Consider the following 57,671-nt stretch of genomic DNA (forward strand, 5'->3'; position numbering starts at 1 on the left):
GCCCCGACGGCAGAAGTGACGGTCAATGCTGACGGTAGCTTGACCGTTGCCGGTGTAGCAGAGGCGGGTAGCACCGTCAGCGTGACCAATCCTGACGGCACTACCGAAACCGTTACTGCCGGTGCTGATGGTTCCTACACCATCACTTCGCCGATCAATCAGCCAACCGGTGACGTAGTCGTTATCGCAAGCGATGCTGCTGGTAACGTCAGTGCAGAAACTACCGTGCCGTACGTGGACACCATTGCGCCAACTACCACAGCAACGATCGACAGCTTCTCCGATGACGTTGGCCTGATTCAGGACACCGCTCTGCCGTCAGGCAGCAGCACGGACGATAGCACTCCTACTCTCAATGGTTCCTTGACAGCAGAGCTGCTGACGGGCGAGCAGGTCAACGTCTATCGTGACGGCACTCTGGCTGGTCAGGCGACAGTCACCGGGACTAATTGGACATTCACCGATTCCGATCTGGCCGATGCGCCCTACACGTATGTCGCTCGTGTAGTGGATGCTTCAGGCAATCTGGGCGACGTTTCCAGCAGTTTCGAGTTGACAGTCGACACTTCCGGCCCGTCGTCCTCCACTACCCAGGTGACGATTGACGCCATTACCGGCGACGACGTCATCAACGCCGCCGAATCGAGTGATGTAGTGACGATAACCGGCACCATCAGCGGTGATTACAGCGTTGGTGATGTGGTAACCCTCACCACTGCAGTCGGTACCTATACCGGTGCGGTAGCCACAGGCGGAACCTGGAGCGTTGAGGTGGCTGCAGGTGGTTTTGGCGGCAATGGTGGTCAGGTCGTTCAAGTGAGCATTCTGGCTCACGACATCGCGGGCAACCCGGGCACCGTTACCGCGAGCCGTCCTTATCTGGTCAACATCAGCGCGCCTTCCGGCACCGCACTGTCGATCGACAGCGTGGCAGGTGACGATATCGTCAACGCCAGCGAAGCGGCTGCCAGCAACACGGAGACCATCAGCGGTAGCGTGACGGGCGAGTTCACCGTTGGTGATGTGGTCACTCTGACCATTGGTAGCTTCACCACCACCGCTGCTGTCGATGCGAATGGTTTGTGGAGCACGACCGTTGCCGGTGACATATTGGCAGTTGGCACTGCCATCGACGCCAGCTTGCTCGCCCACAATGCGGTGGGTAACGAGGCCACCGTAACGGCCAGTCGTGCCTATGTGGTCGATACCGATTTGCCTAGCAACTCCTCGACCACCATCAGCTTCGATCCGATTACCGACGACAATATCGTCAATGCCGCCGAGGCCGTGACGACCCTGACCCTTAGTGGTCTCGTGAGCGGTGATTACCAGGCTGGTGACGTCATCACCTTGACCATCAATGGCGTTCAGTACAGCGGCAGCGTGGCTGCCGGTGGTATCTGGACGGTGGCCAACGTAGCTGGCAGCGACCTGGCCGCTGATGCCGATCGCATCATCGATGCCAGCCTGGTGGCTCATGACAATGCTGGCAACGAGGGCACCGTCTCCGCATCGCACAACTACGCAGTGCAAACCGATGGTGTGACCACTGGGCTGTCGATCGATGCCATCGCCGGCGACAACATCATCAACAACGCTGAAGCACTGTCGGACGTCATTTTCAGTGGCGTGAGCACGGGAACGTTCACGGAAGGCGATGTGGTAACCCTGACCGTCAATGGCACCGCTTATACCACCAGCATCGATGCCGATGGTATCTGGAGCGTTAGCGTCGCGGCTTCTGCATTGGGCGCCGATGGCGCCTACACGGCCACGGCATCCATCGTATCGAGCGACAGCGCAGGAAACCTTGGCAGCGCTCAGGCACAGCGCGCCTACAGCATCGATACCGCTGTACCAGATGCTTCCAGCACCAGCCTGGCGATCGACACCGTCGCGGGTGATGATCAGGTCAACCTGGCCGAAAGCTCGGCTGCGGTGCAACACGTCATTTCCGGTACCGTCAGCGGTGATTTCACCCCGGGTGATATCGTCACGGTGACCATCGGTAGCGAAAGTTACAGTGCCAGCGTGACCGCAGGCAGTGGCTCGACTGGCGTATGGAGTGTGAGCGTTGCGGGTGATGTCCTGGCATCGGCTACCACGGTAATTGCGAGCCTCGCCGCTAGCGATGCCGCTGGTAACGTTGGCACTATCCTGGCCCAGCACAATTATGTGGTGGATATCACGGTACCAAACGCACCGACCCTGGTGGTCATCGATGACGCGGGCAGCGTCACTGGCAACGTAGCTGACAACGGTGGCGTGACCGATGACAACACCCCGACCTATCAGGGCACGGGGGAGGCCGGTGCCACCATCAATCTGGTGATCAATGGCGCCGCCGTAATCAGCGTGCTGGTCGACAGCGATGGCAACTGGAGCTATACAGCGCCCCTTGCAGTTGCCGACGGTGATTACACGGTGGTCGTGACGCAGGCCGATACCGCCGGTAACGTCAGTGCACCTGTCAGTACCACCTTCACCGTCTCCACCGGCAGCGTCGAACTGCCGACGCTGGTTGTCTCCGACAATCTGGAGCCTGTGTTGGGCTTGGTGGTCGATGGTGGTAGCACCAATGACATCACCCCGACCTTCAGCGGTACGGGTGTGGCGGGAGCCACCGTGCACGTGGCAGTCAATGGTGGCACGCCTGTCGATGTGACGGTCGACGCATCTGGCGAGTGGAGCTACACGCCGTCCGAACCGATCGGAACCGATGGCAGCTACACCGTGAGTGTTACCCAGACCACTGCGGTGGGCACCAGCGGGGCGGTCACCAGTCAGTTCATCCTCGATACCCGTGCACCCAGTGCGGAGGACGGCTACGAAGTTGCGATCACGTCCTACACCGATGATGTCGAGCCGCAAGCCGGTGTCTATCTGAGCGGTAGCACCACCAATGACACCTCGCCACTGCTAAGTGGAACGGTGGCTGGCCTGGTGGATGGAGACGAGGTGCATATCTACCAGGGCCGCACCCAACTGGGGGTGGCCACGGTTTCCGACGGAAACTGGATCTATCAGGTAACCAACGTAAGCGAGGGCACGCATTCCTATACGGCCGTTCTGGTCGATTCGAGTGGTAACCTGGGTGTGGTTTCCGAGCCCTTCATCATCACTGTCGATATCACGGCGCCAAGCGCGGCCGATGGTTACGCCGTAGCTATCACCGGTTATGTCGACGATGTGGAAGCGCAGACCGGTGTCTTCCTCAGCGGCACCAGCACCAACGACACGTCACCTCTGTTGCAGGGCTCCGTAGCCGGGTTGGCGCCCGGTGATCAGGTGCATATCTACTCCGGTACGGAGCTGCTCGGTACTGCCAGCGTGACCGCTGATACCTGGACATTCCAGATCAGTGAGGCTGACGAAGGTACGCACAACTACACCGCGGTTCTGGTGGATGCGGCAGGTAACCAGGGATTGACCTCCGAGGTATTCACCTTGACCGTGGACACCATTGCGCCCAGCGAGGCAGATGGCTATGCCGTGGAAATCACTGGCTACATCGACGATCAGGAAGAGCAGATCGGCACTTTCGGGCTGGGCACCACGACCAACGACACTTCACCCCTGTTGCAAGGCACCGTATCGGGAATGATTGCGGGGGATACGATTCGTATCTATGACGGAAGTGCTCTGATCGGTACGGCCTCCGTGCAAGGGGGCACTTGGAGCTACGCTGTGGTCGATGCCAGCGAAGGCAGCCACACCTATACGGCGGTAGTGGTCGATGCGGCGGGTAACGAGGGCTTGAGCTCCAATGCTTTCACGCTGATCGTCGACACCAGCGCACCAAGCGCCGAGGACGGCTATTCGGTAGTCATCAGCTCGTTTGCCGATGATGTCGAAGCTCAGGTTGGCAACTTCCCCAGCGGCAGCAGTACCAATGACACTTCGCCTCTGCTTCAGGGCAGCGTGGAGGGGCTGGTCACGGGTGACTTCGTACGGATTTACGAAGGCAGCACGCTGCTTGGTACTGCCGTGGTCACGGGCGAGAACTGGGTATTCCAGCTGGCGGATGTCACCGAGGGTAGTCACAGCTATGTCGCCGTGCTGGTCGATGCCGCAGGTAATCAGGGGCTGCAATCCGATGTCTTCAGTCTGGTCGTCGATACCCGAGCACCTAACGCAGATGACGGCTATGCGATCGCCATCATCGATTATGTCGATGACGTCGAGGCGCAGACCGGCACCTTCGCCAGTGGTACCACCACCAACGATACATCGCCTGTCTTGCAGGGCTCTGTTTTCGGCTTGGTAGCAGGTGATCTCATCCGTATATACGACGGTAGCAGCCTGCTGGGCGTAGCCACCGTATCGGGCGATACCTGGAGCTATGAAGTCGTCGATGCCAGTGAAGGTACGCATGCCTACACGGCCGTGCTGACCGATGCGGCAGGCAATGAAGGGTTGGTGTCGAACGCGTTCGAGCTGACTGTCGACACCCAGGCGCCAAGCGCCGACGACGGTTATGCGGTGGCGATCGTTTCCTATACCGATTCGGTGGAAGCGCAAACCGGTACCTTCGGCAATGGCACCAGTACCAACGATCAGTCGCCCGTGCTCAACGGTACGGTCGCAGGCCTGGTTAACGGTGATCTGGTACGTATCTACGAAGGTACAACCTTGCTGGGAACCGCGGCCGTGAGCGACGGCACCTGGACGTTCGAGGTAGTACAGGCCAGTGAGGGTCAGCACGACTACACCGCGGTTCTGGTCGATGCAGCCGGTAACCAGGGGTTGAGCTCCGAGGTGTTCTCCCTGACCGTCGATACCACTGCGCCGAGCGCCGACAATGGTTACTCCGTGGAAATCGTGTCCTACATCGACGACGTGGAGGCGCAAGTCGGTAGTTTCGGCAGCGATACCAGCACCAATGACAGCTCGCCGCTGCTGCAGGGCACTGTCTCGGAACTGGCCTCCGACGAGTTCGTGCGGATTTACGATGGTGAGATCCTGCTGGGGACTGCCAGCGTCAACGGCACCGTCTGGACCTATCAGGTCGCTGATGCGGTACAAGGTGAGCACATCTATACCGCGAGGGTAGTGGATGCAGCCGGCAACGAAGGCGTGCTCTCGAATGCCTTCACGCTGACTGTGGACACCACTGCTCCGAGCGCGGAGGACGGTTACGCCATCGCGATCACCGCTTACACCGACGACGTCGAAGTGCGGACCGGCGATTTTGGCAGCGGAACCAGCACCAACGATCCTGAGCCGTTGTTGCGCGGTACCGTTTCCGGGCTGGTGTCTGGTGATGTCGTGCGCATCTATGAAGGCAGCACGTTACTGGGGGTTGCCACCGTCTCGGTTGACAGCTGGACCTACCAACTTTCCACCATCACCGAAGGCCTGCATACCTACACGGCGGTCCTGGCGGACGCGGCGGGCAACGAGGGCCTGGCCTCCAATGCGTTCAGCCTGACGCTCGATACATCGGTGCCCAGTGAGGAAACCGGGTACAGGGTCGCTATCACCGGTTACGTCGACGATGTAGAAGCACAAACCGGTACGTTCGTCAGTGGCACCAGTACCAACGATACGTCACCGCTTCTGCAGGGCACGGTATCGGGTCTGGTGGATGGCGACGACGTGCTTATCTACCAGGGCGAAAACCTCCTGGGCGCTGCCACGGTCACTGGTGCAACCTGGACTTTTCAAGTGCTCGGGCTCACGGAAGGTACCTATACCTTTACGGCTGTCGTAGCCGATGGAGCAGGGCATCAGGGTCTGACATCGAGCCCGCTGACTCTGACGGTCGATAGAACGGCACCGAGCACCGAGGATGGTTACGCAGTTGCCATCACCTCTTATGTCGATAACCAGGAAGCAGTGGTTGGTATATTCGGCAGTGATACCACCACCAATGACACCTCACCGCTCTTGCAGGGCAGCGTGTCCGGTCTGGTTACCGGCGATGAAGTTCGGATATACGAAAACGGTACCTTGTTGGGTACGGCAGCGGTGTTTGGCAATTCGTGGTTCTACCAACTCGCGCAAGTCAGTGAAGGGGCGCATACCTACACTGCGATCCTCGCTGATGCGGCAGGCAATGAAGGCTTGAACTCGGCCGCTTTCACCTTGAATGTCGATACCACGGCGCCAAGTGCCGATGATGGCTATGCCGTTGCCATCACTGCCTTTGCCGATGTCGTCGAAGCGCAAGTCGGTGATTTCCCCAACGGCAGCAGTACCAACGATACCTCGCCGCAGCTCAAGGGCAGCGTAGCGGGCTTGGTCGCTGGTGATGTCGTGCGCCTGTACGAGGGTGCCAACCTGCTGGGTACCGCCACCGTTACCGACGGCGAATGGCTCTACCAATTGCAGGGCGTCAGTGAAGGCACTCACACCTACACCGCGATGGTGGTGGATGCCGCCGGCAACGAGGGGTTGCGCTCCAGTGAGTTCACCCTGATCGTCGACACCCGCGCTCCAAGCGTGGATGACGGCTATGCCGTAGCGATCATCGATTATGTCGACGACGTCGCGGCCCAGGTTGGCAGCTTCGGCAGTGGTACCGCCACCAATGATACTTCGCCGGTTCTGCAGGGCTCGGTCGCAGGGCTGACCCTTGGCGATGTGGTGCGCATCTACGAAAGCGGTACGCTCTTGGGCGTCGCGACTGTATCGGGCAACAACTGGAACTATGAGCTCGCCAGTGTCAGCGAAGGCCTGCATACCTACACGGCCGTGCTGGCTGATGCGGCGGGTAACGAAGGTGTCGTATCGAATGAATTCAGCCTGATCGTCGACACCACGGCGCCAAGTGCCGAAGATGGTTACTCGGTTGCGATCATCAGCTACACCGATGACGTGCAGGCGCAGACCGGCATTTTCGGTAGCGGCACCAGCACCAACGATCTGTCACCGGTGTTGAACGGTACCGTGGCCGGTCTGGTAAATGGTGATCTGGTGCGTATCTACGAAGGTACCCAATTGCTGGGGACTGCCACCGTCACGGCTGGAACCTGGACGTTCGAAGTGGTGCAGGCGAGCGAGGGCAGTCACACCTATACGGCGGTGCTGGCCGATGCGGCGGGCAATGAGGGGTTGGCTTCCGACGAATTCACCCTGACCGTCGATACGCGCGCGCCGAGTGCCGAGGATGGGTATGCGGTCGCCATCACCACCTTCACCGATGATGTGGAGACCCTGGTAGGTGATTACCCGAGCGGTACCTGGACCAACGACAACACGCCGCTGCTGCAGGGCACCGTTGAAGGTCTGCAGGCGGGTGATTACGTACGCATTTACCAAGACATGAATCTGCTGGGCAATGCCACTGTCACCGACGGCACCTGGGTTTATCAGGTCGCTGTCACCGCTGATGGTAGCCATAACTTCGTGGCGGTGGTCGTGGATGGGGCCGGCAATGAAGGCCTTATATCCAATGTTTTCAACCTGATCATCGACACGGTGCCGCCAACCGAGACCGTCACCATCGACAGCTTCACCGACGATTTTGGTACCACCACGGGTAACCTGCCATCGGGGTCGACCACGGACGATGCCACCCCGGTGTTGAACGGCAGCCTGTCTGGCGCCATTGCGGCCAGCGATACCGTCAGCATCTACGAAGGCACTACCTTGCTGGGTACTGCCACGGTGACGGGAACTACCTGGTCGTTCGCGATTCCGCCAAGCACCCTCATAGGCGGTACTCTGCACACCTACACTGCAGTGATATCGGATCTGGCTGGTAACCAAGGTACGCCATCGAACGCGTTCAGCCTGACCAGCGTCGTCGAGGTCAACGTTCTTGTCACGCTGGATACCACACCTATCATCACCGGTCGTATTCCATACGCTCTGGTAGACGGTGCACGACTGCATGTCACCATCGACGGCAAGACCTACACCTCGGAAGATGGCACGGTCATGGTCGATAGTCTCAACTCGACCTGGTACATCCAGATTCCGAACGAGAACGCGCTTTCGGTTGGCACACACCCGGTCCTTGCCGAGATCATCAACGGCGACGGCAGCAACGGTGCCAGCGGCATCGACACCAACGAGCTGATCGTTGCTCCCATACCGGTAGCGAACTTCGGCGCGGCGGGTGGTGATGGCAACAACAAAGGCACCACGGTCACCATGAGCAATACCGGTGGCTGGGAGTTCTTCAGCAATCAGGTGGTATTCCGCAGTACCGGTACCGACAACTCGAGCGTTGCCGAATACGTGGGTACATCGCTGACCAGCAATACCGGCGGCGCCGGGTATGGCAACAACAACATGAACATGGTGCAGAACGCGACCTTTATCGATATCAACCGCGATGGCCATATGGATATCGTGGGTATCGATAGCCGTTACAGCAACGGTCAGCAGATGTTCATCAACAACGGTGACGGAACTTACACCGCCCGGCAGATGGCCGATACCCGAGCGACCGGTGACGGCTTGGCCAACACCTACAGCTGGTACGGCGGTGTCATGGCCATCGACTTCCGTGGCGATGGTTACGTCGACGTCATCTTCGGCGACCAGACGCCGAACGACGCGGCTGCGATGGGGGGCTACAACTCCCAGTTCGTGCAGAACAATGCTGGGGTATTCATCAAGGACGCTGTCTATACCTACACGCGTGCTAATGGTGGCCTGAATACCGGTAATGCGACGCCGGATCAGGAGCTGTCTGGTGTCGACCTGAACAACGATGGTACGGTCGACGTGGTATTCCATGCCACCGCGGGCACCAACAAGATCGGTGCAGCTGACGCTACCGGCACGGCCACCAGTGGCAACACGGCACGTCTGGTCGTGGTGAAGAACAATGGGGCAGGTGGCTTCACCACCAGCCAGATCATCAACGACGCGGTGCTCTACACCGGTGACCCCAACATCGCCAACGAGCCGTCCATGACCTGGGCCGACTATAACGGCGATGGATACATGGATCTGTTCATGGGCAGGGTACATGGCACCACCGTGGCGGCTCAGAACAACAGCACCATCTTCTTCAACGATGGGGCTGGTAACCTGGCATCCACCAATACCGCCGGGGTTGGCACCGCTACCGGGACCTACAAGTTCAACGATACCGTCCGCGGCGGTGCGTCGCTGGCAGTGGACTGGAACGGTGATGGCCGCATGGACATCATCGAAGCACCGCAGATCGGAGAGGGCGCTGCTGCCGTCACCGGCACCGTCAATCTGTACACCAACCAGACCTCGGGTGGCACGGTAAGCTTCAATACCAGCTACCTGCAGACCGCTGGAGGTTTTGGCAGCGCTGCGGGGACGGCTCGGACCTTCAGTGGCGCGATCTCTGCGGCGGGCGTGGTAACCGGTAACCCGGTCACCGGGATGCTCAGTGTCGACGTCGACTATGACGGCGCCAAGGATTTGCTGCTGTTCACCAGCACCGGTGCCACTACCTACGTGCGCAACACCAATGTGATTGCCGACGGTACCAGCATGCACGTACGGATCGTCGACCCGCAGGGCATCACCACCTACTTCGGTAACACGGTGAAGTTGGTGAATTCCGCCGGGGTGGTGGTTTCCACGCAGATCATCAATCCGCAGGCCGGTGGGCAGACCAACGACAGCACCAGCATCGTCGACTTCTATGGCCTCAATCCCAATGAGACCTACAGCATCATCCTGTTGCGCAATATCAATGGGGTCACCAGCCATGTAGGGGCCAGTAGCAGTGTGGCTGGCTTCACCATCCAGCACGTCAACTCCAGCTGGGGTGGCTTGAAAGCTGGCGAAGCCGATTCGGCCTACGTGCTCACGGCGCAGGGTGAAACCGAGTCTTCCAATACCATCGGTGCAGGTGTGATCGGGACGGGTTACAACGACACCTTCTTCGCCACGCTTGGTACCAAGCGTTACGAGGGTGGTGGTGGTACCACCGAAGACTCCGATTACAAGACATGGAGCAACACCGGCGGGATGGACATCGTCGACTTCAAGCTGGCGGGCAGCACTGCGCTGACCATCGACATGAGCTTGAGCGGTGCGCAGAACACCGGCTGGAACACCGTGACCCTCAGCAACATCGAGGGCATAGCCGGGGCCGCAGGTAACGACACCTTCACCGACGACGCAGGCGATAACCTGTTCGAAGGGCGCGGAGGCAACGATACCTTCAACCTGATCAACGGCGGTCGTGACACGCTGCTCTACAAGGTGCTGGCCGGCTCCACTGCAGACGGAACGGGCGGCAACGGTACCGACACGGTCAACGGATTCAGCCTGGGTACCTGGGAGGCGAGCCCCAACGCCGATCGTATCGATCTATCGGAGCTGTTGGTGGGTTATACCGCCGGCGGCGGTGCCCGCTACATCAACGGTGTCGCGACCATCGCCAGTAACGAGACCATCGGTCAGTTCATTTCGGTGGCCACCAGTAACGGCAACACCACCGTGAGCATCGACCGGGATGGGAATGGCTCGGCCTACAGTTCGACAGCGCTGGTGACCCTCAATGGGGTCAGCACGGATCTGGCGACGCTGCTGGCCAACCATCAACTCGTCGTGGTCTGAGTTCGCCACGCTTCTACAATCAGGAAAGATAGAGAGGGCGAGTATTCGCCCTCTCTTTTTCACGACGTATCGCCAGATCAAGGGTACTCGAATGTTGAATATACGAAGCGCTCGCCGCCATGTGGTGGTGGGCGGTGGGACTGCAGGCTGGTTCGCTGCGCTGACTTTGCGGCGATTGTTCGATCCATCGATCGAGGTGCGGCTGATCGAGTCGCCCGACATCGGCATTGTCGGCGTGGGCGAGGGGGGGTTGATCAATCTGATCGAGGCGCTCAACCGCAACGGCATTCCCGTCAGCGATTTCATGCGTGAAACCGGGGCGGCGTTCAAGATGGGCTTCTGCTACGAGGGATGGCGTGGCGGCGGCGAGCAGGACAGGTTCTATCACCTGTTCGCCGACCCCAAGGCTGAGGAACTGGGCTGGTCGGAGTTTGGTGGCTACCCGTTGATGGCAGCGCTGATTCACCACAACCACGCCCTGGATGGCGGTGTGCTGGGCTACAACGTCGGTTATGAAGCCGTCGTCAACAACCTGTCACAGATGGAGATGGCGCAGCTTCTGGTCAGCGGGCGCTCGGGGCTCTCCATGTCGCTGCATTTCGACAGCCACCGAGTGGCTGATTTTCTCAGGAAGGTCGCCGTCTCGCGAGGCGTTGTCCATCAACAGGGCAAGGTCGATTCTCTTGTACGAGATGAGCGCGGGTTGGTGCAGAGCCTGCGCGTGACCAACACCGATGGCAGCGCAGAAGCGCTCGACCTGGGCTTGATGATCGACGCATCCGGGTTCGCCCGTCTGGGGATCGGCAAGACGGAGGGGAGCAGGTGGCGATCGTTCAAGGACTACCTGTTGATGGACAGTGCCATTCCTTTCCACATGCCACACCCGCAGGCGAATCCATCGCTGGTTACCCGGGCCATCGCCATGGAAGCCGGATGGATGTGGCAGATCCCGCTGCGTGAGCGGGTTGGCGCCGGCTACGTATTCAGCAGTGCCCACATGGATCCTGAGCGCGCGGTCAGAGAGATCGAAGCAAAGGTCGGGCATGCCATCGAGCCGATGCGCACCCTGCGATTCGAGCCTGGGCATTTCGAGCAGGTATGGATGGGCAACGTACTGGCCATCGGGTTGGCATCCGGATTCGTCGAACCCCTCGAGGCTACTTCGATCGGGCAGATGCTGGAACAACTGAAGAACTTCGAGCGGGTGCTGGTGCAGAGCCAGGGCGTCGTTCTCGACAGCGTGATCGACGGCTTCAATGCGGCGAATACGCAGAGCTGGAGCGAGATCCGCGACTTCCTGCGCATGCATTACGACTGCCCGCGACGCGATAACCCGTTCTGGCGCGATGTGGCCGATTCCAACATGCCGGTTAGCTACCAGGACCTCAAGGCGTCGTTCGCCGTACGCACACCGCGTCTTATCGATATTCAGGGCAACTCGTTGCATGGTTGGGGAGCGATCTTTCACGTCATGAACTGGATGTTCGTCGCCCATCCCCTGGGGTTGCTGTCGCGTGAGGCGGCCCAGGCGGATGTCCTGGCCTTGCCTGAGGACAAACGCCAACGGGTGGATGCCTACATGGACAAGGTGCGCCAGGCGAGAACCGCTCGTTAGCTACGTCCGTAGCCTGCCTTCGTACTGCAGCGATACCCGGGTCAGTTATCCCCGTATCGCTGTTTCCAACCCGAGCCACGTACAGCGCATTGCCCCGCCTTCCAACCATGTCCCGCTATCTGGCCTGGCGTTGAGCACAGCGACCCCCCGGCGCTCTCCCGACTATCGATTGCATCCACTCCGACGGTTTTCTCTATCAGAGTGCAGTGAGCGCTCCCTGATGCTCAGGGTGCCCGTTTGATCCGACAAGAAACGGGCGCTTGAAGGTATATGCAAATAAAGAATTAGCATTGATTAAAAAGTGATTTTACGAAATATAAGGAAACCTTCACTCTAGGCTCCACCAGACGACTGGAAATCTTGTTTGTGCTTAGACCGGCTCTAAGTCGGTATTTCCAGGAGTATCTTCGTAATGGGCAATCTTCAATCCTCTGCGCGCTCCGACGCGACCTGGCAACAGGCGCGTCTGCCCGGAGAGGTACTCGATCTTGGCGTTCCGCTGCGTCATGCACTGGGTACCCTGCGCCACAGCCCATCGGCTTCCAAACCTGTCCTTGGCCGTCGTGAAGCCATCCTGTTGGGTGTTTTCGCGCTGGTTCTGCACGGCGCCGTGTTGCACTGGCTGAGCCAGCGGCCCGAGCCGGTGCTGCCGGAAGTGCCGGTGGAAATCCCACCGATGACCATCGAATTCGCTGCCCCGACTCCGCCACCGGAGCCGGTGATCGAGCCGCCACCCCCCGAGCCTGTCGTCGAGCCGCCACCCCCACCGCCGGTGGTCGATGAGCTGGCGGTCAAGCCGCCGCCAAAGCCGGAACCTCCGAAGCCCAAGCCGCAGCCGCCGAAACCCAAGCCGGAACCCAAACCCGTGCCGAAACCGGTCGAGCCCGCACCTGCGCCGCCCAAGGTCGAAGCGCCACCGGCACCGCCCGCGCCGCCGGCACCCAAGCCGGTTGCCGAGACGCCGCCTTCCGCCAACGCCGCTTACCTGCGCAATCCGGCGCCGGAGTATCCCTCTCTGGCCCAGCGCCGCGGCTGGGAAGGCACCGTGTTGTTGCGTATCCGCGTACTGGCCAACGGCAAACCCGGAGATATCCAGATCCAGACCAGCAGTGGTCGTGACGTACTCGACCAGGCCGCTGTGAAAGCGGTGCAGCGCTGGAGCTTCGTGCCCGCCAAGCGTGGCGATGTCGCTCAGGAAGGCTGGGTCACGGTACCGCTGGACTTCCGCCTGAACTGACGCGCGCAACACCTATTCCACGAGCCCGGAAGATCCGGGCCCGAACCCTGTCATCGACATACCGTTTTCCGAGGACCGCACCATGAACCTGCTAGTCGATTCCCCCCTGCAATCGGTCGAACATGCCGTCATCTGGCTGCTGATCGGCTTCTCCGTCGTCACCTGGGGCCTGGCCCTGATCAAGGGCATTCAGTTTGCCCGTCAGCGCCACCAGGACCGTAAGTTCCAGAAGCTGTTCTGGTCCGCCACCAGCCTCGACTCGGCCGCTGAACTGGGCCAGAACCAGTCTGGCGCGGTGGCTCACGTTGCCCAGGCCGGCTTCGCCGCCATTCAGGTGCCGGACGGCCAGCAACCGGGTGACCTTAGCCAGGCGATCAACCATCAGGACCGCCTCGAGCGCGCCCTGCGTCAGCAGATCCAGCGTGAGCGTCGTTCGCTGGAATCCGGCCTGGCGGTGGTCGCCTCCATCGGTTCTACCTCGCCCTTCATCGGCCTGTTCGGCACCGTGTGGGGCATCATGGAGGCGCTCAAGGGCATCAGCGCGGCGGGCAATGCCAGCCTGGAAACCGTCGCTGGCCCGATCGGTGCAGCGCTGGTCGCCACCGGTGTGGGCATCGCCGTCGCGGTACCGGCGGTGCTGGTTTACAACTACTTCCTGCGTCGCCTCAAGCTGACCGCCGCGGATCTCGATGACTTCGCCCATGACTTCTACAGCCTGGCGCAGAAGAGTGCCTTCAAGGTCATCGTCCATCCCGGCGCCAAGCGCGGCGGCATCGTCACCGGTCAACCTGTGAAAGAGGCGGTGTGACATGGCGTTCTCGACCCAGGACAACGACGAAGTACTCAGCGAAATCAACGTCACGCCGCTGGTAGACGTGATGCTGGTGCTGCTGGTGGTATTCATCGTCACCGCGCCGCTGCTGACCAACTCGATCCCGATCAATCTGCCGAAGACCGAAGCCGTGGCCCCAGCCGATCAGAAAGACCCGTTGGTGATCAGCATCGATGGTGATGGCAAGCTGTTCATCAACAAGGACGAGATCCAGCCGGAGCTGCTGGAAAGCAACCTGATCCAGGCCAAGGCAGACGACGCCGACCTGAAGGTGCAACTGCAGGCCGACGATCAGGTGGACTACGGTTCGGTGGCCAAGGCCATGGCCGCCATCGAACGGGCCGGCATCACCAAGCTGGCGGTGATCACCGCTCGCTGACCGAGCAATCGGGGTTCTCAAGGCGCGATTCGCCAGGCGGCGAATCGCGCTTTTTTCGTTGCAGTGCCGGTTTGATGGGCACCTCTCCATGCATCTGGTGAGGCTTGGCAGGTGAAGTTAAATCGCCCTTCGGTCCGAATAGCCCGGCTTAGTTCGAATTCCAACAGTTTGTTGGCTTTACCGCTTCAGTTGTGAGTGCTATTTTCGGTAATGAAAATGTCACATAACTGTCACATTTAAAGTGCGCAGCTAAAACAAGAACTGGAGTCTCAGGATGTTCGCCTTCTTCCGTCCCGCCCCTCATCGGGAAACCCTGCCCGAAGAACAGATAGACAGTACCTACCGCCGCCTGCGTTGGCAGATTTTCGCCGGGATATTCATCGGCTATGCGGGTTACTACCTGCTGCGCAAGAACTTCTCGCTGGCCATGCCTTACCTGATCGAGGAAGAGGGCTACAGCCGTGGGCAGCTGGGCTTGGCGATGTCCGCCATCGCCATTTCCTACGGGCTGTCCAAGTTCCTGATGGGACTGATTTCCGACCGCTCCAACCCTCGCTACTTCCTGCCATTCGGTTTGCTGGTGTCAGCCGGCGTGATGTTCGTTTTCGGTTTCGCGCCCTGGGCTACCTCCAGCGTGACCATGATGTTCATCCTGCTGTTCATCAACGGCTGGGCCCAGGGCATGGGTTGGCCGCCCAGCGGCCGAACCATGGTGCACTGGTGGTCGCAGAAAGAGCGCGGTGGCGTGGTGTCGGTCTGGAACGTCGCCCATAACGTTGGCGGTGGCCTGATCGGACCGCTGTTCCTGATCGGCATGGGGCTGTTCAACGACTGGCACGCGGCGTTCTACGTACCCGCGGCAGTGGCCTTGCTGGTGGCGGTGTTCGCCTTCATGACCATGCGCGATACCCCGCAGTCGGTCGGCTTGCCACCCATCGAGCAGTACAAGAATGACTATCCGGAGGGCTACGATGCCAGCCACGAGAAGGAATTCAGTACCCGCGAGATCTTCGTCAAGTACATCCTGCGCAACAAGATGCTGTGGTTCATCGCCCTGGCCAACGTGTTCGTTTACCTGCTGCGTTACGGCGTGCTCGACTGGGCGCCGACTTACCTGAAAGAGGTCAAGCACTTCACGGTCGACAAGACGTCGTGGGCGTATTTCTTCTACGAGTGGGCGGGCATTCCCGGCACGCTGCTGTGCGGCTGGATGTCGGACAAGGTGTTCCGTGGCAACCGAGGCCTGACCGGCGTGGTGTTCATGGGCCTGGTGACGGTCGCCACCGTGGTGTACTGGCTCAACCCGCCGGGCAACCCGATCGTCGACATGGCTGCGCTGTTCTCCATCGGCTTCCTGATCTACGGCCCGGTCATGCTGATCGGTCTGCACGCGCTGGAGCTGGCGCCGAAGAAGGCGGCAGGTACTGCGGCTGGCTTCACCGGGCTGTTCGGTTACCTGGGCGGTTCGGTCGCGGCGAGTGCGGCAATGGGGTATACCGTTGACCACTTCGGCTGGGACGGTGGCTTCGTGCTGCTGATCGGCGCTTGCCTGCTGGCGATCGTCTTCCTGATCCCGACCCTGTGGCATAAACAGGCGCCGAGCGAAGCGCGCGCGTCCTGATCCAGATCGACCACCTCGGTCGCCGCGCCCTTTGGGGCAGGCGACCGAGGTGACTCGCCAAGTCGGCAGGTGGGGCCGACGATGATTCGCTTCAGCCCACTTCCTTCATCACGCGACCGACTTCCCTCTCTCTCGCTGCTCAACGGCTACCAGGCGATGGACGCCATGGGCAGGTCTTCCACCCGTGGCGGTGGAGCGCGGTATTCGCCATCCCCGGTCAGCTGGAACAGCAGCTCTTCGCGCAGTTGCTGGAACTCGTAGCCATTGCGGTTGCGCGGATGTGGCAGGTCGACATCGACGATGCGCTTGATTCGCCCTGGACGCGGCTCCATCACCACCACGCGGTCGGCGAGAAAGATGGCTTCCTCGACATCATGGGTCACCAGCAGGCTGGTGATGCCCGCGCGAGCGCGGATGGTCAGCAGTTCTTCCTGCATCTGCTGCCGTGTCAGCGCGTCGAGTGCGCCGAACGGCTCGTCAAGCAGCAGGATGCGCGGGCTGCATACCAGGCCGCGGGCAATCGCCACGCGCTGGGCCATGCCGCCGGAAAGCTGATGTGGATAAGCGCGCTGAAAGCCATCGAGGCCGACCAGCTGAACGAACTCGTTGACCCGGCGGAAGCGCTCGGCCTGGGTCAGCCCCTCGTTGACCAGCCCCAGTTCGATGTTCTGCTCAACGCTTAGCCAAGGGAACAGCCGGTGCTCCTGAAAGACGATGGCGCTTTCACTGCCAATGCCGTCGACGGCCTTGCCATCGATCTGGATGGTGCCGCGAAACTCGCGGTCAAGGCCGATCAGCAGGCGCAGCAGGGTGGATTTTCCGCAGCCGCTGGACCCCAGGATGGCGATGGATTCGCCTTCGCGGATCTGCAGGCTGAACTCGCGGATCGCTTCGAGTTCGCCGGCTTCGATCGGGAAGAACTTGCCGACTTTGTCGAAGCTGACGATTGGGGCTGAGGCGGTCATGCGTTTCTCCAGCGCGTGGCGCGCGCTTCGATCAGTTGTCCGAGATGGTTGAGCAGGGCGCCGGTAAGGCCGATCAGCAGCATGCCGGCCATTACCTGATCCATGCGGAATAGTTGCTGGGCACCGATCATCAGGCTGCCGATGCCGCCATTGGAGGGCATGAAGTATTCAGCGCCTATGGTGCTCAGCCAGGCGAAGATCAGGGCCAGCTTCAGACCGGCGAAGATCGCCGGGGCGGCACCCGGCAGAACCAGACGCAGCAAACGCTGGCGGCTGTTGAGGCGCAGCGCGCGGGCGGCTTCGTCGAGTTGTGGCGACAGGTTGGCGACGCCGCGCTGGGTGGCGATCAGTAAGGGGAAGAAGGTAGCCAGGCCGACGAATACCACCTTGGCCAGTTCACCGAGGCCGAACCAGGCCGTGAGCAGTGGCACCCAGGCGAAGATCGCGATCTGCCGCAGAGCGCTCAGGGTTGGCCCGAAGACCCGTTCGGCGGGTCGGCACAAGCCAAGCACCAGCCCGCTGAGCAGGCCAAGGGTGCTGCCCAGCACCAGCCCGCCGACAGCACGACCGAGGCTCTGCAGCATGGCCTGGATCAGGCTGCCGTCGACGAGGCCCTGCCAGGTGGTGCGCAGCACATCCAGCGGGGCGACCAGAATGCTCGCGTCTATCCAGCGTGCCATTACCGCAGCCTGCCACAGGGCAGCCAGCCCCAGCGGCAACAGCCAGGCCTGCAGGCGCGCCCAGCCCTTGGCACGACTGCGCAGGCGCAGCTCGGCGGTGGGCGGATGGGGCCAGTGGATCAGACGCGCATCGAGCCATTGCACACCGCGGTCGAAGACGATGCCGAACAGGCCGATGACCAGAATGCAGACGAACACGATATCCAGCATGAACAGCTGGCGCCCCCAGACCATCAGGTAGCCGATGCCCTCGCTGGAGGCCAGCAGCTCCACCGCCAGCAGCGATGACCAGCCGGTAGCCAGGGCCAGGCGCAGGCCAGCCATGAACGAGGGCAGGGCTGCGGGAATCACCAGGCGGGTGATGCGCAGGTGCCAGGGCAGGCGCAGCACGGCAGCCGCCTCGCGCAAGCGCGGTTGCGCATCACGCACACCGACCAGCGTGTGCACGGTGATCGGCACGATCACCGCCTTGATCAACACCACCAGCTTGAGCGCTTCGCCGATGCCGAACAGCAGCATGAACAGCGGGATCCATGCCAGGGTCGGCACCTGGGCGAGTGCGGCGAAGGTCGGGTAGATCAGTCGTTCGGCCCGGCCGCTGCTGCCCAGCAGCGTGCCCAGCAGGATGCCGGCCGCCACGCCGCCGAGCAGGCCATAGGCGAGGCGCTGCAGGCTGATGCCAAGGTTGAACCAGAGGTCGTCTCTAGCCAGCTCCAGCAAGGTCTGCCAGACCAGTACCGGGGTCGGCAGGATCTGCTCGCTCATCCAGCCGAAGCGGCTGGCCAGGTACCAGAGCGCAAACAGGCCCAGCGGCAGCAGCCAGGGCAGCAGGCGGCTGGCGGAGAAAGCCGTACGCGGACCCTGAACCTGAGAAATGGACAGAGGCGATGCGCTCATGGGAGCGCTCCGCCCGTACCAGGCTTATGACTGAATGTTATTTTTTGCATAAGTAAGTGAATATCAATTCTTTCGGGAAATAAGAGGCTGCATTAAAAGTGCCTCGCCGACGTGCGGCCAATGCATTCGCCACATATCTTCCATGCCCATGGCGCATCACTCCGCTGCACCCGAGGCATCGTAGCGCTGCCAGCGGTCCTGCAATTTCTGCCGTGCGATGGCCTGCTCGACGAAGCGTGGCTCGAACCATTGCTCGACGTCGAAGGTGCGGCGGATAAGCCCCAGGGTCTTGGCCTTGTCGATGCTGTCCTGATAGCTGTGACGCAGGAAGCTGTCGAGCAGCGGCGAGGCGCGAAACGCCAGGTCATCGTCCCGGTATTCTCGGGCGTAGAGCTCAGCGGGCACTACGCTCTGTTGCGAGAGCAAGGTGATGTAGGCGTCCAGATTCTCCGCCCTGGAGATCCAGTCGGCATTGCTCACCAGTACGTCGACCAGCTTCTGGGTGGCCTCGGGGTAGCTTTCGATGAAGGCATTGCTGGCGATCACGCCGGTCTGGGTGGTGGCGGTAACCGGCAACTGCTTGGTGCTGACCGGGAACTCGATACCCTGTTTGCCCAGCGCCAGAATGCCCATGCCGGACCAGGCCGCATCGATCTGCCGGCCCGCCAAGGCGGCACGGGCAGCGCTCCAGTCCAGGCTGACGATTTGCAGGTCGCGCTCTTTCAGGCCGGCGGCGGCCAGCACCCGGGCGAAGGACAATTGATCCGCCGTGCCGCGGTATACCGAAACGCGCTTGCCCTTGAGATCCTCCAGGCTCTTGATAGCGGATTCGGGCGTGGCGGCGAGATACATATTGGCGCCACGGCCACCGAGGATCAGCCGCGTATCCAGGCCCGAAGCCCGACCGATGATCGCTGCCAGATCGCCAAGGCCGGCGAAATCCAGCTGGCGGTTGGCGAAGGCTTCGTTGACCGCCGGGCCGGCAGCCTTGAAAAAGTGCCATTCGACCTTGATGCCATCCGCTGCGAAGGCGTCTTCCAGCTGTTTGCGGATATGCGCCAGGCCGAGCACGCCAGAGGCGAAGGGCTTGTCGCCGGCACCCTGATCGGGCGCACCGATGCGGATCACCGCCGGCTGTTCGGCAGCCTGAGTGGCGAGGGTTGTAAGCGCCAGCAGGGCGCTGCAAAGCAGAGAGGTCAGTCGTTTCATGGGTCGGTCTCGGCGAAAAATCGTGAGGGGCATTTCACGAAGCCCGTGCTGCGCTGACAAACGCAAAGCGGGAATACTTTGTATGCACGACATGCAACACGGGGCTGGCAGGCCGTTGAAAAACTAACTGCGTTGTCATCGTTGCGTTAAAAACAGCCTGGAGCGCCAGCCCGGTCGAAATGCTCATGTACCGCTCGTACGCTCCGCTTTCTCGCCTGTTTTTGCGGGACCACCATCGGCCTTGCGCTGACTGCTTCGTCTAGGTTTTTCAACGGCCTGCTAGACCCCGACCTGTGCCAGCGGCATGCCGGCCATCTGGTCGGCCAGTCCGGCATCGCTGCGCTCTATCTGCTCGACCATGGCCCGGGCCAGCGGCGACAGCGCCCGGCCAACACGGCTGACGATGCCATAGCGGGTGTTGAGTTCTTCCAGGTGGCAGGGCAGGTCATGCACCTCGAGGACCTGCAGTTCTTCGCTGAGCAGGTAGTCCTGCAGATTGATCGGGTTGGCGATGCCGATGGCGTCCGAATGGCGCACCACGTTGAGCAGTGCATGGCTGTATTCGCATTCCACGGCGGGCGCGAAGTCACGGCGGCCGCTGTATTCGGTGAGCACCTTGCGGATGTTCGGCGGGCGAAAGGTGGTGGCCAGCGGATAACTGAACAGCTCCGCGCAACTGACGCTGGGTTTGCTGGTGAGCGGGTGGCCGATGCGGCAGCAGAAATGCCATTTCTGGGGGCGCAGGCGGGTGATGCGGTAATCCGGATCGGCCTCGAAGCGGCGGGTGTCGGCGACGAAGAACTCGATCTCCTCGGCCACCAGGCGCTTGTTCAACTCCTGCCAGTTATCGACCTGAAAATGCACCCGCGCCTTGGGGTAGTCACCAATGAAGCGCGCCACCGCTCGCGGAATCAGTTGCGCGGCAGGGGCCGGGCCGCAGCCGAACAGCAGGGCGCCGGTGCCCGCGTCGTTGAACCGGCTGATTTCGTTGTTCAGATCGTGGGCATCGCGCAGCAGGCGCCTGGCGTGCTCGAGCACCACCAGGCCCTGCTTGGTGGGACGCAATTGCTTGTTGGCCCGATCCACCAGCTGAAAGCCGGCCGCGTGCTCCAGTGCCTGGATGCTGCGGCTGAAAGCGGACTGCGAGAGGCTCACCGCGTCGGCCGCGGCAACGAAGCTGCGGTGCTCGGCAAGGGCGACGAAGTGGCGAAGCTGGCGGAGATCGATATGCATTTTCTACATGGAAAGATTCGGTCGAATGCAATTGCTGCAACGGCTCGTGGCTCTTTATAAAGGTAAACGCTTATTACGAAAACTTCGAAGTAAGCATAAATAAAGATCTGCATCGAATATCAAAAATCCGTTCTACGCCCGATTCGCCTCCGCCATACGGCAGCGCTCACCGCGATAGTTCAAAGGAGCATTCCGTGTATCTACGACCCGAGCATTACAGGCATGGAGCCTGGTCACGACTGAATTCGTTGTATGCCGCCGTGATAGTAGCGATCGCCGGCGTTTCATCACCCAGCAGCTATGCGCAGAGTGAGGCCTCTGGCGCAGAGCATGAGGAGGCTGAGCAGCATGCTGCGCCCGTACTGGGGCGTGTACTGGTGGCTGGACAAAAGGGCATCGCCAAAAAGGTACCCGTGAGGGGCGGTGCACTCGGCGCGCGTACCGATCTGGAAACGCCATTTTCCACCTACAGCGTCGATAGCGAACAGATCGAGGAGCGCCAGGCGAAAACCATCGGCAAGCTGTTCGAGAACGAAGCCGGTGTGGAAGCGAAAGGCGGTACCTATTCGATCCAGTCCCACGCACTGGATGTGCGCGGCCTGCGCCTGGATTTCACCAACGGCTACAAGATCGATGGCCACCCATTCCAGATGGCGAGCGTGGAATTGCCGCTGGAAGCCTTCGAAACGGTGCAACTGCTCAAGGGGGCAACCGGCTTCCTGTATGGAATCGGCTCGCCGGGCGGCATCGTCAATTACATCTCCAAAAAGCCTACGGACACACCGACGCTATCACTGGCAGCGGGTTACACGCAGGACACCATCTTCAGCCAGCATGTGGATGCCGGTGGCCGTTTCGGAGCGGACGATCGCTTCGGCTACCGCTTCAATGCCGTTCAGGAACGCGGTCGGGCTTACAACGGCACGCAGGTCGAGCGGCACGTCGAATCGCTGTATCTGGATGCCCGAATCAACCCGTCGCTGACCTGGCGTGGCAACGTGCTGTTCCAGGAGCGCAATCTGGAAGGTGGCATCACGGCCATCAACGTCGCCGATGCTGGCCCGCGTGCCTATTTGGGTGACAAGCTGCCCAACGCGATCAGTGGACGCAAGGATCTCACTGGCTACGACTCGTCCTACTACAACTCCACGGCCTGGGTCGCGGCCACCGGTTTCGAGTGGGCGCTCAATGACACCTGGTTACTCGACGCCGGCTACTCGCACACCTTCAAGCGCATCAATTCCCGGGACGAGACACTGCACCTGCGTAATGCCGAGGGTGACTACGATCTGGCCTTGCGGCAGTTCTACCAGCCGACGTTGAAGTACGACTCCTTTCAGCTACGCCTCGAAGGTGAGTTCCACACCGGCTGGGTTCGTCATCAGGTCGTGACCGGCCTGGGCTTGCAGTGGCATACCCGTGATCTTAATCAGGGTGATCCCTCGATCAACCCGGATGTGAGCACTGGCGGCCAGAACCACGTGTATCCCAACGGCCCGCTGCCCACCGGCAACATCAACGGCCCGGCACTGGATCTGGTTTACGACGGTTACTCGCCGCGCAGCTTCTTCGAGATCACCACCACGCGGGAAAACTCGGTGTTCTTCAGTGACACCCTGGGTTTTGGCGATCACTGGTCGCTGCTGCTCGGGCTGCGCACCTTCGATTACCGCAACGAGAATTACACCGTTTCTGGGCGCCGCCGCAGTGTCTACGACGAGCAACCGACTACGCCGACGGTGGCGCTGCTGTTCTCACCGCGTACCGACACGACCTTTTACCTGAGTTATGTCGAGGCGATTCAGGATGGCGGTTCGGTGGGCACCACCTTCGCCAACTCCGGTGAGTCGCTGGCACCGATCGAAAGCAAGCAGTACGAGGCGGGCTTCAAGACCAACCGCGAGGCCTGGGCACTGTCGGCTGCAGTGTTTCGCATCGACCGCGGCGCCGGTTATGCCGATGCCAATAACGTCTACAGCGCAGATGGCACCGTGCGCTACGACGGCCTGGAACTCAATGGCCAGTATCGCCTGCAGCCCGGCCTGACGGTTTCTGCCGGCGGCACCCTGCTGCGTGCCAAGTACCTCGAGGCGGATCAGAGCATCGAGGGCAACCGGGTCGAGGCCGTTGCCCGCGTGCAGGGCAACCTGGGTATCGAGAAAGCCTTCGATTCCATACCCGGTCTGCGTGTGCATGGCGCGGTACGGCACAGCGGCAAGCAGTACCTCAACACCCGCAATACCCGCGAAGTACCCGCCTATGAAGTGTTCAGCCTTGGTGCCAGTTATCGCGTGCCGCTTGGCGACGGGCAGCTCACCTATCGTGCCGAACTGGACAACTTATCCAACGAAAAATACTGGCTGGCCTCCAGCAATGCTCTGGCGGTAGGCGCTCCGCGCAGCCTCAGCCTCAACGCCCGTTACGACTTCTGATCAAGCAAAGGAAACGCTCATGAAAATGCTCAAGTTCGCTGCGGGCCTGTTGGTCTGCGGCAACGTTCTGGCCGCACCGACGGTTTTCCCTACCGGTGTAACCCTGTACGACCCCGCCAAGGCCTGGGGCACCTACACCGTGTTCAGTGGCGCCGACCGCAACAGCTACTTGATCGATATGAATGGCAATGTGGTGCGCAGTTGGCCGCAGCGCGGCTTCCCGACGGAAGTGGTTGATCCGGCGGTCAATGGTGGGCGCAAGGGCCATGTGCTGCTGCAGCTCGAGGAGCGCAAGGACACCAATCAGCGCTCGTTCGGCAATGGCGTGAACAACCATGCGATTGGCGAGCTGGACTGGAATGGCAAGGAGGTGTGGCGTCGGGCGGGCGACAAGTCGATTGGCAACGCCCATCAGCATCACGAACAGGAGCGTTTGGCCAACGGCAATACCCTGGTGCTGGCCAACAAACTGCACAAGGTCGAGGGCTTCAAGCTCGACGAGTTGATCGACGATGTGATCTACGAAGTGGATGACAGCGGCAAGGTTGTCTGGCGCTGGCTGGCGTCCGAGCATCTGGACGAGTTCGGCTTTACCGCCGAGCAGTTGAAGCTGGTGCGCGACACCCACCTAGCCGACTACCTGCACTTCAATAATGCACGAACGCTGGGCGCCAACCAGTGGTTCGACGAAGGCGATGCGCGCTTTCACCCGGACAACATCATCGTCGACTCACGCCAGGCGAACTTCATCGCCATCATCGACAAGCGTACGGGCAAGGTGGTGTGGAACCTGGGGCCGAACTACGCGACAGCGGAGCTGCTCAATCCCTTCACCGACAAGGACAAGCTGCCGCGCCCGGTGGATCAGCTGAGCGGCCAGCACGATGCCAAGTTCATTCCGAAAGGGCTGCCAGGTGCCGGCAATATCCTGGTGTTCGATAACCAGGGCGGTTCGGGTTACCCGGCCGTTTCCTATCAGATATCGACGGGCTCTTCGCGGGTACTGGAGATCGATCCGCTGACCAAGCAGATCGTCTGGGAATACCGCCCAGGCACCTCTTTCTTCAGCGCCTTCACCAGCAGCGCCCGACGTTTGCCCAACGGCAACACGCTGATCACCGAAGGGCAGAGCGGGCGGGTTTTCCAGGTCACCAGCAAGGGCGAGGTGGTGTGGGAATACCTCAGCCCATTCTTCTCCAAGGCCACCGAGCAGCGAGCTGCCAGTAATTCGCTTTATCGCGCCACCCCCGTGCCCTACGACTGGATTCCTGCCGGCACGCCGCGCAGTGAAAAGGCGGTGGTGCCGCCAGCCCTGAGCGATTTCCGCATTTCCCAATGACACCCATGGCGGACGGCGCAGAGCGTCGTCCGCATTCTCTGGAGCCCCTATGAGCAATCACAACCAAACCCGCGATAACCAGGCCGAGGACGGCATTCCCGAGGGCGCCTGCCTGACGGCCGGAATTCCCGACACCACGGTCAGCCGTCTTGGCGCCATCGTGCTCAACCCCTATGGCATCGCACCGCTGACCGCGCTGATCCGCGACGGTGGGCAAACGCTCAGTAATGCCCGTGTGCGGGTGCTGGGCCGGGGCGAGCAGGGTATCGATATCGACTACCCGGTGAGCGACAAGGCGTTGTGGACCCACGGCGGCATTCCGCTGTTCGGTCTGTACCCGGATCACCGCAATGAAGTGGAGGTGGCCTACACCTTGAGAGGCGAGCGCGTCCGCGAGCGTTACAGCGTCTATGCGCCAGCCGTGCGCCTGCCGGCCATCGCCGCGCAGGAAGGCGCCTTGCCCCTGGTCGAACCGGTCAAGGTCGATGCGTCCCTGAAGAAGCGTCTGTACCTGTTCAACCATCTGCTGACGGATGTCGCCGGCAGCAACCGTCAGTTGAAATGGAATGCCCAGGGTGGCGCCGCCGAATGGGATTCGGTGGGCATCAACTGGATCACCGACAGCAGGGGCGAGGTGCGCTGGTACCTGGACATCGAGCGTCTGCACGACTCGACCCGCGTCGATGGCCTGGGCGCCAGCATGGGCTTCCAGCAGACCGCCGATGGCAAGCTGATCTGGGGCCAGGGTCAGCGTTACTTCAAGCACGACCTGTTGGGGCGGCCGGTGTGGGAACGCCGCTTGCCGGGCAAGTTCGCCGACTTTTCCCACGAGATTCGCCAGACCGGTAAAGGCACCTACCTGCTGCGCGTCGGTAGCAGCGACTACCGGCGCGACGATGGCAAACAGGTGCGCTCGGTGCGCGACCAGATCATCGAGCTCGACGAGTCCGGTGAGGTGGTGGAGTTCTGGGATCTGGGGCGCATCCTCGACCCTTATCGTGCCGAACTCCTGCACACCCTCGGCAAGGCGGCGGTGTTCCTGCCGGAGGGGGCGAGCAAGGGCGACAGCCTCGCCGACAACGAGGCTCGGGAAGGCGACAACCTGCCGTTCGGCGATGTGCCGGGGGTCGGTATCGGGCGCAACTGGGCCCACGTCAACTCCATCGCCCATGACCCGGTGGACGACGGCATTATCGTTTCGGCGCGTCATCAGGGCGTGGTGAAGATCGGCCGCGACAAGCAGGTGAAGTGGATCCTCGCCGCCCCCCAGGGCTGGCGTGCCGAGTTGCAGGGCAAGGTGCTGACGCCCGTGGATGCCCGCGGCGAGCCGCTGGCGCGGGATGAACAGGGGCGCTACGCCGACGGTTTCGACTGGTCGTGGACCCAGCACACGGCGTGGCTCAGCGGCAAAGGCACGCTGACCGTGTTCGACAATGGCTGGGGCCGCGACTTCGCGCCGACGCGCCTGGAAGGCAACTACAGCCGCGCGGTGGAATACCGCATCGATGAAGCCAAGGGCACCGTCGAGCAGGTCTGGGAGTATGGCAAGGCGCGCGGTGACGACTGGTACAGCCCGATCACCTCGGTGGTGGAGTACCGCGCCGACACGGACACGCAACTGATCTACTCGGCTTCGGTGAGCTATCTCACCAAGGAGAAACTCACCCGTCCGGTGCTCAGCGAAGTGAAGTACGGCACTCAGGATGTATTGGCCGAATACCGCGTCACCAGCCGCCAGCCCGGCAACGTGGGCTATCGTGCTCTGGTGATCGAGTTGGAAAAGGCGTTCTGAGTCGGTCCAAGGTGCTGGGCAGCGTCCCTGCTCAGCACTCTTCCTGACGATTTCGGTACTGGCTCGGCGGCATGCCGAACCAGCGCATGCTCGCCTTGTGGAAGCTGCTCTGGTCGCGGAAGCCCAGGGTGGCAGAGATGTACTTCAGGCTGCGGTTGGAGTTGCGCAGAAAATTGTGCGCCAGCTTCAGGCGTGACTCTTCCTGTAACTGGGTGAAACTCACCGTCTCACGCTCCAGGGCGTGCTGCAGGCTGCGTTTGCTCACGCTCAGGGCATCGGCGATTTCGCTCAGGCTGGGGTTGAGTCCCTGGGTGAGTTGCTCCACCAGCAGCCTCACCACGCGGGCGGCGATGGAGCCATTGACCACGTCGTCGAGACGCGCCTGGGCATATTCCTGATGCAGGACATGCAGGGCCTCATCGGCCGTTGGCAGGGTGAAGGCACCGATTTCCTCGCGGAACGTCAGGCTGTTGTGCGGCGCCGAGAAGCGCAGGTTGTCGCCGAACAGTTGCTGCAGTCGTGTGGTGCTCTCGGGTTGCGGGTAGGTGAACTCGGCAGCCAGCGGCATGGGCTTTTCGTGAGGCGTGAGCCAGTGGATCAGGCCAAGGGTCAATGCGGCGCCTGCATCGATGAACGCGCGAGGGGCTGGTACGGGGGCGGTGCCGACTTCCAGGCCGATCAGCTTCAGTGTGCCTTGTCGTTGTTCGAGAAGGATGTGCGAGCCATTGCTGGTCAGCGGGTGGAAGTCCGCCAGCAACTTGAGCGCGTTGCCCAGCGTCGGGCTGGACATGATCGAATAGCACTGCGCGCCCAAAATGCTCGGGTGAGCGTGGGCGTAGGTGGCGAGGCCGATATCCGGATTGTTCGCCTGCTCGGTCGCCTGGGAAAACAGGCCATAGACCTGTTCCAGCCTGATCGGCGCACCGCGGCTCAGCGCAGCGACCAACTCGTGATCCAGCGTGCTCGGATCGATGCCTTGTTCGAGCAGGGTCTTGGCCATCACCTGAAAACAGGTGCTCGTCATCGTGTACATCGGTTTTCCTGAGTCGCGGGCGGCTGTGAGTGATCGGATAAAGGCTGCCGGAAGGGGCGTGCGGACAAGAAACAGGTGCGCGGCAACACTATTCGAGTCTGTGCGGCGATGTAAACATAAGCGTGCTTATAAACACCCCTCCAGCCTATCTCAGTCTTTTTGCGACAAGCCGACATGACCGCGCCACGGTCGTCAGTCGGTGTAGATCTCCATCCTCGATCCATAAAACCAATAAAGCGTTTCGTGAACACGTTGCACACCCGAGCTGGCGCAAGCGCCGTACCGGTGTGGCGGCGCGTCATCTCGATCCTGGGTTTTCTGGTCCATGCCAGGTTCGACGTCACGGGCCGCCGCTTTATAACGGGGCATGCATCGAGCGAGTGACGAGGTGCGCAGGGGCAGCATATGGAATGTCGTGCAATGCAGAACTATTTTCGGGTAGCCCAATGATCCATCAGGCGCAGACGCCTGCCGCCGTCGCTGCCGTTGCGTCCACCGATGAAGCTCGAGCCCGTCATTTTTACGGGCAGTTGCGGCAGGGCCTCTTTCACCTCGCGTTTCAGCCCGTGGTGTCACCCGCGAATGCGCAGCGCGTGCTCTATCACGAGGGGCTGCTGCGCAGCACGGGTGAACCGCTTGGTTTCAACCCGTTCGCCGTTCTGGAGCGGCTGCAGTCCATCAGGCAGCTCGATCGCTGCGTGGTCAGCCGCGTGATCGCACTGCTACAGCGCCACCCGCGCATGACCCTGGGCTGCAACATATCGGCGCAGAGCACCAGGCTGGACCCGCACTGGGAACGCGTGCTGCAGCAGCTCGCGGACGATGCCGACCTGGCGCGACGGTTGGTCATCGAGATCACCGAAAGTTCGGCGCAGCCCAGCCATGAAAGGGCAATCGAATTCGTCCATCAATTGAGACGCACCGGCTGCCACGTGGCGATCGACGACTTCGGGTCCGGCTTCGCGACCCTTACCTTCATTCAGCAAGGGCAGCCCGATCTGATCAAGATCGATCAGGGCTACATCCGACGGGCTCGGCAGTCATCCCTGCACGTCAAGACCCTGAAGCACCTGATCGGCCTGTGCAGCACCCTGGCCGCCCACGTCGTGGTCGAGGGCATCGAGACGGTCGAAGACCTGGCGATCGCCCAGGAGTGCGATGCGCAGTGGGTGCAAGGGTTCCTCTTCGCCCGGCCGAAGGCGCTGATCGATGGCCTCGAGGAGCCTTGCGTCATCGCCTTGAGATGACCGCACGAGCAGGCTCCCACTGCACGCAATTGATATGCCCTACAGGCCCGGCGACGTGTGCCTGAGCAGAATTTTTAGTGATCCAGGAGCAGGTGAGATGTCGTTCAGGAATGTGAAAATCGGTTTGCGCGCGGGTCTGTCTTTCGCCGCGCTGGCGATTCTCGTGGTGGTTCTGGGGGTTACTACCCTGGGGCAGATGAAGCGCATGGACAGCATGTCCGATGCCATCGAGTCGAAGTGGTTTCCCGCGACATTGGCGCTGAACGAATTGAGCACGGCGACGCTGCGGGTCAGGGCCCTGACCCTGCGTTTGTACGTCCTCGACGACGAGCAGGCGAGGCGCGACGCCCTGGCCTTCATCGATGCAGCCAAGGCCGACCTGGAGCGTGCGCAGACGCGCTACGCGGCATTGGTGGATTCCGAGGCCGAACGTGAGTTGTATCAGCGCCTGGTCGCCATCAAGGAGCGTTACATGAAACATCAGGTCGAGGTGGTCGATCTGATACGTAGCGGGCAAGGTGAGCAGGCCAAGGCAATGATCACCGGAGTGATGGCCGTAGAGGGCGACACCATCGTCCGCGAGTTGCAGCAACTGACCGAATTCAACCGCCAGGGCGCCAACCAGGCATCGGCCGAGAGCGAAAACGTATATGGCAGTGGTAACACCATCGTGGTGTCGGTGATGCTGGTCGCCACGTTGCTGACCATCTTCCTGGCCGTGTTGCTCACCCGCAGTATCGTCAGGCCGCTGAGCAAGGCGGTTGGCGTTGCGCAAACCATTGCCGCGGGCGATCTCACCCTCGCGTTCAGCGACGATGGACGCGATGAACCTGCCCAGCTGTTGCAGGCGCTGGCCGTCATGCAGCGCAGCCTGCGCGGGACTCTCCAGCAGATTGCCGATTCCTCGAACCAGCTGGCATCCGCCTCCGAAGAGCTGCACGCGGTGACCGAGGATTCGACCCGCGGCCTGCATCAGCAGAACAACGAAATCGAACAGGCCGCCACTGCGGTCAACCAGATGACCGCTGCGGTGGAAGAGGTGGCGCAGAACGCGGTGAGCACCTCCGAGGCCTCCCGCGATTCGGACAGCAACGCACGCCAGGGGCAGGATCAGGTGCGGCAGACCGTCGATTCGATTCACTTGCTGGCCCAGGACGTCACCTCGACGTCCGACGAGGTCGGCAAGCTCGCTGGCAACGTGCGCAACATCAGCCAGGTGGTCAACGTGATCCGTGCGATCGCCGAGCAGACCAACCTGTTGGCCCTGAACGCAGCCATCGAAGCCGCCAGGGCCGGCGAACAGGGCCGTGGCTTTGCGGTGGTAGCCGATGAGGTGCGGGCGCTGGCGCATCGTACCCAGCAGTCGACCCGGGAAATCGAGCAGATGATCGAGACCGTCCAGCAGGGTACCGAGCACGCGGTCAAGGCAATGGAAAGCAGCACCCTGCGTACCGAGTCGACCCTGTCCCTGGCGCAATCGGCCGGTCAGGCGCTGGACGGCATCGTGCAGGCCATCGGCTCGATCAACGAGCGCAACCTGGTCATCGCCAGCGCTTCGGAGCAGCAGGCACAGGTGGCCCGCGAGGTGGACCGTAACCTGGTGAACATTCGTGATCTGTCCCTGCAAACCTCCGCGGGTGCCAACCAGACCAGCGCGGCCAGTCAGGAACTGTCCCGTCTCGCCGTTAGCCTCAATGGCCTGGTGGCGGGCTTCCGGGTCTGACGGATATCGCTGCGCGTTTCCGGTTGCAGGTAGCCTGATGCTCTCAACGCATCAGGCTGCGGCGAAACGCCGGGTCATCCAGATAAGCCACGTTGAGCCGCGTCCAGGGCACCGGCGTCTGTCGGTTGACGGCGAAGATCGAGCCTGGTGCGAGCATCACGCCTTGGGTCAGGCAATGTCGGGTCAGGGCATTGGCGTCATCTATACCGGCAAAGCGTGCCCACAGATAGAGGCTCTGCTCCGGCCGGCAGAACACCTCGGCACCCAGTTCGTCGAGCACCTCGAGCCCGCGTTGCGTGGCGGCGCGCAGGCGGTCCTGCAGGCGTGACAGGTGGCGCAGGAAATGCCCTTCGCCGAGGATCACCTCGATGGTGCGCTCGCTGTATTCGGCGCCGCTGTTGTGCAGCAGCATCTTCAGGTCGGCCAGTTCCTCGATGCGCTGCTTGCTGCCGGCGATGAAGCCGACGCGCAAGGCGGCGGAAATCGATTTGGAAAAACTGCCCAGGTACAGGGTGCGCTCGCACTGGTCCAGCGCCGTGAGTTTCATCGCCGAGCTGGGCTTGAAGTCGGCCATGGCGTCGTTCTCCACCAGCAGCAGGTCGTGCGCTTCGGCAATCTGCAGCAGGCGGTGGGCCTTGGCGGGGGAGATGTCCGAGCCGGTGGGGTTATGACCCACCGACTGAAGGAAGAACAGCCTGGGTTTTTCTCTTTTCAGCACCCGCTCCAGCGCATCCAGATCCGGCCCGTCGGCTTCCCGCGGTACGCCGAGCATGCGTGCGCCCTGCAACTGCAATTTGCCGAACAGCGGGTAATAGCCTGGGTCCTCGACCAATACCGGGTCGCCGGGAATGACGTAGCGGCGGATGATCAGATCCATGCCGTGGTTGGCGCCCAGGGTGGTGACCAGTTGCCGGGGCGAGACGGCGATGCGGTAGTCCGCCAGTTTTTGCGCCAGGCGCTGGCGCAAGCCGGGATTGCCCAGGCGCGTGCCGTAGCGAAACAGGGTGGTCACGCCGCCGCGCACTACCTGGCGGTGAAATTTGTCCAGGCGCATGTCCATTAGCCATTCCACCGGCGGAAAGCCTTCGCCGAGGTGTGAATGGCCAGGGTCACGGACGAACTGCTGGCGCATCATCCAGATGGTGTCCAGGGCCCGGGTATAGGGCTGCGACTCGTCGTCCTCGACACTGGCGCTGACGCTCCTGCAGACGAAGAACCCCTTGCCGTGTCGAGCCTCCACCAGCCCCTGCGAGGCCAGGTGCTCGTAGGCGGTGATCACCGTGTTCTTGGAGTGCCCGTGCAGGCGCATGTACTCGCGCAGCGAGGGCAGCTTGCTGCCCGCCTGCAGCGCGCCATCGGCAATCTGCCTGGCGATGGCATCGGCGACTTTCTGGGCGAGTGTCTGTCTGGGCATGGCGCAAATCCCTGGGTACAGGAATGAAGTGTCCGGGCAAACTGTACCTTCTTTCAGGGATACAGTGAGGATAACGTTCGTCGCAACCAAGAACAAACGACTCCCCGAGGAGCGCCCATGTCGATCGATTCCCGCCTGCCCGATTTCCGTAACCTGTCCCCCTCGCAACGTCTCGAGCACGTGCAGCAGCTGCTTGGCCTGTCCGCTGAGGAAACCGCGCTTTTGCGTGACGCCGGTGCGCTGCCACTGGAGATCGCCGACGGCATGATCGAGAACGTGATCGGTACGTTCGAGCTGCCCTATGCGTTGGCCAGCAACTTCCGCATCAACGGCCGGGAGATGCTGATCCCGCTGGTGGTGGAGGAGCCTTCGGTGGTCGCCGCGGCCTCGTTCATGGCCAAGCTGACCCGCCCGGCAGGTGGTTTCCAGACCTCCAGCAGTGCGCCGCTGATGCGTGCCCAGGTACAGATCATCGGCGTCAGCGATCCCTACAACGCGCGCCTCAGCCTGCTGCGCAACAAGGACGAGATCATCGCCCTGGCCAACAGCAAGGATCAGTTGCTGAACAGCCTGGGCGGCGGTTGCCGTGATATCGAGGTGCACACCTTCATCGACAGCCCCCGCGGGCCGATGCTGGTCGCGCACCTGATCGTCGATGTGCGCGACGCCATGGGCGCGAACACGGTGAACACCATGGCCGAGGCCGTGGCGCCGCTGATGGAACAGCTCACGGGCGGCAAGGTGCGCCTGCGCATTCTCTCCAATCTCGCCGATCTGCGCCTGGCGCGTGCCCAGTTGCGGATCGCCCCGGAACATCTGGATACCGCCGATTACAAGGGCACGGAGGTCATCGAAGGGGTGATCGATGCCTATACCTTCGCGGCCATCGACCCGTACCGCGCCGCGACCCACAACAAAGGCATCATGAACGGCATCGACCCGCTGGTGGTGGCCACTGGCAACGACTGGCGGGCCGTGGAGGCGGGTGCCCATGCCTATGCCTGCCGCAATGGTCATTACGGCTCCCTGACCACCTGGGAGAAGGATCGTGAAGGCCACCTGGTCGGCACCATCGAGATGCCCATGCCGCTCGGCCTGGTCGGCGGTGCCACCAAGACCCATCCGCTGGCGCAGTTGTCGTTGCGCATTCTGGGCGTGAAGAGTGCCCAGGAGCTGGGGGAGATCGCCGTCGCCGTCGGCCTGGCGCAAAACCTCGGAGCCTTGCGTGCACTGGCCACCGAAGGCATCCAGCGCGGCCACATGGCCCTGCATGCGCGCAATATCGCGCTGTCGGCCGGTGCCCGTGGCGATGAGCTGGACTGGCTGGTCAAGCGCATGGTCGAAACCCGGGACGTACGTGCCGACCGTGCCGAGGCGTTGTTGCGCGAAAAGCGCGGGCAATGAGCATGGATGCGGTAAGGCTGGTGGAGGTCGGCGCTCGCGACGGCCTGCAGAACGAAGCCCTGACCCTGCCGGTCGAGGTGCGCGTGGCGCTGATCGATCGGCTGGTCGCGGCCGGGCTGCGGACGCTCGAGGTCGGTGCGTTCGTATCGCCGCGCTGGGTGCCGCAGATGGCCAACTCCGATCAGGTGCTGCGCCGCCTCGGGCAACGCCCGGGGGTGACCTATACGGCGCTGGTGCCCAATCTTCAGGGGCTGGATGCTGCACTGCAGGCGGGGTGCCGGGAGGTGGCGGTATTCGCCGCCGCTTCCGAGGCGTTTTCGCAGAAGAACATCAACTGCTCCATCGCCGAAAGCCTGCAGCGCTTCGAGCCGGTATTGGGCAAGGCGCTGGAACAGGGCGTGGCGGTACGCGGCTATGTTTCCTGCGTGCTGGGGTGCCCGTTCAGTGGTGGGGTGCCGGTGGCGGAGGTGGTACGGGTCGCCCGCGAGCTGCATGCCATGGGCTGCTACGAGATCAGCCTCGGTGACACCATCGGCAGAGGCACGCCAGGCAAGACCAGAACGCTGCTCCAGGCCTGCGCCGGCGAGATGCCGATCACGGCCCTGGCCGGGCATTTCCACGACACTTACGGCATGGCGGTAGCCAATGTTCAGGCCGCTCTGGAAGCTGGAGTAAGGGTGTTCGACAGTTCGGTTTCCGGGCTCGGTGGCTGTCCCTATTCGCCCGGCGCCACCGGTAATGTGGCAACCGAGGAGCTGGTTTATCTGCTCGAGGACCAGGGCCTGGCAACCGGCGTGGATCTGTCGGCACTGCTCGAGGCTGGTGCTTTCATCGACGCGGCCCTGGGCAAGCCGTCGGCTTCGAGGGTGGCCAACGCCATGCGCACCAAGGCCCATTGACCCGTTGCAGAGCAGGATAACAACAACCCGGAAAGGGTGCGGACCAGCCCGCGACAGCCATTACGTCGCGCTGCCCGGATCACTCCGTCAACTCACTGTCCGAGCGTATGTTGGCTTTTTTACGGAGGCGCCTCGGCGCTCCGGTGGCGACGTACCGACACAGGAGAACGCATGAACTCACTTACCGATGCACTGGCGAGCTTCGCCAGAACGGCCGGCCCTCTGAAGGGCGTGACCATCCTCGACCTGACGCGCGTTGTCGCCGGCCCTTACTGCGCCATGCTGCTGGCCGACATGGGCGCCACGGTGATCAAGATCGAGAACCCCGCCGATCCCGACCTCACCCGAGAGTTTCCACCGCTCAACCGCGACAGCGCCGAGCCAGTGAGTGGTTTCTTCGCCCAGTTCAACCGCAACAAGATGGCGGTTGGTCTCGACCTGAAGAAGGCCGAGGGAAAGGCCACCTTTCTGGACATGGTGCGCAAGGCCGATATCGTCATCGAGAACTTTCGGCCCGGCACCATGGCCAAGCTGGGGCTGGGCTACGAGGTGCTCAGGGAGGTCAACCCCGCCATCGTGTTCACCGCCATCAGTGGCTTCGGTCAGTACGGCCCGAACTCGCTGCGGCCCGCCTTTGACAGCAGTGCTCAGGCCAGCGGCGGGCTCTGGTCCATGAATGGCACGGTGGAGGAGCCGATGCGCGTGGGCACGGTGCTGGGTGATCTATCCGCTGCGCTGTATGCCGCCATCGGTACCCTCGGTGCGCTACGTGAAGCGGAGCGCACCGGCCTCGGCCAACTGGTCGACGTATCGCAGCAGGACTCGATCGTCTCGCTCACCGAAAACGCGTTGGTGACCTATACCGAAACCGGCAAGGTCACGGTGCCCGAGGGCAATGGCCATCCGTTCGTGCGCCCCTACGGGCGCTACGCCTGCAAGGATGGCTACGTGTTCTTCGGTGCCTACACCGACAAGTTCTGGCGCGAGGCCTGCCTGACCTTCGGTGACCAGGCGATGGCCACCGACCCCGAGGTCGACAGCATGGCCAAGCGCTTCGAGACCGACGTCTACCTGCGTAAGGTCAAACCTGCCGTGGAGCGCTGGCTTGGCGCCCACACCAAGGCCGAACTGGAAGCCATGACGGGTGATCGTTTCCCATTGTCGCCAATCAAGAGCATCGATGAAGTGGTGGCCGATCCCCACCTGCGCGAACGCGACATGGTGGTGCCCGTCGACTGCCAGGGTGCCCGTTTCGAGGTTTTCGGCAACCCGATCAAACTCTCCGGTGGCACCCTGGAGCGCGGTGCCAGCGCACCCTCGGTCGGCCAGCACAACGCGTCCATCTACCGCGAGTGGCTCGGCCTGGACGAAGGCGAATACGCCGAGCTGGTCCGGCTGGGGGTGATCTGATGGTGGATCTGATCAGCGATGAGGCCCGGCGCAGTATCGGCACCTCGCTGCCCCCGTCGCGCTTCGAAGTGAACCGCAACGACATCAGGAAATATGCCGTGGCCACCGGGCAGCGCCAGCGACGTTATCTCGATGGCGACGAAGCGCCGCTGCTGTTCCTGTTCAGCGCGACGATGCCGGTGCTGCCGCTGGAGCAACTGCTGGAAGACGGACACAAGCCCGACGACCCACTGATTCCCGAGTTGCCGCTCAAGCGCATCATGGCTGGCGGCAGCGAGTACCAGGTGCACCGGAGGATCTTCGCCGGCGACGTGCTGCTGTGTCGGCAGACCCTGCTGGACATCTACCAGAAACAGGGCGCCGAAGGGCCGCTGATCTTTCTGGTGTTCGAGAACCGTTTTGAAACCGAATCGGGTGAGCCGGTAGTGACCGAACGCCTGACCCGGATCGCGAGGTGAGCATGGTCAGGCAGATGATCAGAGCAGGCCAGCGGCTGCCCGAGCGTGAGTACCGGCCCGGCACCGTGCAGTTGTTTTTGTACAACGCGGCCATCTGGAATGCCCACCGTATCCACTATGACCTGCCTTATGCCCAGCAGAGCGAGGGGCATCCGGCGCTGCTGGTGGACGGCCCGTTGCAGGGCGATTGGCTGAGCCAACTGGTGTACGACTGGATGGAAGAGGGCGACGAACTGCTCAACTTCCAGTACAGCAATCGGCGCGCCGGTTACGTCGGCGATGTGCTGACCGCCTCTGGCGAGGTCGTCGCGGTAGAGGCCGGGCGAGTGATCCTGGCGCTGCGCCTGACCAATCAGGCGGGGCAGGTGATCACCCAGGGAAGCGCCAGCCTAGGTATTGCCGGCGCTGCATGACCAGGAGATACGGCGGGCGCCATGGTCGGCACCCGTAGTGCATACGAACCCGACCGCGTGGTCGCCAACCAGCTGCTTCCTCAATAACAACAAGAGCCCGAAAGGGCGGGGGACACCATGAGCCAAGAGCTTGCCAGACCGGCCGCGACACCGCCCAGCGCGGCCGCGGCGCGCAACACCGACAACCTCTACGAGGTGTGGGGCGACACCGTCGATGCCAGGCATCTGGTGCTGGCCATCATCGTCAGCGCCATCGTCAGCCTGGGGGCCTACGGGCTGGCGTTGTTGATACTCGGTGGCCTCGTCGAATCCGCGCAGATGGCCAAGGCCTACGCCATGCTCTTCGGCATTCTCGGTTGCCTGGGCGGTGGTGCGATCAGCGCCATGCTGTTCAAGCCCAAGCGCGATGTGGTCGAGCACGTGGCGGATCCGGCCTTTCGCGAGCAGGTGGTCAATGATCTGCTCAAGGAATACGGCAGCCTTGGCCGCCTCGAGGACACCTCCCCCGAAGTGGTCGCCGAACTCCACGAGCTCGGCCTCTACGAGTTGTTTCGTGATGCCCAGACCCGTGAAGAACAGGCCCGCGAGCAGGGCGCTGCCGAGGCCGACGTGGATACGCGGGCGTCCCTGGCGCTGAGCGGAGGACGCTCGTGATGGAAGGCCTGCTCTACGAAATACTCATGGCCCTGGCGCTCGGCCTGTTCGGCGCCGTGCTGTTCTCAGCCATCGGCCTGGTATCGGGAACCGACGAAACCACCACCCTGGCGCCGCTGACCATGCTCGTGGTGCTGCTCGGCGCGCCGCCGGCCGGCATTCTCACCTTCTTCCTGGCCGGTGCGGTGGCCAAGCACATGACCCATGCGGTACCCACCGCGTTGCTGGGCATTCCCGGTGATACCTCGGCGACCGCGCTGATTGGTGACGCCAACCACCTGCGCCGCCTCGGTGTACCCCACGTGGCGCTGCGCAAGATGATTTCCGGTGGCGCCGTGGCGGCAGTCATCGCGGTGCCGCTGGCGGTACTGTTCGCGGTACTGCTGGCGCCGTTCGGCGACGTCATCAAGCAGTTCGCCCCCTGGGTGTTCCTCTGCGCCGCCTTCACCATTGCCTACTTCTCGGCCGGGCGCTGGGCCTCGGTGCTGGCCTTGCTGCCGTTCGTGCTGGTGATCGTTGCCCTGCAGACCCTCACGGCCCAGTACGGCGTCAAGCTGGCGGTCAGCTACTTCCTCGGCATCGCCGTGGCACCGCTGATCACTTCGCTGTTCTCGATGCTGGCGCCTGCCGAGCGTGAACGCATGCGTCGTGATGAGTATCGGGTGTTCTCCCTGGCGCCGGACATGAAGGGCTGGCGCGGTTACTTTCCCAACCCGTTCCGGGTGATCAACAAGCGACAGACGCGCATGACCGCCATGGCGGCGAGCGTGACCAGTGCCACCTTCGTGTTCAGCCCGGTGGCCATGACGGTGATCATGGGCGAGCTGATCGGTGCACGCATCAAACAGGCCTATGAGCGGCTGACCACGGTGATCACCGCCCGTAACGGGGTGACCGAATCGACCTACATTGCCGAGGCGCTGATTCCGCTGATCGCCTTCGGCCTGCCGCTCAGCCCGGTGGCTGCCGGGCCTGCAGCGCCGCTGTTCAACGCACCGCCGCGCTTCACCGTCGACAGCGTCACCGGTGAGGTCAATAACCTGCATAACCTGCTCAACAACTGGGAGTTCTTCGGCTACGGCATGATGGCGGTACTGGTGGCCATTCTGATCGCCTATCCCTTCACCATGAACTTCGCTCACCAGGCGGCTTCCTTTGTGTCGCGCAGGATCAGCCACGAAGCGGTGATCGCCACCTTCATCGGCCTGGTGCTGGTGGTCGGGATCTGGGAGGGCGGCCTGCTCGGGCTGCTGGTGATCGTCACCATCGGCCTGCTCGGCGGCTTTCTGGGACGCTTCCTGGGCTTCAACATCGGTGTGCAGTTCATGGGCTACTACACGGCGGTACTCAGCGTTCCCGCGTTGATCGCCTTGTTGAACTGAACGAGAAAGGGCGTGCGGCTTTCGCCAGCACGCCCTTTCATCAGCGTTGCACGGGGGACGTATCGGCCCTGGCCACGCCATCGCCCGCCCAGCCACCGCCCAGGGTCCTGAACAGGTCGGCCAGGGCGAGTTGTCGCTCGGTGCTGATCTGGATCAGGGTGGTCTGGTCGGTGAAGCTGCTGCGTTGCGCGTCGAGGTAGCGCAGGTGGTCGTCCACACCGCCTCTGTAGCGCGCCTCGGCCAGGGTTTCCGCAGCCCGGCTGGAGTCGGCCAGTGCACGCCGCGCGGCTTCCTCGCGGCGTAGCGTGTCGGTGGCGGCGAGGGCGTCGGCGACTTCTCGGAAGGCGGTCTGGATGGTGCCTTCGTATTCAGCCACCGCAGCGTCCTGGCGGACTTCGGCGAGGTCCAGATTGGCACGGTTGCGGCCACCGGCGAAGATCGGCAGCGATAGGCTTGGCGCGAAGCTCCAGGCCCGCGAGCCGCCATCGAACAGCCCCGACAGCTCGGTGCTGGAACTGCCTACCGAACCGGTCAGGGTGATGCGCGGGAAGAACGCCGCACGGGCAGCACCGATATCGGCGTTGCGTGCCTTGAGGCGGTGTTCGCTGGCCAGAATGTCCGGGCGCCGCTCGATCAGCGCCGAGGTGGTACCTGGGGCGATGTCCTGCAGCACCATCAGGTTGTCGCGCGGTTTGGCGGGCAGCAGGCGCTCCACGTCCGGGGTGCCGAGCAGCAGCACCAGGGCGTTGTCCGCCTGGCGCAACTGACGCTCGGTACTCTCGCGCTCGGCCTTGGCCTGTTCGGCCAAGCCGACCGCTTCCTGGTAGTCCAGCGCCGTGGCGGTGCCGGCCTCGCGACGCCTGCTGACCAGATCCAGCGAGGTCAGGCGGCTGTCCAGCGTCTGCTCGACCAGCGCGATGCGGCGCAATGCGCCGTCGCGGGTCAGGTAGGCCTGGATCACTTCGGCGATCAGGCTGATCTGCGTGGCGCGGGTCGCTTCCTCGGTGGCCAGGTAGGTTTCCAGTGCCGCCTCGGAAAGGTTGCGCACGCGGCCGAACAGGTCGACTTCGTACTCTGCCAGGCCCAGGCCAACCTGATAGACGCTCGTCACCTCGGAGCGTCCGGTCTGCGACTGATCGGCCGGCAGCCGTTGGCGGTTACCGGTGGCGTTGGCGTTGATCGACGGCAGGCGATCGGCGCGCTGGATACGGTACTGGGCGCGCGCCGCTTCGATATCCAGCAGCGCCTGGCGCAGGCTGCGGTTGTTGCTCAGGGCTGTGTCCACCGCGCGGCGCAGGTCGGCATCGACGATGAAGGTCTGCCAGTCCAGCGCGTCGGCACGGGTGCCGGCCGTGCTGGCGGTCCTCCATTGCTCGGCGACCGGTGCATCAGGACGCTCGTAATGAGGGGCCAGAGAGCAGCCGCCGAGGGTGATGGCCAGGGCCAGCAGGGCGGGGCGCAGCATGATGTGGGAAGTCATGGCATTACTCCGCTTTATGCAGGGGGTGATTGTCGGTCTGCTTCGGCTTGGTACGCAGCAGCGAAAGCAGCCAGACGAAGAAGATCGGCACGAAGATCACCCCGAGCAAGGTTGCGCTGAACATGCCGCCAAGTACCCCGGTGCCGATGGCGCGCTGGCTGGCAGCGCCGGCGCCGCTCGCGATCACCAGGGGGACCACGCCGAGCATGAAGGCCATGGAGGTCATGATGATCGGCCGGAAGCGCAGGCGGGCGGCTTCGATGGCGGCATCGCGCAGGGAATAACCGTCTTCCCACAGATCCTTGGCGAACTCGACGATGAGGATGGCGTTCTTCGCCGCCAGGCCGATCACGGTGATCAGGCCGACCTTGAAGTACACGTCGTTGGGCAGGCCGATGGCCGTCACCGCAAGTACCGCGCCGAGGGCGCCGACCGGCACGATGAGCATCACCGTCAGCGGAATCGCCCAGCTCTCGTAGAGGGCGACCAGCAGCAGGAACACCACCACGATGGCCAGGGCGAAGAGCATCACCGCCTGACCGCTGGCGACCTTCTCCTGGTAGGACAGGCCCGTCCATTCGTAGCCGATGCCCTCCGGCAGTTCACCGGCGATGCGCTCCAGCTCGGCCATGGCCTCGCCGGTGCTGACGCCTGGGGCGGCGTCGCCGGAAATGCGGATCGACGGGTAGCCGTTGTAACGGGCCACCTGGGTCGGGCCTTCTTCCCACTGGGTGGTCACGAAGGCGCTCAGTGGCACCAGGCTGCCGCTGTCGTTCGGTACGTGCAGCTTGAGCACGCTGTCCGGTGTCATCCGTGCGCCTTGCTCGGCCTGCACGACGACGCGTTGCTGGCGGCCGGCGTTGGCGAAATCGTTGATCACCGATGAGCCGAACGCGGTGGACAGCGCACTGCTGATCGACTCGAAGCTGACGCCCTGGGCACGTGCCTGATCGCGGTCGATGACCAGACGCAATTGCGGCGCTTCGGGCAGGCCTTCCATCATCCCGTAGAGGAACAGCGGATTGCCGTTGACCTTGCCCAGCACTTCGTCACGCGCTGCGAGCAGCGCTTCACGGCCAAGGCCGGCGCGGTCCTGCAGGCGCAGGGAGAAACCACCCGAGTTGCCCAGCCCTTCGATAGGTGGCGGTGGAACGGCCATCATGGCGCCGTCGTCGAGGTTGGCGAAGCGCCCGTTGACCGCAGCGGTCTCGGCTTGCACGGATTGCTCGTCGTTTCGTTCGGACCAGTCCTTGAGCAGCGGGAAGGCGATGGCGGCGTTTTCACCCATGCCCGAGAAGCTGAAGCCCAGCACCACGAACGAAGTAGCCACGGCCTCGCGGGTGGCGAGGAATTCTTCCAGTTCCTTGGCGGTCGTCGAGGTACGCTCGCGGGTGGCCCCCGGCGGCAGCTGGATGTCGACGATCATGTAGCCCTGGTCTTCTACCGGCACGAAGGATTCCGGCAGGCGCAGGTAGAAGAAACCCATCAGAATCACGATGCCCAGATACACGAGCATGAAGCGCCCGGCGCGCGGCACCAGCTTGCTGTTGAGCTTCGTGTAGCGGCCCGTCAGCCCGGTGAACTTGCGGTTGAACCAGCCGAAGAAGCCGGTCTTTTCGTGATGACCCTGGGGAATCGGTTTGAGCAGGGTGGCGCACAGGGCCGGGGTGAAGGTCAGGGCGAGGAAACCCGAGAACAGGATCGACACCGCCAGCGACAGCGAGAACTGCTGGTAGATCACGCCCACCGAGCCGGCCATGAACGCCAGCGGCAGGAACACCGCCGACAGCACCAGAGTGATGCCGATGATCGCTCCGGAGACCTGGCCCATGGCCTTGATGGTCGCCGGCAGGGGCTCCAGGCCTTCTTCGGCCATGATCCGCTCGACGTTTTCCACCACCACGATGGCATCGTCCACCAGAATGCCGATGGCCAGCACCATGCCGAACATGGTCATCATGTTCACCGAGAAGCCGAGCAGGTACATGAAGGTCAGCGTACCGAGCAGGCACACCGGCACCACGATCCCCGGAATCAGGGTGTAACGCACGTTCTGCAGGAACAGGAACATCACCAGGAACACCAGCACCATGGCTTCGATCAGGGTCATGATGACCTTGTCGATGGCCACGTCGACGAACCGCGAGGTGTCGTAGGGCGTGGAGAATTGCACGTTGTCCGGGAAGTTGGCCGACAGCTCGGTGAGACGCTGCTTGACCGCTTCGGCCGTCTGGATGGCGTTGGCGCCCGGCGCCAGCTGCACGGCGGCGGCAACCGCCGGCTTACCGTCCTGGCGTGAGCCGAAGTTGTAATCCTGGCTGCCGATTTCGATGCGTGCGACATCGCCCAGGGTCAGGCGCGAGCCGTCCTGGTTGGCGCGCAGCACGATGGCGGCGAACTCTTCCGGATTATCCAGAGTGCCCTTGACCGCCAGGGTCGCGGTCAGCTCCTGCTCCGCCGTACCCGGCGTGCTGCCGAAGGCGCCCGCCGGTACCTGTACGTTCTGGGCGCGAATGGCGTTGTTGACGTCGTCGATCGACAGGCCGTACCCGACCAGTTTCTGCGGGTCGATCCACACGCGCATGGCGGCTTCGGAGGCGAAGAACTGCAGCTTGCCGACGCCCGGCACACGGCGGATCTCGTTGTTGATGTTGCGCGCCGCATAGTCGGCCAGCGCCGTGGTGTCGTCGTTGGCGCTGCCGTCCTTGTAACTCAGCGCGTAGATCAGCAGAAAGCCGGCAGTGGCCTGCTCGGTCTGGATGCCCAGGGTGAGAACCGCTTGAGGCATACGCGCCTCGGCACGTTTCAAGCGGTTCTGCACGTCGACCTGGGCCAGCTCGGGATTGGTCCCGGGCTGGAAGGTCACGGTGATTTCAGCGATACCGTTGGCGTTGCTGGTGGACTCGAAGTACAGCAGGTTTTTCGCACCGTTGAGCTCTTCTTCGATCACGCTGGTGACCGAGTCGGTCAGCACCTGTGCCGAAGCGCCCGGGTAGGTCGCGGTGACGGTGATCTGTGGCGGCGCCACGTTGGGGTATTGCGCCACCGGCAGAAAGGGGATGGCCAGCAAGCCACCCATGGTGATGAACAAGGCGACTACCCAGGCAAAATTGGGGCGCCGGATGAAAAACAAGGACATGTCGTTGCTCCGACTTATTGCGCCTGGGGAGTGGTGTCGTTCTGCGCTTCAGCGCCTGGCTGGCGCGGTACGACTTTGGCGCCCGGTCGGATTGCCGCCAGGGAGCTGGTGATGATCTGGTCGCCGGCTTTCAGGCCTTCGGTGATCTGCCAGCGCGCGCCTTGCATGGCGCCGGTGGTGACCGGTCGCACTTCCACGGTGTTCTCGGCGCCGAGCAGCATCACGCTGGCCTTGCCGTCCGCAGCGCGTTGCACGGCGCGTTGCGGTACCAGGATGGCATCCTGATCGAGGCCCTGCGGCGTGCGCACGCGCACGTACATGCCCGGCAGCAACACGCCATTCGGGTTGTCGAAGCGTCCGCGCAGGGCGATCTGGCCGGTACTGCGGTCCACCGAGATATCGGTGAACAGCAGGGTGCCTTTGCTCTCGATATCGGTGCCGTCGACGCGCAGCGACAGCGTCTTGTCGCCGTCACCGGACACCTTGCCGTCGGCGATGGCGGCGCGCAGGCGCAAGGCGTCGGCGGCTGGCTGGGTGAAGTCGGCGTACACCGGGTCGAGTTGCTGGATGCGTGCGAGCAGGGTGGTTTCGCCCTGACCGACCAGCGCGCCCTCGGTGACCTGCGCACGACCGATACGGCCGGCGATGGGCGCACGCACCTGGGCATAACCCACGTCCAGCTTGGCGGTTTCCACATTGGCCTGAGCCGAGCGTTTGTCAGCCTGGGCGCTTTGCAGGGCCGCACGGGCGACATCGAAGTCCTGCTGACTGACCGCGTCTATCTTGACCAGCGGCTCGTAGCGTTTGACGGTGGCTTGAGCCTGGAACAGCTGCGCTTCGGCGCGGGCCAGTTCGCCCTCGGCCCGGGACAGCGCCGCCTTGAACGGGGCAGGGTCGATCTGGAACAGCAGGTCGCCTGCCTTGACGTCGGCGCCTTCCTCGAAGGTGCGCTTGAGTACGATACCGGCGACCCGGGCGCGCACTTCGGCGACGCGCACGGGCTCGATACGGCCCGGCAACTCGGCGACCACGGTGAAGGGCTCGGTCTTGACGGTCAGTACATCGACTTCGCGGGGAGGCGCTTCGCCCCAGCCTTGCTCGCCTTTGTCACAGCCGGCGAGGCTGATCACCACCAAAAGGGTTATCGCCGAAAAAACGCAACGTTCGCGAATCCTGCTCATGCTTCACCTGGGGCGATGCCCCTCATTAGTTAGTTCTCGAAAGGCGCGAATGATCAGCTGATAATGCAAATGAGTCAATATTGACTCATTTGCATTTTTTGTGACTAAACTTGACCGTCCTTTTGAAGAAAAAGGTTTTTCCTGCACAATGGCGCGCCGCCACCACTGAATGAGTGAAGACTGTTTTGATGGATAAACCTGCCGCTGAAGAGAAATTGCTCAAGGCCCTGGCCGTTGCCATGGTCGAGCACCCGCGTGGCACCTTCAAGGAAATAGCTCAGGCCGCAGGGGTGAGCAAGGCCACCTTGAATCGTTTTTGCGGTACTCGCGACAATCTGATCGACATGCTCTTCGATTACGGCTCGGTGGTCATGAACACGGTCATCGCCGAAGCCGACCTGCAGAACTCGCCAGCGCCGGAGGCATTGCAGCGGTTGGTGGACGGCCATCTGGTTCACCGTGATCTGCTGGTATTCCTGATGTTCCAGTGGCGCCCGGACTCGCTGCATGAGTGCGGTGAAGATGCACGCTGGTTGCCCTATACCAACGCCCTGGATCAGTTCTTCCTGCGTGGGCAGCGCGAGCATGTATTTCGCATCGACATCGGTGCGCCAGTGCTGACCGAGCTCTTCGCCTCCCTGCTGTTCGGGCTCGTCGATGGTGAACGTCGTGGTCGGGTCGCACGGGCCAGCATGGGCACCTCGCTGATGCAGTTCTTCATGCAGGGCGCTGCAGCCGGGCGATGATCGCCGCGGCGGCGATCGTGTGACGAGCGCTGGGTGCGGGATCGCTGATAAGATGCGCGAACAACACGGCAGGCGCTATCGCCCAGGCCGGACCACGCAGAGGGACGCTGCGCCTCGCGGAGAAATTAAGCATGAATCTACAGGTGATCGAGCGCGACGGCGAACCCGAGTACGCGGTATTGCCCTGGGCCGAATACCAGGCGCTGCTGCAGGCTGCAGGCAAGAGTGCGGCGGCACCGGCTACCGAAAAGCCCACCGCCGATGCCCCCAAACCCCTGGCCCAACTGGCCACGCTGCGCGAGGGCAAGGGCTTGAGCCGTGATGAGCTGGCGCGCGCCGTCGGCATCAGTCCTCATTACCTGGGCATGATCGAAAGTGGCGAGCGGCAGCCCGATGCCGCGATCCTGCGTGCCTTGGCCTGGGTACTCGGCATTTCCGGCTGGGAGGCGGGTGCATGAGCGTGCGCATCAGCCGCGTGCACTGGGACGCCCTGCTGGCCGCACTGGACGATGCGCGGCGGCAGCGCCACCTGCTGACCTATCGCGCGCTGATCGAACGCCTGGCGCTGCCGGCGCCCGCCATGCAGACCCTGACCGCGGCTCTCGAACACCTGGCCGCACTGGATGCCCGCGGCGAGCGCCCACTGCGCAGCGCGCTGGTCATCAGCCAGGGAGCCAGCCGCCTGCCGCGCACCGGTTTCTTCGAATGCGTGACCCGCCTGGGGCGCTTCGAGGGTGCCTCTGACGGCGTTGCGGCCGCCTCGTGGCACGCGTCCGAAGTGGCCCGGGTGTTCGAGTTCGATTACCCCGCGGAACCCTGAGTGAGCGCGCCCTGCAGGGTGTGCGTATCGATCACGTGCAGGCTGTAACCGGGTATCGCCTTGGCATGGCGCTTGGCTTCCGAGGCCAGACCGGCCAGCTCGCTGGCGTCCAGCAGCGTGCAGTGTTGCGGATGCAGATGAACGACGCCGAGTGACAGCGACAGCAGCGCGAACTCCTCCCGTTGCCCCTGGCGGTTGTGGCTGACGAAACAGCCAGCATCCAGATGCTCATCCAGATAGAACCGCCGGCACTGCCCCTGAAAGTCCTCCAGCAGCCGATTGAGGCGCGCACGCCAGTCCTTCGAGCCGAACACCAGCAGGAAGTCGTCACCACCGATATGGCCGACGAAGTCACGTGTCGGGTCGATCCTTTCATTGAGGCAATGCGCCAGGCACAGCAGCACTTCGTCGCCCTTGGCGTAACCGTAGAGGTCGTTGAATGGACTCGTTTTGTGAAAAAATTGCATGTGAACTTCAGGTATTTACGACGCTGCTGAATAGGATGAAATAATGGAAATTTGGAAGGAACTGAAGAATTGAAAAGTGCAGAGGATTGCAATCTAAATCTAACTAATAGTCAGCGTTTTGCTAAGTTGCTTCTGGATAAAAACTCTGTCTTTTGCTCAACCGCTTCTAGGAGCCAAAAGCTATATGCTTTTGGTTACTCTGTAGTGCTTTTTGCAATCATTATGAGGTTATTTGGCTTAAATAATGAACTTAATATTTTATATTTCGCAGTGTGTATGTTAGGTCTCGGGGTTACCTCTGATCTCGTAATGGTATATAAGCGGATTTGGGAAACCTCCTTAGGGAAGGCATGTTTGCTAATAGTTTATTTTCTACTTTCTAATATTGCTCTTGGATTGGCGGAAAATGCTATAAATATTGTAACCAAGGTTGACTTTGTATCTGCTACTTATACTAAGGCTATACTCACTGTCATGATGATTCCTTTATTCGCGTGGGGGATTTCGGTTTTTTTAATGACTATGAGCTTTGTATTCATACCAATATTCTTTATGGTTTTGTTGATGTGTAAGGAGTTGGTTCAGAACCCCTGCTTTAGTTTTCTCGGAAATACTTTCAGCAGTTATCTTGCAAAGACCACGCTGGCTGCCCGTTTTTTTGCATTTTTATTACTCTTTGTTTTCTTGAAGAGTGAAGGGCAAGAGTGGGCTCGCGATTTTGATGGTTTTCTAGATAAGCAATTGCCATTCTCATTATATTTGTTAGATGGTAGGAAGTTCGTGGATTGTAAGCTAGATGAGAACGAGCGAGGCATAAAAGGGGATGAGGGGCGATATCTAATAATAAGGGAAGAAGAGCGGGGGTATTCGTTCAAAACTAATGTGTGTAAAATTTAGGTCTGTCTGGTGCAGGTAGTTGTGAAAGTTTTTGATACTGAGGTTTTATCTGTCGTTATTATTTTCTTGGAATCTAGTTGTATTTTTTAGGCCCTTGTGATTTTAAATTATTGAGAGGTTATTAGGTGGCTAAGAGAGGATCTCAAAGAAGGGATGATTTCAGTCCGGCTACAATTAGAAAGATTAAAGAAATGGCTGGGGATGTGTGTTCTATGCCCAGTTGCAGAGTGATTACTGGTGGAGCAAAAAAGTTACGCGATAACTCGTTTAGTATTGGTGTTGCTGCTCATATATGTGCGGCCTCTCCCGGCGGCCCCCGCTATGATCCTCGCATGAGCAAAGATGTGCGAAGAGGCTATGAAAATGGTTTGTGGTTGTGTCAAACACACTCCCGATTAATTGATGCTGACCCCACCAGATTTTCAATTGAACTACTGAAAGCTTGGAAAGAGGAAGCTGAAAAATGGTCGATGAGTAATGTAGGGCAGAAGCTAATTAGTCAACTTGACCATGATAACGCTATTAGAAGAGCAGTTGGTCGTTCTATTGCTGAATTTGTAGGAGAGGGCGACCCTCTAAAAGCCCCAGTCCAAGATATTGTTCTTGGTTATGAACATGGATTAAATGAACTGGATCCAAGATTTCTAGTTAAAGTCGCAATGCAGAGTGATGGCGTTCTAGAGCACCAGATTTTTTCAAGGCCAGGCGAGCAAGGAAGTTTTAAATTAAATATAAGAAAATCTGAAGGCGTTGAAGATTCAATTAGGCGAATGGTTGAATACGGAGAAACAGCCACTCTTGAGCGGGATGATTTTGAATTCTCTGATTCGAAGTTATTCGAAGAGATTTCGAAGGAGAAAAAAGGACGGTTGCGTCTAGGGATGGCTGGGCAAGAAATTGAGCTTGTTATTAATTTATTACTGGAAAATGGTGATGAAGAGGAGCTTGCTAATTTCAAATCTATATTAGTATCAGGCACCAAATATGGGAAAATTACCGGGCAAGCTTATTCTGGCCTGCTCTCAGTGAAATTTGAGTTCTCTTTGTCGGGGGAGTTTCCTAAGCTGGACGTTAATTTCAACTCCAGTCTTTGGCTTGGTCAAGATGTCAATAGATTAGGGTATTTCTCGAATATCAAAAAAATCATCAAACACTTTCGTAGCGGAGGAGTGTGTGGGTTCTCAATTGAGATAATTAAAGACAAGCAAGCTCATAGAGTAGGTCTTGGACATTTGGAGGATGCTGCAGTCTTTATTGATGCAATAGGTTGGCATGTTGATTTGGTAAATGCTTGTCGCGTGATCTCTAGCGTTGTTTTTCAGCCGATTACCGTAAAAAAATTCAACATTTCAATAGAAGACGAGGAAAGGCTGTTTAGATATGCGTCTCTTGTGGAGGGGGATTTAGTTGAGGGGGTTGGGGATGGTCATGAATTTTGTCGTGGCATTTTATCACCCGAAGGTTTGAAAAACTTTGCTGATGTACAGCACAAAGAAAGTGAGTTTTCCGTACGATTTGTGGAAGATGATGGACGGTTTTTTAATTTGCTCGGAAATGAAGTAAAACCACCGCCTATTGATGTGAGTATCGAGAGGTGTACTGTGAATAGGTTTAGCTATATTGAGGGTGATGATGTCGGAGCGGAAGGTTTTGTGGTTTACGCTGTTGATGACACTAAGTGCGTACTTTCTCTTCAGAAAAATCGTCAGTGGGTATTTGATTCAAAAGATTAAATTTTGGTTTGAAAAGCCGATCGTTTTCATGATCGGCTATTACTGTGCTCGTGGGTTTTAAGTTTACTCTTTTCTCCAGCGTTTAATTACGTCATCGAATTTAATATCCTTCCAGTTCTCCTTCCATTCCTTGTGAACCTTCACACTTGAAGAGTGCGGCTCTGGAGACGGTAATGGCATCTTTATGACTGCTGGAAGTAATATTGCATCCCCTACGGCAATACATTCACCAGGGGAAAGGTTTGGTAAGATATCAGTAATAGAATTGGTGTTGTCTGGGAAAAGTCTTTTTACATAGTTCTGGTCGGCATCGTTGGTTAGTCTGAGTGACAGAAAATTGTTGCACTGAGCAAAAATGGTTTCTGATACTTCAGATGGCCTTTGGCTGACAATCATTAAGCTAAGCCCATATTTTCTGCCTTCTTTCGCAATTCGTTCGATAGATTTTCGGGACGATCTGTAAGCTACATCATTGCTTCTTGGTATGTAGTTGTGTGCTTCTTCACAAACAATCATTACGGGGATATCGTTAAGAGACTGTTTTGCATGTTGTAGTTTCGAATAATGGAAGCAGAAGTCAAATATTAATCTTGATACGAGGCTGACGGTGATGCTGAGAACCTCAAATGGTATTCCGCTAAGGTCTATGATAGTGACGTTAGACTTATTGAGATAGCCAATAAATTGCTTCATCAAGTCTGTGAAATCATCGGTTTTGTACGGGGTGCCGTCGCTCTTTTCTGCACAAAGGAGAAATTTTAGTCTTTTGTCAGAAAGCTTTGTCTCTAGCCGGGAAACAAATCTATTGAACTCTCCGTTAAACGGGCCATTGCCTGCTTTTGTTGCCGCTGCGGTGGATTGTGCAATGAAAGTTAATTTTTTATCAAAATAAAAGTCGGATCGATTGTTTACAAGTTGTCCGTCGGCAAGTTTTGGGCGGTCTTCCCCATCGAGTCGGCCAATGACTTCTCGATTTAGGTTTTCAATATATTGATATACTTCTTTGATGCTGAAGTATGCAGGCGTGTCGTACGTTATTCCTAGTAGGGAAGAGTTGTGCTTCTCTTTGTTTAGGGTTACGGCATTTTTGAATTGACTTACTTGGTTGTGTGAGTTTGACTCGTTACTCTCTATAAACATGCTCTCCAGCTCTTCTGAATTCATTAGCCAGTAGGGGAGCTGTAATGAGTCAATGTCTAGTCGGTTTAGCGAGAATTTCTCGTCTTCATGTAGGTTAAATGCTGCTGTGTATTCGTCGTGAATATCGAAAATTACAATGTGAGAATTGTTTTGAGCTGCGATGCTCTTGTTCTGTGATTCTGAAATTCCGACAGCATCTTGTAAGATTTTAGCAACAGTGCAGGATTTTCCAGAGCCAGTTGAGCCAACAATTGCTATATGTTTTCCGAAGAAACGATTTCCATTAATCTTTAACGAAATGTCTTTATTTAGAGATAGGTTTCCTAATGGGAAGTCATGCTCGTTATCTTCAGCGAAAAGCTTTTCTATAGTGTCGTGGTCAGCTATATATGCAGGCTCTGTGGGGACGGGTAATAAGAGGCTGCCTCTGTCAAATTTCCCATCAGAACTCATTGTTCCTATTGCTTGGCACTCTACTTGAAACTGCCAGATAAGAGCCCCGTCATTTTGATAGGCGTCAATGCCTTTTATATTTCTTATTGTGGCAATGGTGAAGTCGCTGTTGCCTTGGGATATTTTTAGAAGTCTCCCTATTTGTAAGTCTTTCTTATTTTCTTCAAATGTCTCTAATCCATCAATTGCGATAGATATTGAGCTGGGTGAGCACGAGATTACTTGTCCTATTTTATTCAAAGGCATGGCTTACCCCCATCATGTACTTGATTTCTTGCAAGGAACGGGTGGAAAGAACCTCGATATTTACGTCTCTTGTATCCAGTTCTTTTGGAGTGGAGTTGGCTATAACGAAAATGTCGTCGGCTTTCTTATTGTTTAAAGTTTGAGTCGCGTTATCCCAGCATATTATTCTAAGATCGAATTCCCTTTGCATTTCTGCTCCCTTTGGTTTTTTTATAATAGGATCTTTGAAAAAACGACTCTCATCAAATTTAATCCCTGCAATTATTCCGTCGTGGCATGTGATGCCTTTCATTTCAAGTCTGAGCTGAATTTCTTTGGTTTCATCAAGTGTTGATAGCAAACAGAGGATGGGGGTTTGAGTGTGTGCAGGTTTGAAATGGTATTTTTCTTGGTAGTCTTGGATGAACAAGACGAATTCACTTTCAAAATTGTCTACTTCATCTGGGTTGACTATTAGGTAGCGAAGTCGAGAATTTTTATCCAGATTTTGTTTTAATTGATTTCTTTTTTCTTTTAATAGTTTGCTCTTTGATTTTAGTGCGAGCGTCCATTTCGAAATTGCTGTTCTCTTTATGTCTTTCAGTAATTTTACTGTTTTGTGTCTTGTTGTTTTTCGCTCTTCGGATGCATGCTTAATGCTTAATTCAGCTATATGCTGAATTGCATTGGGGTAGGTGAGTATCTCTATGTCGTCAGAGGGGAATCCTAGATTTTCTAAAAGTAGATATATATCTTCTGTTAGATTTTCTAGTGAAGAGCCTATCTCAATAGAGAACTGCTTTAGAAAACTATCTAAATCTACTTTTCCATTAAGCTCGTCAACATACTTTTTGAATAATTTGTTTTCGGTTTTTAATGTTGTTTCTAAGTCGGCTTTGGTAATATCTATTTGAATGCTTGGGTCTAGTGGGAAATGACAGAAAAGCTTGTACTTTATTTTCTTGTCATTGTTCATATGAAAGTGTTGCATCATTTGAAGGAGGGGTTTGTATATGGTGCTTAGGGAGAATTTATCTTGTGTTTCGTGATATTTGCATTGAATCGCCTCTATGCTTGAGGTCGTATGTATTTCAATGTCTTCAACTATGCCTTCTATTTTTATTATGGCGTCATCAGGCGACTTGAGTATTTCGAGAAGAGTTTTGTTGAACTGATATAAAAAGCCCTGAATTGTATAGTCGGCAGATCTCGACATTTAGCTAGCTCTCCATTGCTGTGTAATGATCACTGATCAAACACTATCGGATTTACGTCGTGATGTCTAATTGCCAGCTATATGGCTTGGTCTCCTGTTCGGGCCGGGGCCGGGTGGCTGTGGCAGCCAAGTAGGGTGTTGGTCAACTGGGAGTTTAGATTTCGATTGAGCCGGGATTTGGCTTATGCGTATCCCTACAGTTGTTGCGTATCCCTACAGTTGAAAAACTGCCCCCCTAGAGGTCGTTGAAGGGTTTGAAGCTGTCGATGTCGACATAGCAGACCACCGCTTCGCGGCTCTGCTGCAACAGCCGGGTCAGGCACTGCTGGATGGGCACGTTACCCGGAAGCAGGGTCAGCGGGTTGGCGTAACGGGCCTGCTGGATCTTCAGTTCGGTGATCAGCTTGAGCACGTCGATGACCCGACCGAGGCCAAGGTAGTGGCCGTCCACGGTAATCACGAAGTCTTCCTCGATACGCTGGCGCGCACGGCTGGTCAGCAGGCGGCTGACCTTTTGCAGCGACTGGCTGATTTCCACGGCAAGAAAGTCGTTGCTCATCAGGCGGCTGATCGGCTTGCGAGCGAACAGCTCGGTGGCGAAGGGTTTGAGCAATACCTCCGACAGCGAATGGCGATGCACGATGCCTACCGGTCGCCGATCCTCGTCCAGTACCGCCAGCGAGTTGAGGTTGGCCTGGGCACGGAAGGCTTCGAGCACATCGGCGGTGGGCGTGTTGATGGATACCGATGGGTGTTCGTTGAGCAGGGCAGTGAGGTCGCTGCCTTCTTCGCTGAGCGAGGTCGGCGAGGAGCCTGGCTCGGGCAGCAGTGCACTGGCGTCGGTCGGTGGCTGGTCCTGAGGGCGACAGAGCAGGTAGCCCTGAAGCAGGTCCACGCCCATTTCGCAGAGCACCGCCAGCTCTTCCTCGAGTTCGATGCCTTCGGCGATCACCTGTGCCCGGGAGGCCTTGGCCATCTGCAGGATCGAGCCGACGAACTCGCGCTTGACCGCATCCTGATGGATACCATCGATGAAGTGGCGGTCGATCTTCACGTAATCGGGGCGCAGCTCCGACCACAGGCGCAGGCTCGAGTAACCGGCGCCGAGATCGTCCAGGGCGATGGAAAAGCCCATGTCCCGGTAATGGTGCAGGGCGGTGTCGAGCAGGTTGAAGTCGTCGGTGGGCGACTGCTCCGTCAGCTCGATCACCACCCGGCTGGGGGGAATGCCGTAAGTCTGCAGCAACTGCAGCGTTCGTCCCGGCTGGTGCCGGGCATCGAGCAGCGAATCCGGCGATACGTTGAGAAACAGCAGGCCGTCCAGTTTCAGTTCGCTGAAGCGCCGGCAGGCGCTCTTGCGGCAGGCCATTTCCAGCTCGTTGAGCAGGCCGGTTTGCCGCGCCGCGGCGAACAGCGTGATTGGCGAGTGCAGCGGGCTGTTGGACGGCCCGCGGGTGAGCGCTTCATAGCCAAGAATGCGCCGCTCGGAGAGCGACACGATGGGCTGAAACAGGCTATGCAGGCCGCCGTGCGCGAGGATTTGGCCCAGCGCGCTCAATTGCTCGGTGACGGTCATGGCAGGTCTCTAGTGAAATCGGGGAGCGAACGAGCGGCGTGGCCACTCGCGGATGAATACTGCTGAATGCTCGGGATTTCACTACAGATTGATGACCGTTTAATGAAGGCTGAGTGCCATCAGTCAATCGGCTGGATAGCGTTACGCCCTTCGCTCCGGCGGCCATGAGCAGGTCGCCATCGATGCGGGCACAAAAAAGGGCGTCGTATGCACGACGCCCTTCTGGGTTACCGCTTGCCGATTACTGCTTGGCTAAACGCGTATTGAGCTTGAGGTAGTCGATCAGGATGTGGCCGGTTTCCGACAGGTAGGCGTCGTCTTCCGGTTTGGTCTTTTTCTCTTCCTCGCTCTGCGCCAGTGCGTCGTCCTCGTCTTCCTTCTTCAGCTCGGTCAACGGCTCTTCGCCCTTGGCGCTGCGGCGGGCGTTCTCGATCGCCAGTTGGCGCTTCTCGATATCGGCCTGCTGGGTGCGGCGCTTGGTTTCGTTGAGGCTGACGGTCTTCTCGGCCATCAGTTCACGGGACAGGGCCAGGCGCTCACGGGCAAAGTTGAAGTCCGGGTTGTCGGCGGTACGGCTGTCGTAACGATTCTTCAGCTCGGTGAGAAATGGCTTGATCGGGTCCAGTTCAGGTTTGATCGCCGGGCGGATGCTGTCCCACGGCATGGCTTCGGGAAGGGCGCTCTCGCCGATTTCCTTGTTGTCCATCACGTCAGGGTAGGAGATGTCCGGCACCACGCCGCGGTGCTGGGTGCTCTGCCCGGACACGCGATAGAACTTGGCCAGGGTCAGTTTCAGCTCACCATGGTTGAGCGGCTGGATGGTCTGCACCGTGCCTTTGCCGAACGTCTGGCCGCCAAGAATCAGCGCGCGATGGTAGTCCTGCATGGCGCCGGCGAAAATCTCCGAAGCCGAGGCGGACAGGCGGTTGACCAGCACGGCCATGGGGCCCTTGTAGAAGGCGCCGTCCTGCTCGTCAGCCAGTACATCGACCCGGCCATCGCTGTTGCGCACCAGAACGGTCGGGCCCTTGTCGATGAACAGGCCGGTCAGTTCGGTGGCTTCCTGCAGCGAGCCGCCACCGTTGTTGCGCAGGTCGATGACGATACCGTCGACTTTCTCGGCCTGCAGCTCGGTGATCAGCTTCTTGACGTCGCGCGTGGTGCTCTTGTAATCCGGATCGCCGGCGCGGAACGCCTTGAAGTCCAGATAGAAGGCCGGGATCTCGATCACGCCGAGGGTATACGGGCGTCCGTCCTGCTCGACCTTGAGGATGGATTTCTTGGCCGCCTGCTCTTCCAGCTTGACCGCTTCACGGGTGATGCTGACCACCTTGCTGGTCTGGTCATTCGGCGCATTGCTCGCTGGAATCACTTCCAGACGCACGCGCGAACCTTTCGGACCACGGATCAGTTTCACCACCTCGTCGAGGCGCCAGCCGATCACGTCGACGATCTCGTCGTCACCCTGGCCAACGCCGACGATCTTGTCGGCAGGCGAGATCTGCTTGCTCTTCTCGGCAGGGCCGGCAGGCACTAGACGCACCACCTTGACGTGCTCGTTATCGCTCTGCAACACGGCGCCGATGCCCTCGAGGGACAGGCTCATGTTGATGTCGAAGTTTTCCGCGCTGTCCGGTGACAGGTAGTTGGTATGCGGATCGTAGGTCATGGCGAAGGCGTTGATGTAAGCCTGGAACACGTCCTCGCTGCGGGTCTGCTGCAGGCGTGCCTGCTGCGCCTTGTAGCGTTTGGTGAGCAGTTCCTGAATCGCCGCAGGCTCCTTGCCTGCCAGTTTCAGGCGCAGCACTTCGTCTTTCAGGCGCTTGCGCCACAGCTCGTCCAGCTCGGCGACGTCCTTGGCCCAGGGGGCTTTTTCACGATCGACCAGCAGGTCTTCGTTGACCGTGAAGTCGATCTTGTCGACCCCCTTGGCCAGCAGACCCTGAACGTAGGTCAGACGACCCTGCTGACGCTCGAGCTGACGCTTGTAGATATGAAAGCCGGGTTCGAGGTCGCCCTTCTTGAGCAGGTCGTCGAACTTGTCTTTCCAGCGATCGAATTCGGCGATATCCGCTGCGGTGAAATAGCTGCGCGCCGGATCGAGCATCTTCAGGTAACCCTGATAGACCTTCTCCGAGCGCGCATCGTCGAGCGGCGGCTTGCTGTAGTGGTGGCGCTGCAGCAGTTCGACCACGTTGAGACTGGCGATGACCTGATCGCGATCAGGCTGCAAGTATTCCCACGGATCGGCTTGGCTGGTTTTGGCTGCGAGGGGCAATGCGCCCAGCCCGAGAACGAGGGCCAGGGTGGCGCTGATGAGAGATCGCTTCATGCTAATTCGACGTGGGGACAGTTGATAACGCATATTAGGCCGTCTTTGAGGGCGCCAGGTTCCATCGGCGCAATGCAAAAGCCCAGCGGCGAGCGCTGGGCTAGGTTCAAATGCACTATGGAGGCAGCGTGAAAGCATTGCAAGGCGTTGAAGGGCAGGTGGAATGGGGCGATCGTCCCACGCTTGCCTGTGATGTAGGGGAAGTACGCATTCGCGTGGCGGCAGCGGGCCTGAACCGCGCCGATCTGTTGCAGCGGGCCGGCAATTACCCGCCGCCGCCGGGGGCCAGCGATACGCTGGGCCTGGAGTGTGCGGGCATCGTCAGTGAAGTGGGTGCCGGCTGCGATGACTGGCAGGTGGGGGATCGCGTCTGCGCATTGTTGGCTGGCGGCGGCGTGGCCGAAGAGGTGGTGGTCGATGCGCGCCATGTGCTGCCGGTGCCCGAAGGCTTGTCGCTGCACGAGGCTGCGGCTTTGCCGGAAGTGTACGCCACCGCCTGGCTTAACCTGTTCCAGCTGGCCGGCCTGAAACCCGGCGAAAAGGTGCTGCTGCACGCAGGTGCCAGTGGCGTCGGCTCGGCGGCCATCCAGCTGTGCAAGGCCTTCGGCAGTACCTGCTGGGTGACCGTCGGCTCGCACGATCGCCTGGCGTATTGCGAGAGCCTGGGCGCCAGTGGTGGGGCGATTCGCGACAAGGATGGGCTGAAGGTGCCGGATGATTTCGGCCCGTTTGAAGTCATCCTCGACCCGGTCGGCGCCAGTTACGCCTCGTTGAATCTCAAGCTGCTGGCGCTCGATGGCCGCTGGGTGAACATCGGTCTGATGGGGGGACGCAAGGCCGAGATCGACATGGCCCAGGTGCTTGGCAAACGCATCCAGCTGATCGGCTCGACGTTGCGCAACCGCGACGATCTGTTCAAGGCCGAACTGCTGCGCGACCTGCGCCAGCACGTTTGGCCGCTGTTCAGCGAAGGCCGGCTCAAGCCGCAACTGGCCCGCACCTTTCCGATTGCCGAGGCCCATGAGGCCTATGCGACCCTGGAAGGCAATCAGGTCAACGGCAAGCTGGTGCTGGTGATCGACGAAAGCCTGAGCTGAAACCCCGGCCACGAGCGCCCGGCGATGGTCGGGCCGCTCGTGGCTGTCATGTTTGGTTGCTAGCGGCTCATGCATGATCCGGCCGATCAGACGGCGCGGGTGATGCCGCCATCCACGCGGATGTTCTGTGCGGTGATGTAGGCCGCTCCCTCCGAGGCCAGGAATGCGATGGTCGCGGCCACTTCCTCGCTGCTGCCATAACGTTGCAGCGGCACGCTGGCTCTGCGCGCTTCGGTGGATGGCAGGCTGTCGATCCAGCCCGGCAGTACATTGTTCATGCGGATGTTGTCGCGGGCATGGGTGTCCGCGAATACCTTGGTGAACGACGCCAGGCCGGCGCGGAACACCGCCGACGTCGGGAACAGCTCACTGGGCTCGAACGTCCAGGCGCTGGAGAT

37 protein-coding genes and 2 pseudogenes (1 of these 39 running past the window's edge) are annotated in these 57,671 nt (G+C 60.2%); 24 read left to right on the plus strand and 15 right to left on the minus strand.

The features are described from left to right. Positions 1-15 precede the first annotated feature (15 nt). From ACT9T4_RS09475 to glpT, 6 genes are all read left to right on the plus strand, one after another. Complete coding sequence (locus tag ACT9T4_RS09475; protein WP_499116639.1) at positions 16-10,503, plus strand: beta strand repeat-containing protein; 10,488 nt, start codon at positions 16-18, stop codon at positions 10,501-10,503. 91 nt (positions 10,504-10,594) lie between these two features. Continuing rightward, positions 10,595-12,118: a tryptophan halogenase family protein gene (locus ACT9T4_RS09480; protein ID WP_042556165.1), complete on the plus strand. Its 1,524-nt coding sequence runs from the start codon at positions 10,595-10,597 to the stop codon at positions 12,116-12,118. Between the two features lie 412 nt (positions 12,119-12,530). Continuing rightward, positions 12,531-13,355 carry an energy transducer TonB gene (locus ACT9T4_RS09485; RefSeq protein ID WP_042556164.1) on the plus strand — a complete coding sequence of 275 codons (825 nt, stop codon included), beginning with the start codon at positions 12,531-12,533 and terminating at the stop codon, positions 13,353-13,355. Positions 13,356-13,437: 82 nt separating this feature from the next. Further along, positions 13,438-14,163, plus strand: coding sequence for a MotA/TolQ/ExbB proton channel family protein (locus tag ACT9T4_RS09490; RefSeq protein WP_042556163.1), 726 nt, complete (start codon positions 13,438-13,440; stop codon positions 14,161-14,163). Between the two features lies 1 nt (position 14,164). Beyond that, the gene (locus tag ACT9T4_RS09495; protein WP_042556162.1) at positions 14,165-14,566 is read left to right on the plus strand and encodes an ExbD/TolR family protein; all 402 of its coding nucleotides are present in this window, start codon (positions 14,165-14,167) and stop codon (positions 14,564-14,566) included. Positions 14,567-14,840: 274 nt separating this feature from the next. Further along, complete coding sequence (glpT, locus tag ACT9T4_RS09500; protein ID WP_499116642.1) at positions 14,841-16,187, plus strand: glycerol-3-phosphate transporter; 1,347 nt, start codon at positions 14,841-14,843, stop codon at positions 16,185-16,187. A gap of 146 nt (positions 16,188-16,333) precedes the next feature. Here the strand turns inward: glpT and ACT9T4_RS09505 are convergent, their stop codons facing one another. From ACT9T4_RS09505 to ACT9T4_RS09520, 4 genes are all read right to left on the minus strand, one after another. Then, positions 16,334-17,152, minus strand: coding sequence for an ABC transporter ATP-binding protein (locus ACT9T4_RS09505; RefSeq protein ID WP_499116644.1), 819 nt, complete (start codon positions 17,150-17,152; stop codon positions 16,334-16,336). Next, positions 17,149-18,729, minus strand: coding sequence for an ABC transporter permease (locus ACT9T4_RS09510; protein WP_082045895.1), 1,581 nt, complete (start codon positions 18,727-18,729; stop codon positions 17,149-17,151). The genes ACT9T4_RS09505 and ACT9T4_RS09510 overlap by 4 nt, the downstream gene beginning before the upstream one ends. Before the next feature lie 156 nt (positions 18,730-18,885). After that, positions 18,886-19,938: an ABC transporter substrate-binding protein gene (locus ACT9T4_RS09515; RefSeq protein ID WP_499116646.1), complete on the minus strand. Its 1,053-nt coding sequence runs from the start codon at positions 19,936-19,938 to the stop codon at positions 18,886-18,888. A 279-nt stretch (positions 19,939-20,217) separates the two neighbouring features. After that, a complete protein-coding gene (locus ACT9T4_RS09520) occupies positions 20,218-21,171 on the minus strand; it encodes a LysR family transcriptional regulator (RefSeq protein ID WP_499116648.1) in 954 nt (317 codons plus the stop codon). A 413-nt stretch (positions 21,172-21,584) separates the two neighbouring features. On the opposite strand from ACT9T4_RS09520, the gene ACT9T4_RS09525 reads away from it, so the two are divergent. The 3 genes from ACT9T4_RS09525 to ACT9T4_RS09535 are packed head-to-tail and all read left to right on the plus strand — an operon-like array spanning position 21,585 to position 26,734. Next, a complete protein-coding gene (locus ACT9T4_RS09525) occupies positions 21,585-23,603 on the plus strand; it encodes a TonB-dependent siderophore receptor (protein ID WP_499116650.1) in 2,019 nt (672 codons plus the stop codon). Positions 23,604-23,622: 19 nt separating this feature from the next. Continuing rightward, positions 23,623-24,942: an aryl-sulfate sulfotransferase gene (locus ACT9T4_RS09530; RefSeq protein WP_499116652.1), complete on the plus strand. Its 1,320-nt coding sequence runs from the start codon at positions 23,623-23,625 to the stop codon at positions 24,940-24,942. A 49-nt stretch (positions 24,943-24,991) separates the two neighbouring features. Next, positions 24,992-26,734, plus strand: coding sequence for an aryl-sulfate sulfotransferase (locus ACT9T4_RS09535; RefSeq protein ID WP_499116654.1), 1,743 nt, complete (start codon positions 24,992-24,994; stop codon positions 26,732-26,734). A gap of 31 nt (positions 26,735-26,765) precedes the next feature. Here the strand turns inward: ACT9T4_RS09535 and ACT9T4_RS09540 are convergent, their stop codons facing one another. Further along, positions 26,766-27,767: an AraC family transcriptional regulator gene (locus ACT9T4_RS09540; RefSeq protein ID WP_499116655.1), complete on the minus strand. Its 1,002-nt coding sequence runs from the start codon at positions 27,765-27,767 to the stop codon at positions 26,766-26,768. Positions 27,768-28,213: 446 nt separating this feature from the next. On the opposite strand from ACT9T4_RS09540, the gene ACT9T4_RS09545 reads away from it, so the two are divergent. Then, on the plus strand, positions 28,214-29,014 hold the full coding sequence (locus ACT9T4_RS09545) for an EAL domain-containing protein (protein WP_082045894.1): 801 nt from the start codon (positions 28,214-28,216) through the stop codon (positions 29,012-29,014). Positions 29,015-29,111: 97 nt separating this feature from the next. Further along, positions 29,112-30,737, plus strand: a complete 1,626-nt coding sequence (locus ACT9T4_RS09550) for a methyl-accepting chemotaxis protein (protein ID WP_499116657.1) — start codon at positions 29,112-29,114, stop codon at positions 30,735-30,737. Between the two features lie 43 nt (positions 30,738-30,780). Here ACT9T4_RS09550 and ACT9T4_RS09555 read toward each other — a convergent pair whose 3' ends face one another. Continuing rightward, the gene (locus ACT9T4_RS09555; RefSeq protein WP_499116659.1) at positions 30,781-32,151 is read right to left on the minus strand and encodes an aminotransferase-like domain-containing protein; all 1,371 of its coding nucleotides are present in this window, start codon (positions 32,149-32,151) and stop codon (positions 30,781-30,783) included. 117 nt (positions 32,152-32,268) lie between these two features. On the opposite strand from ACT9T4_RS09555, the gene ACT9T4_RS09560 reads away from it, so the two are divergent. From ACT9T4_RS09560 to ACT9T4_RS09590, 7 genes are all read left to right on the plus strand, one after another. Beyond that, positions 32,269-33,555, plus strand: a complete 1,287-nt coding sequence (locus tag ACT9T4_RS09560) for a hydroxymethylglutaryl-CoA reductase, degradative (protein ID WP_499116661.1) — start codon at positions 32,269-32,271, stop codon at positions 33,553-33,555. Next, a complete protein-coding gene (locus ACT9T4_RS09565) occupies positions 33,552-34,454 on the plus strand; it encodes a hydroxymethylglutaryl-CoA lyase (protein ID WP_499116663.1) in 903 nt (300 codons plus the stop codon). The genes ACT9T4_RS09560 and ACT9T4_RS09565 overlap by 4 nt, the downstream gene beginning before the upstream one ends. A gap of 171 nt (positions 34,455-34,625) precedes the next feature. After that, entirely contained in the window at positions 34,626-35,864 is a 1,239-nt protein-coding gene (locus ACT9T4_RS09570) for a CaiB/BaiF CoA transferase family protein (protein ID WP_499116665.1), read from the plus strand. Further along, positions 35,864-36,322, plus strand: coding sequence for an FAS1-like dehydratase domain-containing protein (locus tag ACT9T4_RS09575; protein ID WP_499116667.1), 459 nt, complete (start codon positions 35,864-35,866; stop codon positions 36,320-36,322). Before ACT9T4_RS09570 ends, ACT9T4_RS09575 begins: the two co-directional genes overlap by 1 nt. Before the next feature lie 14 nt (positions 36,323-36,336). Next, complete coding sequence (locus ACT9T4_RS09580; RefSeq protein ID WP_499116669.1) at positions 36,337-36,735, plus strand: hotdog family protein; 399 nt, start codon at positions 36,337-36,339, stop codon at positions 36,733-36,735. Positions 36,736-36,852: 117 nt separating this feature from the next. Further along, a complete protein-coding gene (locus ACT9T4_RS09585) occupies positions 36,853-37,389 on the plus strand; it encodes a hypothetical protein (protein ID WP_499116671.1) in 537 nt (178 codons plus the stop codon). Then, entirely contained in the window at positions 37,389-38,771 is a 1,383-nt protein-coding gene (locus ACT9T4_RS09590) for a tripartite tricarboxylate transporter permease (protein ID WP_499116673.1), read from the plus strand. Before ACT9T4_RS09585 ends, ACT9T4_RS09590 begins: the two co-directional genes overlap by 1 nt. A 40-nt stretch (positions 38,772-38,811) precedes the next feature. On the opposite strand, the gene ACT9T4_RS09595 is transcribed toward ACT9T4_RS09590, so the two are convergent. From ACT9T4_RS09595 to ACT9T4_RS09605, 3 genes are read right to left on the minus strand one after another with little or no spacing between them, the layout of a single operon-like run. Beyond that, on the minus strand, positions 38,812-40,251 hold the full coding sequence (locus ACT9T4_RS09595; RefSeq protein ID WP_499116674.1) for an efflux transporter outer membrane subunit: 1,440 nt from the start codon (positions 40,249-40,251) through the stop codon (positions 38,812-38,814). A 4-nt stretch (positions 40,252-40,255) separates the two neighbouring features. Beyond that, a complete protein-coding gene (locus ACT9T4_RS09600) occupies positions 40,256-43,390 on the minus strand; it encodes a multidrug efflux RND transporter permease subunit (protein WP_042556151.1) in 3,135 nt (1,044 codons plus the stop codon). A gap of 14 nt (positions 43,391-43,404) precedes the next feature. Beyond that, entirely contained in the window at positions 43,405-44,571 is a 1,167-nt protein-coding gene (locus ACT9T4_RS09605) for an efflux RND transporter periplasmic adaptor subunit (protein WP_499116676.1), read from the minus strand. 188 nt (positions 44,572-44,759) lie between these two features. On the opposite strand from ACT9T4_RS09605, the gene ACT9T4_RS09610 reads away from it, so the two are divergent. From ACT9T4_RS09610 to ACT9T4_RS09620, 3 genes are all read left to right on the plus strand, one after another. After that, positions 44,760-45,317, plus strand: coding sequence for a TetR/AcrR family transcriptional regulator (locus ACT9T4_RS09610; RefSeq protein WP_042556149.1), 558 nt, complete (start codon positions 44,760-44,762; stop codon positions 45,315-45,317). A gap of 131 nt (positions 45,318-45,448) precedes the next feature. Then, on the plus strand, positions 45,449-45,775 hold the full coding sequence (locus ACT9T4_RS09615; RefSeq protein WP_042556148.1) for a helix-turn-helix domain-containing protein: 327 nt from the start codon (positions 45,449-45,451) through the stop codon (positions 45,773-45,775). Then, positions 45,772-46,137 (plus strand): hypothetical protein, encoded by a 366-nt coding sequence (locus ACT9T4_RS09620; RefSeq protein WP_179538653.1) that lies wholly within the window; start codon positions 45,772-45,774, stop codon positions 46,135-46,137. Before ACT9T4_RS09615 ends, ACT9T4_RS09620 begins: the two co-directional genes overlap by 4 nt. Here ACT9T4_RS09620 and ACT9T4_RS09625 read toward each other — a convergent pair. After that, positions 46,119-46,580: pseudogene (locus ACT9T4_RS09625) on the minus strand (diguanylate cyclase domain-containing protein); the annotation flags it as partial. The gene ACT9T4_RS09620 and the pseudogene ACT9T4_RS09625 overlap by 19 nt on opposite strands. Before the next feature lie 93 nt (positions 46,581-46,673). Here ACT9T4_RS09625 and ACT9T4_RS09630 point away from each other — a divergent pair. Together ACT9T4_RS09630 and ACT9T4_RS09635 are read left to right on the plus strand one after the other, a co-directional pair. Continuing rightward, complete coding sequence (locus ACT9T4_RS09630) at positions 46,674-47,501, plus strand: hypothetical protein (RefSeq protein ID WP_499116679.1); 828 nt, start codon at positions 46,674-46,676, stop codon at positions 47,499-47,501. Between the two features lie 125 nt (positions 47,502-47,626). After that, complete coding sequence (locus ACT9T4_RS09635; protein WP_499116681.1) at positions 47,627-49,234, plus strand: hypothetical protein; 1,608 nt, start codon at positions 47,627-47,629, stop codon at positions 49,232-49,234. Positions 49,235-49,297: 63 nt separating this feature from the next. On the opposite strand, the gene ACT9T4_RS09640 is transcribed toward ACT9T4_RS09635, so the two are convergent. The 4 genes and pseudogenes from ACT9T4_RS09640 to ACT9T4_RS09655 form a co-directional block, all read right to left on the minus strand. After that, positions 49,298-51,073 (minus strand): ATP-binding protein, encoded by a 1,776-nt coding sequence (locus ACT9T4_RS09640; protein ID WP_499116683.1) that lies wholly within the window; start codon positions 51,071-51,073, stop codon positions 49,298-49,300. Then, positions 51,060-52,268, minus strand: coding sequence for a hypothetical protein (locus ACT9T4_RS09645; protein WP_499116684.1), 1,209 nt, complete (start codon positions 52,266-52,268; stop codon positions 51,060-51,062). The genes ACT9T4_RS09640 and ACT9T4_RS09645 overlap by 14 nt, the downstream gene beginning before the upstream one ends. Before the next feature lie 238 nt (positions 52,269-52,506). Next, positions 52,507-53,844, minus strand: a pseudogene (locus tag ACT9T4_RS09650) (EAL domain-containing protein); the annotation flags it as partial. A 241-nt stretch (positions 53,845-54,085) separates the two neighbouring features. Further along, a complete protein-coding gene (locus tag ACT9T4_RS09655) occupies positions 54,086-56,176 on the minus strand; it encodes a carboxy terminal-processing peptidase (protein ID WP_179538652.1) in 2,091 nt (696 codons plus the stop codon). Between the two features lie 128 nt (positions 56,177-56,304). Here ACT9T4_RS09655 and ACT9T4_RS09660 point away from each other — a divergent pair, with 128 nt between their 5' ends. Beyond that, a complete protein-coding gene (locus ACT9T4_RS09660; protein WP_499116686.1) occupies positions 56,305-57,273 on the plus strand; it encodes an NAD(P)H-quinone oxidoreductase in 969 nt (322 codons plus the stop codon). A gap of 86 nt (positions 57,274-57,359) precedes the next feature. On the opposite strand, the gene ACT9T4_RS09665 is transcribed toward ACT9T4_RS09660, so the two are convergent. Then, positions 57,360-57,671 carry the final stretch of an SDR family oxidoreductase gene (locus ACT9T4_RS09665; RefSeq protein ID WP_179538650.1) on the minus strand. The gene runs 393 nt beyond the window's last position, so only the last 312 of its 705 coding nucleotides appear in the window; its start codon lies beyond the right edge, outside the window — the gene reads right to left on this strand; it ends in the stop codon at positions 57,360-57,362.

The sequence above is a fragment of the Pseudomonas sp. SZ40 genome, assembly GCF_052958135.1.

Coding starts and splice junctions, on each gene's coding strand:
- ACT9T4_RS09565 (WP_499116663.1), top strand. CDS start 33,552: ATGAGCATGGATGCGGTAAGGCTGGTGGAGGTCGGCGCTCGCGACGGC.
- ACT9T4_RS09545 (WP_082045894.1), top strand. CDS start 28,214: ATGATCCATCAGGCGCAGACGCCTGCCGCCGTCGCTGCCGTTGCGTCC.
- ACT9T4_RS09550 (WP_499116657.1), top strand. CDS start 29,112: ATGTCGTTCAGGAATGTGAAAATCGGTTTGCGCGCGGGTCTGTCTTTC.
- ACT9T4_RS09585 (WP_499116671.1), top strand. CDS start 36,853: ATGAGCCAAGAGCTTGCCAGACCGGCCGCGACACCGCCCAGCGCGGCC.
- ACT9T4_RS09655 (WP_179538652.1), bottom strand. CDS start 56,176: ATGAAGCGATCTCTCATCAGCGCCACCCTGGCCCTCGTTCTCGGGCTG.
- glpT (WP_499116642.1), top strand. CDS start 14,841: ATGTTCGCCTTCTTCCGTCCCGCCCCTCATCGGGAAACCCTGCCCGAA.
- ACT9T4_RS09515 (WP_499116646.1), bottom strand. CDS start 19,938: ATGAAACGACTGACCTCTCTGCTTTGCAGCGCCCTGCTGGCGCTTACA.
- ACT9T4_RS09505 (WP_499116644.1), bottom strand. CDS start 17,152: ATGACCGCCTCAGCCCCAATCGTCAGCTTCGACAAAGTCGGCAAGTTC.
- ACT9T4_RS09620 (WP_179538653.1), top strand. CDS start 45,772: ATGAGCGTGCGCATCAGCCGCGTGCACTGGGACGCCCTGCTGGCCGCA.
- ACT9T4_RS09495 (WP_042556162.1), top strand. CDS start 14,165: ATGGCGTTCTCGACCCAGGACAACGACGAAGTACTCAGCGAAATCAAC.
- ACT9T4_RS09535 (WP_499116654.1), top strand. CDS start 24,992: ATGAGCAATCACAACCAAACCCGCGATAACCAGGCCGAGGACGGCATT.
- ACT9T4_RS09605 (WP_499116676.1), bottom strand. CDS start 44,571: ATGAGCAGGATTCGCGAACGTTGCGTTTTTTCGGCGATAACCCTTTTG.
- ACT9T4_RS09480 (WP_042556165.1), top strand. CDS start 10,595: ATGTTGAATATACGAAGCGCTCGCCGCCATGTGGTGGTGGGCGGTGGG.
- ACT9T4_RS09555 (WP_499116659.1), bottom strand. CDS start 32,151: ATGCCCAGACAGACACTCGCCCAGAAAGTCGCCGATGCCATCGCCAGG.
- ACT9T4_RS09590 (WP_499116673.1), top strand. CDS start 37,389: ATGGAAGGCCTGCTCTACGAAATACTCATGGCCCTGGCGCTCGGCCTG.
- ACT9T4_RS09490 (WP_042556163.1), top strand. CDS start 13,438: ATGAACCTGCTAGTCGATTCCCCCCTGCAATCGGTCGAACATGCCGTC.
- ACT9T4_RS09595 (WP_499116674.1), bottom strand. CDS start 40,251: ATGACTTCCCACATCATGCTGCGCCCCGCCCTGCTGGCCCTGGCCATC.
- ACT9T4_RS09600 (WP_042556151.1), bottom strand. CDS start 43,390: ATGTCCTTGTTTTTCATCCGGCGCCCCAATTTTGCCTGGGTAGTCGCC.
- ACT9T4_RS09575 (WP_499116667.1), top strand. CDS start 35,864: ATGGTGGATCTGATCAGCGATGAGGCCCGGCGCAGTATCGGCACCTCG.
- ACT9T4_RS09615 (WP_042556148.1), top strand. CDS start 45,449: ATGAATCTACAGGTGATCGAGCGCGACGGCGAACCCGAGTACGCGGTA.
- ACT9T4_RS09580 (WP_499116669.1), top strand. CDS start 36,337: ATGATCAGAGCAGGCCAGCGGCTGCCCGAGCGTGAGTACCGGCCCGGC.
- ACT9T4_RS09645 (WP_499116684.1), bottom strand. CDS start 52,268: ATGTCGAGATCTGCCGACTATACAATTCAGGGCTTTTTATATCAGTTC.
- ACT9T4_RS09570 (WP_499116665.1), top strand. CDS start 34,626: ATGAACTCACTTACCGATGCACTGGCGAGCTTCGCCAGAACGGCCGGC.
- ACT9T4_RS09610 (WP_042556149.1), top strand. CDS start 44,760: ATGGATAAACCTGCCGCTGAAGAGAAATTGCTCAAGGCCCTGGCCGTT.
- ACT9T4_RS09485 (WP_042556164.1), top strand. CDS start 12,531: ATGGGCAATCTTCAATCCTCTGCGCGCTCCGACGCGACCTGGCAACAG.
- ACT9T4_RS09560 (WP_499116661.1), top strand. CDS start 32,269: ATGTCGATCGATTCCCGCCTGCCCGATTTCCGTAACCTGTCCCCCTCG.
- ACT9T4_RS09540 (WP_499116655.1), bottom strand. CDS start 27,767: ATGTACACGATGACGAGCACCTGTTTTCAGGTGATGGCCAAGACCCTG.
- ACT9T4_RS09520 (WP_499116648.1), bottom strand. CDS start 21,171: ATGCATATCGATCTCCGCCAGCTTCGCCACTTCGTCGCCCTTGCCGAG.
- ACT9T4_RS09510 (WP_082045895.1), bottom strand. CDS start 18,729: ATGAGCGCATCGCCTCTGTCCATTTCTCAGGTTCAGGGTCCGCGTACG.
- ACT9T4_RS09640 (WP_499116683.1), bottom strand. CDS start 51,073: ATGCCTTTGAATAAAATAGGACAAGTAATCTCGTGCTCACCCAGCTCA.
- ACT9T4_RS09530 (WP_499116652.1), top strand. CDS start 23,623: ATGAAAATGCTCAAGTTCGCTGCGGGCCTGTTGGTCTGCGGCAACGTT.